The sequence below is a fragment of the Paenibacillus sp. FSL R7-0302 genome, from assembly GCF_038006885.1.
In the GTDB taxonomy this organism is placed as follows: domain Bacteria; phylum Bacillota; class Bacilli; order Paenibacillales; family Paenibacillaceae; genus Paenibacillus_AQ.
This window is the reverse complement of record NZ_JBBOWB010000001.1, coordinates 4,725,677-4,783,347: the sequence shown is the minus strand read 5'-3', so window position 1 is coordinate 4,783,347 and position 57,671 is coordinate 4,725,677. Positions and strand designations below refer to the sequence as shown.

Genomic DNA, 57,671 nt, shown 5'->3' with positions numbered 1-57,671 from the left:
GACAATAGCAAACCGGGCCGTATCTTCAGATACGGCCCGGCCATCTTCCAAGCAGGCTTACCGGTGTTCGAACAAATCGATGGTGCCGAGTACAATATGCGCCAGACCAAATCCAAGAATGCCGGTTGCCGCGATCTTATATCTGCTCCCCAGAAAAGCTGCACTCGAAGCAGTAACTACGGTCCCCAGTACGGCGGGTATCATCCCTTCACGCATTCGAAACACTCCCTCACGGTAGTTTGAAAGACATTCGTTAGTGTGGGTTAAGGCCCGGACAATTATACTTCGAGTTTATGCCAGCGGCGGCAGGGAAGCGGCTGTCTGTTATAAACGGTCAATCTGCCACTCCCGCTGTGGTCACCCGGCCGGAAGGGTCTTCGACCTCATGAACATTGTAGAGCACACGCGCCAGCAGATCCTGGCTGTAATTGCCGAAATGCTTACCGTAGATCGTCAAGCCGCGCTTGTTCACCGGTTTGTCGGTGACGGCAATGCGGAAGGTCAGCTCGCTTTTGTAATCCAGCTTGATGTCGTCAAGGGTAATGTCTGAGATGCGGCAGCCGTCAATGAAGCTGCCCTCCTGATTGATGCGGATCAGCTTCAGCATGCCGTACTGGTTGAGGTGGGGAGGCCACCAGTCCGGGTTGAAGGTGCCGCGCGCATCGCCGAAGTCACCGGGGCTGGTCCAGAAGCCGATCTCGATGCCGTTCACATAGAAATACAGATCCGAGGGATAATTGTCGCTGAACCCGGGAGCCTCGGAGCCGATCTCCATGGAGAACTGGATTTCCCGGAAGGTCTGGTTGGCTTTGAGATAGTTAGGGATGCGGTATTCCAGGAAGCCTTCGGCCATCCAGATGATCTCGGAGTCGATCCGCTGGGGATCGGCGAAGTAACGCGGCTCGTCGAAGTCCCCGATAATGCTGTCCTTGGTGGCCAGTCCGCAGGTCGGAACAGCCTGATAATTACTGTAATGGCCCACCTGAATCTCGACCTCGTACAGATTATCTACATCCTTGCTGCGCAGATCCACCATCAGCTTATCTTTATTCAGGTAGCAGACCTTCTGAATTCCGTGCTTGCCTACGGCCGTATTAATCTCAATTAAGCCGCTCTCCTCCAGCTTCTTGATATGCATGGTAATGGCCCCGTTGCTGAGATTCAGCTTCTTGGCAATTTCGTTGAGATTCAGGGCCTGATTGGTCGCCAGCAGCTCAAGAATCTGGATGCGGATTTCCGAGCTGAGCGCCTTGAAGATATCAATCCCGCTCATCAGATCTTTAATATAAATCATATTTAGAGTACCTTCTTCCACTGAGGTCATGAGAATCGAAACTATTTTATAAAATTATAAACTAACCGACCCTAAAAGGAAAGTATTCTGCCTTTATTTGTAGAAACCGATTAAATTTAAGCTAAAAGTAAAAGTTAAAGGCTGTTTGTTTTATATAATTATGAATACTTAATGCGCGGTTAAGTCAATATTAAATGATTTTTTTCAGTAAAAAGACAATAAACAACGTTTAGTTTGAATGTATTTAAAAAGATTTAAACTTTTATATTTACACTCCACTTTATATATGCTATTTTATACCTGTAAGCGAATACATTCAATTGAATTTCAATTATTTAATTAAAGAGTGAAACATAATGCGTCATGCGGTAGCTTGAACTAACAGAGCCGGTGAGGTTCCCTAGTTCTTCTATATAGATTGTATCAATCGAATTGCTCAGCAAATCCTAGGAGGGGTTACAGTGTTAAAGAAAAAGGGCTGGTTCACACTGCTGTCGTTGGTTCTGATGGTATCGGTTGTACTTACAGGCTGCGGCGGGAAGAACAATGCATCGTCCGGGGGCAATAGCGGAAGCGAAGCTACGGCGAATGCCGGCAGCAAGGATTCCAAGGAAACCAAGAATCTCACCTTTATGTTCCGCGGGGGAACCGATGAGCAGAAGGCCTATGAGGGTGTTGTGAAAAAATATGAAGCCGATCATCCGAACGTCAAGGTTAAGATCGTTGTGACTGCGGCGGATCAATATGCGACTAAGCTGAAAGCCTCTATTACGGGGAACAGCGTTCCGGACGTTTTCTATTTTGAATCCGGTGACCTGAAGGCTTATGTGAACAGCGGCGTGCTGCTGGACCTGACCAGCTATGTGGAGAAGAACCCTAACATTGATTTGAATAACATCTGGAAATATGGCGTGGATCTGTACCGTTACGACGGCACCATGGCCGGGCAAGGCAATCTGTACGGGATGCCTAAGGACGTAGGCCCTTTTGCACTCGGCTATAACAAGACCATGTTCGAAGCTGCGGGTATCCCGCTGCCGGACAAAGACAAACCGTACACCTGGGATGAATTCATCAAAGTCGCTCAGCAGCTGACGATTGACAAGGACGGGGACGGCAAGCTGGATCAATTCGGCGCAGGCTTCAACGTACAGTGGGCCTTGCCTTCCTTCGTCTGGAGCAACGGGGCGGACTGGCTGGATGCGACCAAGACCAAGGTTACGATTGATGATCCGAAGTTTATCGAAGCCCTGCAATTCTTCACTGACATGCAGCTTAAATACGGCATTACGCCGTCTACAGAACAAGCACAGACTCTGGATACCTACCAGCGCTGGATGAAAGGTGAAATGGCCTTCTTCCCTGTAGGTCCGTGGGATATGAGCACTTACGAGAAGCTTCCCTTCGATTATGACCTGATTCCATATCCTGCCGGCTCCACAGGCAAATCCGCCACATGGACCGGCTCACTCGGCATCGGTGCTTCCGCCAAAACCAAGCATCCCGATGAAGCCGTGGATCTGATCAACTATCTGACGGCCTCCAAGGAGGGAATGGAAGCGCTGGTGAAGGCTAAGGTGCAAATTCCGAACCTGATGGATATGGCTAAGGAATGGGCTGCTGATACTACGACCAAACCGGCGAACAAGGAAGAATTCCTCCAGGTCGTGAATGAATACGGACGGGTGCTGCCTGGCCACTACACGTACAATGCTGAATGGTATAACCTGTTCTACACGGACATCCAGCCAGTGCTTGACGGCAAGGTTACCCCTGAGGAGTACGTGAAGACGGAGCAGCCGAAGATGCAGAAGCTGCTGGATAAAGCGGTTGAGCAAGAGGCGAAATCCAAGAAATAAGCGGTACACATCGTTCTTATCCAGCATACCAAGTGATGTTCGGTCTCCTGTAACAGCGGGCCGGCATCACTTTGTTGCTGGACCATCCGAATTTGAGGTGATTCTAATGAACACTAAGCTGGGTCTGTACCGCAAGGAGAAAATCTACGGGTTTCTGTTTATTCTGCCTCCGCTGCTGGGACTGCTGATCTTTACGCTGTACCCGATGATTTATTCGATCTATGGCTCATTCACGGATTGGGATGGCCTCGGCCAGATGAACTTCATCGGCCTCGGCAACTTCAAGGATCTGTGGTCGGATGAGCTGTTCCATAAGGCCTTATTTAACACTTTATTTATGATGCTTGGCATTCCGATCGGCATTACGCTGGCGCTGCTGCTGGCGCTTGGGCTTAACCGGGGGGTGCCCGGGACTACAGCGTTCCGGGTTATCTATTATGTTCCGGTCATTTCTTCTCTGGCCGCAGTATCGATCATGTGGAACTGGGCCTATAACGGTGATTATGGTCTCGTCAACCAGTTCCTTGATCTCTTCGGAATCAGCGGGCCGAACTGGATGGCGAATAAATATACGGTCAAGCCGGCGCTGATCATTATGGCGGTATGGAAGGGCCTCGGTTATACGATGCTGCTCTATCTGGCGGCGCTGCAGAGTGTCTCCAGATCTTATTATGAAGCGGCGGAGCTGGACGGAGCCAGCGGCTTCAAGTCCTTCTGGCATATCACCTGGCCGATGGTGCGCCCGGTAACCTTTTTCATCATCGTGACCAACATTATTGGAGGATCGCAAATTTTTACCGAGATGAACATTATGACCCCTACAGGCGGGCCTGAATATGCTTCAGCCTCCGTGGTGTTCTACATTTGGCAAAAGGCCTTCGGCAACTTCCAGATGGGCTATGCCTCTGCTATGGCGGTATTCCTCGGCGTGTTCATATTTGTTGTGACTCTTATCCAATTCCGAATGAACGAGAAGCAATCGTTCGATGTCGATTAACTGAAGAGGGAGGAGACCATAAATATGACGAGCAGAAGAAGAGTTGCCCATAGCATTATCTTTGTTCTACTTTTAATCGGCGCGGTGTTCATGATCGGCCCGCTGCTCTGGATGCTGTCCACCTCATTCAAGGATAAGCAGGATGTGTTCGCCCTGCCTCCGGTGTGGATTCCGCAGCCGTTCCATTTCGATAAATACAGTGAGATCTGGACGGCGGGTCCGCTGCTGAGCGGGATCAGGAACAGCTTGATCATCGCGGTGACGGTGACGATTGTAGGTACGTTCACCTCCAGCCTTGCGGCGTTTTCCTTTGCTAAATTGCGGTTTCCGGGTAAAAATAAAATATTCCTGCTGATGCTGTCATCCCTGATGATTCCGTATCCGGCAGTCATGATTCCGCAGTTCTTCATGTTCTCGAAGCTGGGCTGGATTGATACACTGCTGCCGCTGATCGTGCCGGGCCTGTTCGGCAATATCGTCATGATCTTCTTCCTGCGGCAGTATCTGAGCAGTGTGCCCAATGCCATTATCGAAGCGGCCAAAATCGACGGAAGCTCGTACTTCCGCCTGTACAGCTCGATTACCTTCCCGCTGATCAAGCCGGCGGTGGCAGCGCAGCTGATCCTGTGGTTCATGGGCATCTGGAACGACTACCTGTCTCCGATTATCTATCTGAATTCACCGGAGAAGCAGACGCTCCAGCTGGTTATCGCCAACTTCAATGCGACCTATGCGATCCAGACGGACTATCCGCTGATTATGGCTGCTTCGATTATTGCCCTGCTGCCGATGCTGATTATCTTCCTTGTCTTCCAAAAGCAAATCATTGAATCTGTTGCCATCTCCGGAGTGAAGGGCTGACCCTTCCTTCGGAATACCGAATTACCGGCTGAGCACCGCCAGCCACCAGTTCAAGGCCAAAGGAGAAACCATAATGAATACAAATAGAGAGTACACTAACCCGCTTGTCGAACAGCGTGCAGATCCCTGGGTATACAAGCATACCGACGGCTTTTACTATTTCACTGCTTCTGTGCCGGAATATGACCGGATTGAAGTACGCAGAGCGTCAACGATTGAGGGGCTTCGGGAAGCACAGCCGGTAGTCGCCTGGCGCAAATATGAGAGCGGCCCGCTCAGCGCCAATATCTGGGCACCCGAAATCCATTATATTGATAGCAAATGGTATATTTACTTCGCGGCGGCCCGCACCACGGAGACGAAGGAAGGGCTGTTCGACCACCGGATGTACGCCCTGGAGAATACTTCAGCGAACCCGCTTGAAGGGGAGTGGACCGAGAAGGGGCAGGTGAGAACCGCCTGGGAATCCTTCGCCCTGGACGCTACGGTGTTCGAGCATAAGGGCGTGCATTACTATGTATGGGCGCAAAAGGACCCCGAGATTGACGGCAACTCCAATCTGTATATCTCAGCCATGGAGAACGGCTGGACGCTCAAGGGTCCGCAGACGATGATCTCTTCGCCGGAGTATCCTTGGGAGGTCATCGGCTTCAAGGTAAACGAGGGGGCTGCCGTGCTGAAGCGGGGCGGCCGGATCTTCGTGAGCTTCTCGGCCAGCGCCACCGATCACAACTATTGTATGGGGCTGCTCACTGCATCGGAGGACAGCGATCTGCTGGACGTCGCATCCTGGACCAAGCATCCCGAACCGGTGTTCCAGACCAGTGAGGAGAACGGGCAGTACGGCCCGGGACATAACAGCTTCACGGTGGACGAGCACGGCGGGGATGTTCTGATCTACCATGCCCGCAGCTATAAGGAGATCACCGGAGACCCGCTCTACGACCCGAACCGCCACACCCGTGCGCAGCGCCTGCGCTGGAACGCGGACGGCACGCCAGATTTCGGCGTGCCTGTGAGGGATGGCGTGAAGTAGGGCAGAGTTCAGTCGGGAAGAGAGTAGGGTAGCATGCAGAACTGCGGAGTTCCGGTAAATTGCATTTCGCAGGCGGGCTATCGGCTGCAATAATGGAACAGGACAGGAATAGCTGTACTGCCTGTACCCGATAAGATGCAAAGAGTCCCGCAACCCTTTGGAGGGGAGCGGGACTCTTCGTGCTGAGCCTCTGGATTAGCCAATGGTCTGTTGGCAGAGCGCCCTGGTACGGCATCTGCCGTTGCATTTTATGCAGGATTTCCGCACAGGCTGCTCTTATTGGGTACATTGTTGCATTTTATGCAGAATTTTTCTAAATTTGTTACTGTCTGTGGCACATTGTTGCACTTTATGCAGGAATTCCAGCAGTTAGGTGCTGATTTGAGTAGTAATGTTGCATTTTATGCAGGATTTCCGCACGGGCCGCTCTTATTGGACTACATTGTTGCATTTAGAGCAGGATTTTCGCATAGGCCGGTTCTATTGAGCCGCATTGTTGCAATTTGTGCAGGATGCTGGCGTTGGTCACGTGTAATGAGCCGCATTGTTGTATTCCGTGCAGGATTATCGTGCTAACTGGTCGCCGTGCTTTATTCTGCGCAAACACCCTTATTTGTCCCCTAGAGGAACCGGAACAGTCTGTCTATAGAACTTAATATAGTGGAAGCCATCCATCATCAGGAATTCCGGCTTCTCTGTGGTCTGGAAGGAATATGTGCGTTCCCACAGGAGATTGCCGTTCTTGAGATCCCACGGGCGGGAATCGGATATCGAACTGACGGGAACGGCGGCTCCTCCGGCTTGAACAGCCAAAGTATCCTTATCCAGCATCGTGAACTGCTTCCCGGCGATCACGATATCATAGCCGTTAGCAGTCCTGGTGACACTGCGAATCCAGAGCTTCTCCTCGCCGACCAGAACCGACCGGTCCGAAGGCGAGGCCAAAGAGATCGGCTCTTCAACGTTCTGGTATCCGCTGAAATTATCCAGTACAAGTTCAACACTCTGCGGCTTGTCTGTCGGCAGCACATCGTATTCTATGATAAATTCCGGGGCTCCCTTTTTACTGGAATTCGTACCCCGCATCGACCGGAAATCAACCTCAGTCCCATTCACATATAGTTTGGTTACAGCAGAGAATCTTGGATTTTCGCCATTATCCATCTTATAATGTCCCTTTACGATGGTTGACGTAGGAGAAGCCGTAATCGTGTCATAGTAGACGGTTCCCTGATCCACCGGTACAGCCTGGTCAATATCTGCGACGAGCAGACTTTTCATGGCAAGGTTCGGGTCATATTTGAAGGAGATAGGATAGTGTGCCACTTTCCCGTTCTCCAGCAGCTCGCTGAAGGTAACGGTCAATGTTCTGGAGAAGGGGCTGGCCGGCTCGAATTTGTATACTCCTTCGAAGCGGCTACTGTCCTTGCTGCCGCCGCCGCTCCCCCCCAGGGGGTCTGAATCCGTCATGAACCCTTCCAGTTTATCTACTCCGTAACGGAGTGAATAGTTGCCGTCAGGGAAGTCGCCGGTATATATACTGCCTGAAGCCGGATCAATGCTGTAATACATCGTCAGGGCGTTGTCGTCTGCAATTACCCCGTTAATGGTAATCACCGTTCCGTCACCTAATGTTTTGCTTTTATTGACGCTTTGACCGTATCCATGGTCCGCCAATTCAGAAAAGGCCATGGTATTCAGCTCAGTCTGACTGAACAGCTTCCCGCCGTAATAGGCCAGCGCAGGATACTGATAGACGCCCACTGTCAGTAACATGGCTGCTGCGGCTGTGGCGACCCAGGACCGTGCCCGTCCAGCCCGTGATCTCCGTCTAACCGGAGCCTGCTCCAGCGCCTTCCGCAATCTGCCTTCAAGTTCTGACGGCGTCTTGATCTGCTGATGTTTCTGTAATCTCTCCTCGATCGTTCTCATAACGGTCACCTCCAATCATAGCTTTTAGTTTCTGTATCCCCTGCGAAATTCTGGACTTGATCGTGCCGACCGGCGCTTCGGTGATATCGGCAATGGTCTGATACGGCAGATCGTGGACATAACGCAGCTCAATCGCCTCCCGCTGCCGGGGATTCAAATGTGCGAGCAGAACGGACAAATCCATTTCAGACTCGGTATCGCGGTACGGGTTAGTTGCAGTCCATGCCTCCATTGCAGGCTCCGGCGCCTCGTCCTCCTCCAGGGGAAAGAACCGGTTCTGGTTGCGGAGGACCGTTTTGCAGCGGTTAACCAGAATGGTTTTGCTCCAGCTGTAGAAGGCCTCGCTCTTCTTCAGTTGCGCAAGCTTCTCATAGAGCGTGACGATCATGTCCTCCATTACATCCATCGCGTCATGCTCATTCCTCATGTAGCTATAGGCAAGACGGTAATAAGCGTCCTGTTCGGCTAGGATCAGTTCTAATAATGCTTCTTTGTTGCCGCGCTGTGCGGCTCTGACAAGACGGCTTATATTCATGTGCTCACCCCTTTCACAGATAAGAGTGCGTAGCCGCCCGGAAAGTTCATTATGCTCTCAAAAAAATATCCACAGCCTATTCCAGAGAAATCGCTAGTCTCTGGAAGGGCTGTGGAGGGAGCGAAGAAGAGGCAGGAGCTGGCGGATGCTCTCACGCTCATTCGTAGAACAGCAGGCGCTTGGCATAAGCGTTGCGGAACTCGGTGGGAGTGAGGCCGACAATTTTTTTGAACGATTTCATGAAATTATGGCAATCCTTATAGCCTAGCTGCAGTGAGACTTCGCTGACATTCTGGTTGGTGTCGGTCAGCAGGAATTTCGCCAGCTCCATCTTCTGCTGCAGAATATATTGCTTCAGGGAGATCCCGGAGATGACGGTGAACAGATGGGAGAGATACTTCTCGTTATAGCCGAAATAGGCGGCGATCTGCGATACCTTAATATGCTCGCTGCGGCTCCATTTAATGTAGTCCACAATATCGTGGTAGAGCTGCTCCTGCTTCGTTCTTTTGAACGGATCGGCATCGGTTGGCAGGGTCTGGCTGTACAGCTCGCACAGAATAACGGTAGACATATAGTTGCCCAGCGCCGTCTGATTGTAGCTCCGCACCGAGTCCTGGAGCTGCTTCATCATGACGATGATTTTCTCGACATTCGGCAGGGTTCCGTATTGGGGCAGGTGAATAATGTATTCTTCCTTGTCGCCGTTTGACGGAGGGGGGGCCGCAGTCTGACTACCGTTCGCAGCATGAAAATGCAGCCAATAAAAGCTACAGTCCGAAGACTTGTACCCGTATTGTCTGGTAAGCGGAGGCAGGAGCAGGAACTCGCCTTTGGAGACCACGAACTGCTCGTTGTCACCCGCCAGATAGAGCACGCCTTCGGTCATAACAATCAGCTCATAATCCTGTAAAATCCGGCTTAAGTGAATCCACTCCGCCGAGGGGGCCACGAATTTGCCGGTCATCTCCAGATGTACCGGCTTATCTACCAGCAGTGTGAATGCAGTCATGTTATCATCCCCCTCGGTGTGGAAAAAGTCTTATCCTATTACCATATCAAATAAGGGCTATCTTGCATACAGCAGAAGCTGCATCCGAGATAACCCTTGTGTGGAACAGTGTATTGCATTATGCCAATGGTTATTCTTTCACAATCTGAAGCTTATATTCCTGCACGGTGACATGATCCTCCGCCTTGACCGTGAGCTTCACCTCAGTGCGGCTATGCGGCAGCTTGATCTCGCGCGGGAGTGAATCCTCAATCAGAATCCCGTCTGCATAGACCAGCGCATTGTGATGGTGTGGTGTAACATTCAGCTGTACCCGGCTTGTAGCTTGCGGAACGCTCAGGCTATACGTGGTTATGCCGCTGCTGAAGGAGGTAGACAGCGTTCCTTCACTGAAGGCAAGCTGGCGCAGTCCGGCATTGTGATCATAACCGGTCATCATGCGCAGCAGATCGAAGATGCCATTTTCCTTCTCAGGAACCACGAATTTGACTTCCACCTCAGTCTTGCCGCCAACTGCTTCAGCAGGAATCAGATAACTCCGCTCGTAGAAGCTGCGGGCTTCATCCGTATGCAGCACCTCGCTCGCAATCAGCTCCCCGTCTACATAAATCGCTATTTTCTTACCATTATTTCCTGAGAAATAAGTGACCGAGAGGTAGTTGTCCGTGCGCGGTGCCACCTTCATCCGGTAGCTGAACCAGCCGCCGTTCTCCGCTTTGCGGATGTTATATCCGTCCCAGGTGGCTACAGAGGTGTTCTCTCCCTCAATGCCATGCTCCAGCTCATACTGGTCATTGCCGACAGGCAGGCTGTCCAGTGTAGCGTCCTGCACACGCTGCCGGATTTTGCCCTGTAAAATATGCTTCTGCAGCTCAGCCGAATCCGCCTCCACCAGACGCCAGTAGATGCCGTAACGCTCACTATGCTGCTTATAATGCGGGGTGAAGACCAGCCGCTGATCCTCATCCGTTCCCCGCAGCGCAAAGGCCAGTTCTTCCTGCTCCAGCCGGACTACACGGTCCGCAAGCTGCTCCAGCCACTCCTGCGGGCTCTCGTTCACCGTCGTGATGAAGTCCTTCACCAGCATGTTGCGGGTCGGCACACTGACAGCAACCCCTGTAGCGGATATGGACAGGTCGCTGTCGCCCAGAGCGGCGCTCAGCACCACCGGCCCATACTTGAACGCGACCACCTGGCGGGCATCCGGCAGGCTGAAGTGCGTCAGCTTCACCGGCAGCTTGAGCTGAAGCATGTCGCCGTCTTCCCATACTCTGCTAGTCACGATGTAATTTCCGCTGACCGCTGAGTTCACAGGCTGCCCGTTCAATAGAAGCTCAGGTTCTCCGGCCAGCCAATCCGGCAGACGAAGCTTCAGCGTGGTGGACTGAGCCTGAGGCTGCATCACTGAGATCTTGAACTCTACAGTATCACTATAAGGCAGATTGGCCGACTGGATCAGCATCAGGCCGTGCGCGGCAGAATCCAGGGTAGAGCTAAGGTACTGGTTGACCACTATGCTGTCCGCATCGTAGAAATACAGGCTGTCATTCAGCTTGGTGAAGCTCTCCATGCCGGTTCCCGTACAGCACCAGAAATGCTCGAACGGCGAGCTGTACACCTTGAAATACCCGGTCGCCATAGGCTGGAAATACATCGTCATCCCGGTAAGCGGGTGCTGTGAGGACACAATAGCATTCAGATACGTGTTCTCGTAGTAGTCGGCGTAACGTGTATCTCCCGTGAGTTTGAACAGCTCGCGGGTCAGCTTGAGCATATTGTAGGTGTTGCAGGTCTCCGCTGTGAAGTTGGAGCGTTCCCGGTCCAGCATATCCGGATCACCGAAGTGCTCCCATTCGCTGTTCCCTCCGGTGATGTAGCTGTGATGATGGACAACCATCTCCCAGAACTGCACCGCCGCTTCCAGATAAAAGGCTTCACTCTCCCCAAGTGTCCGGTAACGGTTCAGCGCACCGAGGAATTTCGGAATCGTGGTATTAGCGTGCTTGCCCTTGAGGATATCCCTGCCCTCATGGACAGGAGTGAACAGCGTCAGCTCGTCGAAGCTGTGTGCGGCGCTTAAATGGCCTGCTTTTCCGGTGATTCTGTACAGGTCGTACAGGCAGTCATTCATCCCGCCGTATTCCACCGATAATACACGCTGATGGACCTCTTCAGACCAGGAGGCTGTGCGGCGGTATACCCAGTCCCCGAGCTTATCCGCCAGGGCATAGGCCGTCTTGCTGCCGGTGGCAGAGTAGGACGCTGTGAGTCCGGCGACGATTTTGTGCATCGTATACCAGGGGACCCAGGCCGGCTGCTTGTTCTCCACATGATCGAAAAGGCGTTCCTCGAATGCGGACAGGTAACCGCTCTCATGCTGACATAGGGCCAGCTCTTCCAGTAGATAGTTCAGCCTGAGCGCCAGCCCGTCATCCTGCGTACAGGCATAGGCCTGGGACAGCGCCGACAGATAGTGGCCCAGCGTGTGTCCGCGGATCTCTGTGTTCTCCCAGCCGGGATATTTGTCGGCACGCTTCGGCAGTCCCCGGTTCTCGCGGAAGCCCGCCAGCAGACGGTCTGGATCATAGCTGGTCAGATAATCGATCTCCTTGGCAAAAGCGTTCGTGATATACGGATCGGACACACGGACCTGGTCCATGCGGTATTCCTCGTACAAAGGCTTACCCTGAATCGGGGCCGCAAGCGGCTGAAGGGGTGTAATTGTCATTTTGTATCCTCATTCCTATGGGTTCTGTAGGGTTACTGCTGGATGAATATCCTATATTTAAGCTTATAGATAAAGGGCTGGTGGGTAAATAGTGATTGGATTGAATATGTGTGAAAAGGTTAGATTAGTGGGGGGAGACGCAAAAAAGCCACAACCGCTGCTGGGCAACAGGCTGTGGCTTAAGGTTTGTGAAAGGTAAGGGATTAAGGAGGTAGCAGCTCCTTATGGAGTGTACTGCTGCACGATCGATACAATCTGGTTATCCTGAATCGTGAGGTGATAAGGCGAACCGCTTAGATCGAATATATCCGTCTTGGCGAATTCATGAATGAACTGCTTCAGCGTGAGCGATTCGTTCCAGTTAATGTCCAGGTCTTCGAGCTTGCCGGTGCGGTCATAAATCTGCATGGTGACCTTGGCATCCGGGGCTACCGTATAAGTGGTCAGTGTGTCGCTGTCGTTCACGATATAGTAACCGTCCGGGGCACCGCCGATTTCGGCTGCGGATTCCGGCTCCCGCTGAGCGAAGACCGCGTCGGCTGCTGCGCCTTCATACCATTCGATTTCATCTCCGGTGAGCGTCGTCTGACCGTTATGGTTCTCTAAGGAATGTATATACACTGTCAGATGCTGGGTCAACCCCTCACTCTTGGCATCTGCGGTTTTTATGGTTGTGCTCGCCGTAGTCACGAGGGAAAGAAACAACAGGACCAGTACAGGAAGCAGGTAGACGTTTTTGTTTTTTAACATTATGAATTTCCCCCTTGGCGTAATCTTGCGCGGCATGAGTCTACACTCCTTATTTACCCTGCCGGAATATTCTCAAACTTGTTTATACCCTAATAAACGTTGGTTCAGCAGAAATGTTGCAAAAGATTTTTTAACTGGGTATATATAACAAATATTCCGTCTTTGTCAACCTCTTTTGAACCGTTCAAACCAGATTGACCTGCCTAATTAAGGGATTTATGATATAGGAATATCTGGATTTTTACTAGAATATCTGGTTCTTGAGGGGCGGTATTGGTTTGCAACAGCACACTACAATTCAAACAGAACTGGCTGCTTTTCTTAGAAAAGAAGGCCAGACAATCAATCAGTTCGCAGGAATCTCCGGTGTCAATTCGGGAACGCTCAGCAGCATTATTAATGGTAACCGTCCTATTGCCATGCAGCAGCTGGACCGGATTACCGCCGGAATGGGGCTTCCTGAAGGAGCATTTTATGAGTTATATATAGATGAATGTGTCGTACATTCCGCACCCGACTGGCGGCGGCTGGGACCCTTCCTGCACCGCTGTGCGGAGCTGGACAAGCTGGAGTGTATCCGGCAGGTGGTTCAAATCATCATGGACAATATTACATATGCCCCGCTCCTGTTCGATACGGCGGAGGAATTCTACGGGCAAGGCAAGCTTCAGGCAGCGGCTCTGCTGTATGAAGGGGTAGCCGACACTGAGAAATATCAGCATTCGGAGCGGCTGGCCCTGTGTCAGTACCGGCTGTTCACGATCCGGATCGGCCAGAGCCCGGAGGCGGATTTCCGTGCGGCGACCCGGTTTGAATATTTTGTAGAGCGCCTGGAGGAAATAGATCAGCTGGAAGCGCTTCGGCAGCTGGCGGATATCTATATTGCTCTACAGCACTGGGAGAAGGCCAGACTACTGGCAGAGGAGTTGCGTCATAAGACATCTATCCAGTACGAAATCAGATTCTACAAAACGAAAAAGAAGAAGGAGCTGAGGCAGGCCCCCAGACCTCTTTGCTTCTATATATTGTATGCTTACTGGCTGCAATCCAAGGTATGCGAGGAATCCGGTGAATATGAGCGGGCGCTGGAATATGTGGGCCTTTACACTGAAATGAGCTGGATTGTCGAGGAATCAGAAGAGGTTCAGCAGATCCGGGCGCAGTTCAGCAGGCTGGGGACAGTCTGCAGTTCTCTATACCGTCTGATGTGCGGTGAGCTTGAGGCTCTACCCGAGGTGATGGAATCTATCGGCACCCCCGGGCTTGGACTGCTGGACGGGCTGCTTAAGACAGTTCAAGCGGCTAACCGGTATGGCTGGGAAGTGGATGGGCTTATCAGCCGCTTCCAGCCGCTGCTTACACTGGAGGGAGCGCCCTTCGGGCAAGCCGAAGGAACTCCGGGCAGGGAGACGCCGGAGCAATATCCGGTACTGCTCTATGAGCTGGCGCTGTACTCTCTCAAAGCAGAGAAGATAGAGCAGGGGATACGTTATATCTTCGGAAGCCTGGAGGCTTCCGCCGCACTTGGCAGCATAGCCTGTGTGATCCGCTGTGTAAGATTATTCGAGCAATTCCGGCCGCATGCTTCAGCAGAAGACCAGGATCGGTATAAGCAGCTTATTAATAGGGTGCAGGTTGCTCATGCAGAGCAGACGGTTAAGACACAAGATCAGTTGTAGTATGCCATAGTTCGTATGCAAGGAAGCCCCTTCCGGGATGGAGGGGGCTTCTTAGGATGGACCGAATGTATGCGGAAAACCGAACACAATGGATGGTGCGTCGGCGTGCGGTCCGAATGTAATCGAAAAACCGATCACATTGCGCCGGGTGGTGGTGTGCGGGCCGAATGTAATCGAAAAACCGATCACATTCGGCTGGGCGGTGGTGTGCGGGCGTAATGTAATCGAAAAACCGACTACATTGCGCCGGGTGGTGGTGTGCGGGCGTAATGTAATCGAAAAACCGATTACATTACGCTGGGCGGTTGTGTGCGGTCCGAATGTAATCGAAAAACCGATTACATTGCGCCAGCCGCCACTCCATCTCGCCCTTACCACGCTCCGCCTCACCACGCTCGCCCTCACCACGCCCCGGCCCTATCGCGCCGGTGCGAAGCCGGCGACCTCGCTGAGGATCGCATCGATCGCCTTCAGTGTATCCGGCTGAAGCTCAGCCTCCACGGCCTGCGCGTTCTCCCGCACCTGCTCCGGTCTGCTGGCGCCGATCAGCGCCGAGCTTACGCCGAGCTGGCGCAGTACCCAGGCCAGGGCAAGCTGGGAGAGCTTCAGGTCCAGCTCTCCGGCAAGCGCATCCAGCTTGCCAACAACCTCCAGCACATCATCCCGCAGGTAGCTGCGGATGACGCCGTTCACGGACGCATCCGCGCCGCGCGTACCGGCCGGGGGCTGTTGGCCCGGCTTGTATTTGCCGGTCAGAATGCCCTGGGCCAGCGGGGAGAAGACCACTTGTCCCAGGCCTTCCTGCGCCGATACTTCCAGCACCTCCTCCTCGATATACCGCTCGAACATGTTATAGATCGGCTGATTGGCGGCGAGCGGCCGCAGGTTCAGTCTGCGGCTGATGCCGGCCGCCTGCGAGATCTGGGCGGCGCTCCATTCGCTGACGGCGGAGTAGAGGATTTTCCCTTGGGCGGTAAGGTCGTCAAGAGCGCGGAGCGTCTCCTCCACAGGGGTCTCCCGGTCGAAGCGGTGGCAGAAGTACACATCGATATAATCCGTGCCCAGCCGGCGCAGGCTGGCTTCGCATTGCTCCATAATATGCTTGCGCGATAACCCGCGGTCATTCACCCCGTCCCCCATCGGAAAATACACCTTGGTGCTAAGGACATAATCGGAGCGCTTGTACGCGCGGAGTGCAGCACCCATGGCTTTTTCGCCTTCGCCCCGGTTGTAGGCATTGGCCGTATCGAAGAGATTGATACCGCATTCAAAAGCAGCGGCAATACACTCATCCGCCGCCTTCTGCTCGGCAGCCGTGCCGTATGTAAGCCAGCTCCCCAGGCCAATCTCGCTAACCTTAAGTCCGGTGTTGCCCAGTCTTCTGTATTTCATATTATATTCATTCCTTCCATAGAAGATTATGATGAAGAACGATCCCGTCTATCGTATCATATCCGCCGCGTCAAGCGAATGCACACCGGGTTATTCCCCCTTTTGCTGGAGGGCGTGCACGTTTTCCTTGTAGATAAGCCTGTACATATGTCAGCACATACGTCAGCGCATACGTCTGTACATACGGTAGATCCATCGTCCGCATACGGTGAATCTACTTTTTCATCTGCTGTGTATTGTCGGAGCGGACGTTCAGGTGACATAATCGAAGAGCAGAGCATCTGCACACAGGAAGGCGTGAAGGACTTGAACTATTTCCGGAAGCAATCATTCAGCAGCAAACTAAAAACCGCATTCTTGGCCGTGATCCTCCTCTCCGTACTGATGACCGGGGGATTGTCGTATTCCATCTCGGCGGCGACTCTGGAGAAGAATGCGCTGAAGCTTACCCAGGATAACGTTGTCAAATCGGCGCAGATTATCGACGAGAAGCTGAACAAGCTGATGCTGATTATGATGACCTTTATGATCAGCCAGCCCTTTCACGATATGATGAGGGATGTCGTCACCGGGGACACGGGCCGGTATTATACTCACCTGAATGATCTTGATAACGTTTTCTCACAAGCGCGGATTGCGGAGCCGCTGATCCATTCGATCTATGTGTCCACGCCGATCGGGGAGTTCTACCCTTCCTCGATGAACCGGAACCGTCTGACGGAGTTCAAGGATACCTTACTATATGAGCGGATCGAACAGGAGAAGAAGAATTCATGGGTGGAAGGCCATGAGGACATGCTCTTCTCCGGGAAGGAACGGGTGATTTCACTGATTCTGGAGCCTATCTTTGATACAGCGGTCCGCGGGGTCTATATTATCGTCAACATCCGTGAAGACGGCTTCCGCAAGCTGGTGAGCGGGGACACCGGCGGAGGGGCGCGCAGCTTCCTGCTGAACGCGGCAGGCAGTCCCGTCTATTCTGTGAAGGACCCGCTCGTTCTGCAGGCGGTGGAGGGGAGTGATCTGACCGGAATGATCAGCAGCAGCCGGGATCTCAGCAATACCTTCAAGCTGGGAGGCGAATCGTATCTGCTGAACTATGCCCATCTGGGCATTGCCGATTGGACGATGACCACGATTCAGTCCAAGGCCGGTGTGCTGAAGGATATGATCTACGTGAAATGGCTGCTCGTGGTGGTAGCCCTCTTCGCCTTCACGGTTACAATGATGGTATCAGGAGCCTTTACCCGTTATCTGCTGCGTCCGCTGCAAGGTCTGATGAAGGTGATGAGGCGGGTGGAGAGCAATGATCTGACTGCCAGATTCGAGAGCGGGAGCGGGGACGAGCTGGCCCAGGTCGGGATGCGGTTCAACCAGATGCTGGAGCAGATTGTAGTGCTGATCGGAGAGGTCACACAGGCGCAGACCAATAAGCGCTCGGCAGAGATCAAAGCCTTGTCGGCGCAGATGGACCCCCATTTCCTGTACAACACGCTCAATACGATCTACTGGAAGCTCAATCTGCAGCAGGTGAAGCAGTCGCAGAGCATGGTCATGTCGCTGTCCCGGCTGTTCCAGCTCGGGCTGAACAAGGGGCAGGAGATCACTACGCTGTCTAAGGAACTGGAGCATGTCCGCATGTATCTGGAGCTGCAATGCAGCTGCTATGAAGGGTTATTCCGTTATGAGATCTTTGTCGAGGATGAAGCGCTGGTTACCCTGCCGATTCCGCGTATTCTGCTGCAGCCGCTGGTGGAGAACAGCATTCTGCATGGCTTCCGCAACCGGGAGAGCGGGGGGCAGATCGATATCGAAGTCTTCGATGAGGGAGCACGCTGGTGTCTTAAGGTCAGTGACAATGGAGCTGGCATGGACGAGGAGGCGGTCCGTGCACTGTTCCGGCGGGAATCGGAGAAGGGCTATGCCGTATCCAATCTGATCCGCAGGCTGCAGCTCTACTATGGGGACAGTGCAGCATTACGGGTGGACAGCGGCCTTGGCCGGGGGACGGCGGTTATCATATCTTTACCCAAACGGGAGGAGCATCAGGATGGACGATCATAGTGTAACCCTGTGTATCATTGATGATATTAAAAGCGTCGTGGAAGGCCTGACCTGCATGAATTGGGCGGAACACGACATCCGGGTGGCAGGAACGGCGGCTAATGGTGAGGATGGGCTGGACCTGATCGCGAAGCTGCGCCCGGATCTGGTCATTACGGATATCCGTATGCCGAGGATGGACGGGCTGGCCATGCTGCGTGCCGTACTGGAATACCACCGGGACTGTAAAATCATTCTGGTCAGCGGGTATGCCGACTTTGAATATGCGCAGCAGGCGGTACAGCTCGGAGCGTTCGACTTCGTGGTCAAGCCGTTCACGGAAGAGGAGATCATGAAGGCGGTGCTGCGGGCGAAGTCGGAGATTATGGAGGCGCGTTCCAGACAGGATACCCTCCGGGAGATGGAGAACAAGTTGCGGGAGAGTCTGCCGGTGCTGCGGCAGGAATATTTCGCTCTGCTGGTCAGCCACAGAACGTCGTGGGAGCAGGCGAAGGCGCGCTGGGAATTCTTAGGCATCGATCTGAACCCCAAGGGGTTCGTGGTGATGCTGCTGGAGATCGATCACTTTCAGGAGCGGGCAGCAGAGCTGTCCATCCGCGAGGTGGAGCTGATCCGCTTCTCCCTGCTGAATATCACCCAGGAGACCATTGCCGGGTATACGCGCTGCGTGGTGTTCCGCGCCAAACATAACCGCTATCTTGCGGTGATGAATGACTGTGGTCCGGCCAGTGCAGTGGAGATTGCCGAACGCTGCTGCAAAAACATTGAACGGTATACCAAGTTCACGGTATCGGCCGGGGTCGGAGGCCGGGTGGAAGAGACCAGCGAGCTGCCGGATTCCTACCGCCAAGCGCACCGGGCGCTGGCTCACCATCTGTTCACCGGAGGCAATGCGGCCATTATGTATACAGATGTTCACCAGAACGGAAGCCAGGAGCCGCTGGCGCTGGAATACAAGGACGAGCTGCTGCTGGCGCTGCGCTCCGGCAATGTCAGCCGGACTGGCGCGATCCTCTCAGCGATCTCAGAATCGCTGCAGAATCTGAGCTCCGGGCACAATCCCGATTATTTGCTCGTTCTGTATGAGGAGCTGGCCGCATCAGCGATCCGCACCTTCTATGAGCTGGTTCCGTACGGGGAGATTCAGCCGCTGATCCAGCGGTTCCGGGCGGTGCAGGGAACAGCGGGACTGCCGCTTGCCACTCTTCAGCGATTGCTGCTGGAGCTGTGTACAGAAGGGGCCGCCCTGGTGCGCAGAAGCAGCTTGTCGGAAGGGCAGAAGGTGATCTATGAAGCGGTAGAGTATATCAAAGGCCGTTTGTCCGAGGACATCACGGTCGGGGAATGTGCGGCACATGTTCATCTCAGCCCCAGCTATTTCTCCAGCCTGTTCAAGAAGGTGAACGGAGTGACCGTTACCCAGTATATTACCGCAGAGCGTATTCACCGGGCCAAGCTGCTGCTGGTGGAAGGGGCGCAGGTGCAGGAGGTGGCTGCCGCTGTGGGGTATGAGGAGCGCAGATATTTCAGCGAGATGTTCAAGAAAATCACCGGCCAGACGCCGTCGGAATTCAGGGCGGGGTACCACCCGGACCGCCACGAGGAGTCCTACCCGTGACAGCGTCCGATCCGCAACGGTGCAGCGTCCTGTATGCCAATTACTTCACACACACGCAGCCTCACTCCGTTCAGTATCAGGACGGGTTATCCTTCTATCTCTTCAGACTTCAGATGGAAGGGACCTGTCGTGCGCTGGTAGGAGGAGTGTACGAGACGATCATCCCCGGCGATCTGCTGATCTATGCTCCGGATCAGCCGTACGAGCTGATCGTACAGCCCCGCAGCTATCCAGGCTCTGGCGGAGTTCAGCCCGCCTCGGATTATTTCCTGATCGCCAGCGGCGAGTGGCTGGACTCGTGGTGGCAGGACCGCAGGCTGCCGGCCCGGACGAATATCGGCTTCGATGATACGGTCATTACCCTATGGAAGCATATTGCCGGCGAGAAGAGGAAGGTGATGCGGCATCAGGAGGAGCTGCTGGATTATTTGCTTAGAACGTTCTGCCTGACGCTGGAGCAGGTGATCCAGGCACGGCGGCGCACCAAAGGGGCGGAGACTGCCTACAAGCTGAAGCAGTTCATTGACAATCATGCCCATGAACCGCTCAGCCTGGAGCAGATCTCCGCCTCCGTAGGGTTAAGCATCTCCCGTGCTTCCAGTCTGTTCAAAGCTGCTTTTGGCCAATCGCCATTCGCCTACTGCATTGATGTCAGGCTGAAGTCTGCCGAGCAGCAGGTGCTCTACAGTACACTCTCACTGGAGCAGGTTGCCGACAATACGGGCTTCCAGAGCTACGCCCATTTCTGCCGGATGTTCCGGGAACGGTATGGCGCTCCCCCGGGAGAGTACCGGCGCAGCTTCGGCTTCCGGTTCAATCCCGGGTGAGTCCGGTGGTGTAGAGCACCTGATTGGACGCAAGGAGTAAGGCTTGCAGCCGCTCATACTCCACATCCTGAACCACGCCGTCCGCCTCAAGCGCCAGTACAGCAGCGGCGGCCGCCGATTGTCCCAGAATCATGAAGACCGGCTCCATCCGGATGGAGCCGTAGGCCGCATGAGTGGCCGACAAGCATACCGGTACGATCAGGTTGGTGCATTCGCTGCGTTTCGGCACCATCGCCCGGTAGCTGATCGGATAAGGCTCGTCCAGCCGGATGTAGAATCCGCCCTCTGTGCTGACATGCCCGTCTTCGTTCACATAGTATTGCGTATGGTGTGAGTCCATGGCGAAGGAGCCCATTCCGGCGGAATCCGGCACAGGGTGCCTCCGCCTTACATCATGCTCCGTCACCACATAATCTCCGCTCATTCTGCGGGATTCCCTGATGTAGAGCTGGGAAGGCCAGTGGCCGCTGTCCGTGAATTCATCGAGCGGCAGGCCCCACGGCTTATAGGCTTCCCGGATCTCCTCCGGCACCCGCAGATGGTTCTGGATCGTCCAGACATATCCCTGCTGGTAGATGCGGTGGGCCTCCCATATCTGTTCCCGCGCCGCATAATCCGCCTCTGGATAGCAGTGGTTCATCCCGTTGTAATCGGTAGAAATGCCGCTGTTGTTATTGGAATCGGTCTTGTCCGCAGTGACCCGGTTCAGCTTGAAGAAGCGTGAGCGCTGCCCCTGCTCAATGGCCCGGAATAGAATCTCATAATCGGCTTCGTGATAGCCCTCAGGCTTGCCGACCATCATCCGGTTGTCCGGATTGTCTGTCAGACACATGCGGAAGTTATAGGCTTGCAGCTTACGGTCCCCCTCGCCGGCATCACCGCCGCGATCCGCTTGGACACGCGGGAGTAGTCCGCTCGAAGGCACTCCTTTGATGACATAGGGGTCAATTCCCGGAGGGAGTTCGTTCAGTTCAGGTCCGGGCTGAATGCCGTTTAACGTCTCCCCGTACTGTGCGTTCGGCTCCCGGCCGACCACATAGGACACGCCGGAATGGCCCATCAGGTCTCCCTCGTAAGAGGCGTCAATGAACATTTTACCGTGATAGACCTTCCCGGATTCCATAGTAATGGAGGTGATTCTTGCGCCTTGCCGGGTTACCCCATTCTTAAGCTCCAGCCTTTCCCCGCAGACGACTTCAAGATGATGCTCCGCCACCCAGTCCTGCAGCACCTCAAGTGCAACCTTGGGCTCGAACAGCCAGCACACCCCGTCCTGCGCATATTTCTGCGCAATCCGCTGATAGAATTCCAGAGACAGGCCGCCGACTGCCTCTTTCATTCCCACATCCGTATCCCCCAGCCCTCCGGTGGTCATGCCGCCGATCCTCCGGCTCTGCTCGATAACTACCGCACTTTTCCCCATGATAGTTGCCTGGACAGCCGCTGTAATGCCTGCAGCCGTTCCGCCGTATATGACAAGATCATACTGTTTCATCCGGCTCATCTTCCTCCTTGGTAACGATTTTGCCTGCAAAAATGATTATAAGCCGCTGCCCGGACCCGCGTGAATGATGGATCTTCCTGATTCAATTGACGGATCTTACTGTTTTGCCCGGAAGGCCGGTTTCAGGGGAAAAGTCTTTTGAATTCGCGGATGGTCTATGATAAGTTGTTTGCTGAAAAACGGAATATGCCCCTGCTTCAGGAGGCGGACCAGGAGGAACTATGAAACCACAATTTCGCTATTTGGACAAACCGGCGCTTGAACCTGTACCAGGCTGTGACTGGGCGGACAAAATGGTTCTGAATCCGGCGATCATTCAGGACCCTGACTCGGATGACATTCATATGCTGTTTCGGGCAACCGGCCCGTGGCCGCAGAAGAGAAGAGAGGGCTGTCATGATCCCTATCCGATTTTTTTGGGCTATGCGCGGAGCAGGGATCGGGGAGAGACCTGGGAGGCAGATTTTTCAAGACCAGCTCTGGCTCCGGCCCTCGGGTATGAAGAGGATGGATTGTACATCACGGACATTTACGGAAAAAGAGTGCGGAATTATGCCAACGGTTGCGTGGAGGACCCCCGTATCTTTTATATCGGGAACGAGCTGTATGTCACGGTGGCCTGCCGGGCCTTTCCCCCTGGCCCCTACTGGCTTAGCAGCCAGCAGCCTCCGGTCCAGACGCGCTTTGAATATGTGCCCGATTGGATCTTCGGGGGAGAGAGCCCAGACCCGTTCATTCAATCGGCCCGGGCGAATGATACGGTCAGCGTTCTGTTCAAGCTGGATTTAGCCAAGCTGAAGGAGGGAAAATATGAAGACGCTTTCGGGTACGTAGGCCCGCTTACCGAGGGGCATGTCAGCGATAACCGCGATGTGTTCCTGTTTCCTGAGAAGATGAGGATTGAGGGGAAGTGGCAATATGTGATGCTGCACCGGCCGATGAATGTCCTTCCTTTTGCCGGAGGGGAGCGGGCGGGCAAGCCTTCTATCTATCTGGCAGCGGCAGAATCGATTGCAGATTTCGCTTCACCTGCAGCAGTCCACCGGCTGCTGGCCAGTCCGCTGTTCGATTGGGAGCAGAACCGTGTGGGGGCAAGCTGGCCGCCGGTCGCCCTGGGAAATCAGGAGTGGCTGGTGGCTTATCACGCGAAGAAGAATGTGCAGTTTGGATATACGCAGTCCTTCATGATCCTCAGGGAGCAGGAGAATGATTTTCCGGTTATCATTCACCGGTGCTCTGACCGCCTGATGTACGCCGAGCGGGATTGGGAGATGCCGGAGGATTACCCTACGCCTTGTCTGTTTACCACGGGAGGCATTGTTATGGGGGAGGATTTAATCATGTCTTATGGCGCTGCGGATCAGAAGGTTGGCATCGCCTGGGTTCATTTTGCGGAATTATTGGAGTATATCCGGACATTTGATGAGAATGGCATTCTGCTGTAACGGGAGAGCCCGGCCGCTGCTGCCTGCCGCAAAGAATAGAATTCTGTCCCTCAAGAGTGAGTCTGCCGCACTCCTTTTGCGGGAGGGGTGGCCTATAATAGAGAACGAGCTCACAATACAAATGTCAATCAAAGGGGTAGAACGTATGCAGAAAAAATGGTTAGGCCTCAGCCTGAGCCTCATGCTGGCCGCCGGTATCGCCGGCTGCGGCGGGAACGGGAACAATAACAAGAGCGGCGGTGCGGCAGAGGGAACACCCGGAGCGGCAACAGCGAGTCCGACAGCTTCGGCCGCAGCAGAAACAGGCGAGCCGGTACAGCTTAAGTACTGGACGGATGACCGTCATGACCAGGAATATATCAAGGAACTGATCAACAAGTTCAATGAGACGAACGGCGAGAATATCCAGGTGGAACTGACAGTCATGTCTGAGAATTACGCGCAGAGCGTTGACATTGCCTTCACCAGCAACCAGGCACCGGATATCCTGCGTCTGAAGAGCGGCAACACCCCCGAATTTGTCAAAAAAGGCTATCTGGCTCCGATTGACGGTTACCTGACCGACGAGATCAAAACGAAATTCGGCAGCCTGCTGATCGATAATGTCAACCGTTTTGACGGCAAAGTGTATTCCTTGGCCAATACCGGCCTCACCCTGCGTCTGATCTACAATAAGGATCTCTTTGACAAAGCAGGCATCGCGAATCCTCCGGTATCGTTGCAGGAAATGGTCGATGACGCCAAAAAAATCACTGAAGCCGGCAAAGCCGAGGGCATATACGGCTTCGCGCTGAACTTCAAAAGCCCGAAGGCGGCCTTCGACCGTTCGATCCGCGAGATTCTCTCCTTGAGCGGCTACCAGGGCCTTGGCTTTGACCTGAAGACAGGCCAGTTCGACTTCGCGCCTTACTCTCAGGTTATCGAGTATTTCAAGCAGATGTACGAAGACAGAAGTATTCTGCCGGGGGCGGAGACACTGGATATCGACCCGCTGCGCGCCCAATTTGCCGCAGGCAAAATCGGCATGTACCTCAGCTTCTCGACGGAGCCGGGCGTATACCAGGACCAGTTCCCGACAGAGATCAACTGGGCAGGTGCGCTGGCCCCTACGCTGGACGGGCAGATTAAGGGAACCTCGGAGATCGTATCCGCCGGCACCTGGCTCGGGATCAGCGCGAAATCGGCGCATCAGGAGGCCGCCTGGAAATTCATGCAGTACATGTACGGCGACGATATTCTGAAGACGTATCATGAGAAGGGCTTCGGGATTGCTGTAGTGCCGAGTATTGTGGAGCAGGCTCAGAAGCCGGAAATTGGCGGTATGGAAGGCTTCCTGGTCGGTGAGCATGACTCGCTCTGGCCTGCTGTGCCGAACGTCACGCCGGAAGGCTCTACCTATGCGGATGCTTTCTTCAAGTATATGCTCTCGGGCGGGGATGCCAAGGCCATTGCTGCTGATCTGAATACAAGATACAATGACGCATTGTCCAAAGCAGTGGAGAAGGGTGAGGTTACCGTTACACCGGACCCGGCCTTTGATCCAATGAAGCCGCAGGGAGAATAACGGGTTACACAGGGGCTTGTACGGGATTCCCGGATCAGCCCCTTTGCTTTCCCTGAAGGAGACTAATTATGATTTACAAATGGAAAAGACTTGGGGAGAATTCCCTGTTCCTGGCACCGAGCATCATTCTGACACTCACGCTCGGCATCTATCCTCTGATCTGGATGCTGCGCTATATGTTCTATGATTATGCCGGATACGGCGAGGCGCTGTTTACCGGGCTGGACAATTTCAGCCGGCTGCTGCGGGATACCCTGTTCTGGGAATCGGTCGGCAATACCTTCGTTTTTGCCGGAGGGAAGCTGTTGCTGACCCTGCCGCTGTCCCTGCTGCTGGCCGTTATTCTCAACGGCAGACTGCGCGGGTCGAATCTGCTCCGGGGCATTTATTTCATGCCGACGGTTATAAGTACCGCAGTGATCTCTGTTGTTTTTTATAACATCTTCAATTCCTATAACGGGATGGTTAACACAGTTCTGATGAAGCTGCATCTGGTCTCCCAGCCGGTCGACTGGCTTGGTCCGAAGCACGCCATGCTGACGGTTATTCTTGTGGCCGTATGGGGTGCCGTCGGGAACTATATGCTGCTCTTTCTCGCCGGGCTGCAGAGCATTCCGCAGGACTTGTACGAGAGCGCGTCCATCGACGGAGCGAACGCCGGAAGACGCTTCTGGAATATTACGCTTCCGATGCTGGCTCCGGTAGCCCAGATGGTCATTATGCTGGCGATTATCGCTTCGCTGAAGGGCTATGAGAGCATCATGGTCATCACCGAAGGCGGACCGATCGGCAAAACGGAAGTCATGTATCTCTATCTCTACAAGCTGCTATTCCCTGTATCCACCGGTTCACCGGTAACGCAGCAGCTCGGTTACGGCAGCGCCGTGGGCTTCGCCACCGCTGTGATTGTCGGAGCGGTAACCGGCCTGTACTTCTTCTTCAGCCGCAAAATGAACAAGGTGTATTAGGAGGCTTATCCAAATGAACGAATCTGTGATATCCAAGCAGCCCGCAGGGCGGCCGCAGACGGCTGGCCGGACGCCCGGTTTTGCCGGAAGAATCGTGACCCGGACCGTGATGTGGCTTTTCCTGCTGGCAACGGCGGTCCTGACCCTGTTTCCGCTGCTGATGACGCTGACCGGTTCCTTGAAGACCGGGGCAGAGATGATGACTGGCGGAACCCTTTTTCCCGCCAAGCTGCAATTCAATAATTATGCTGAAGCCTGGAAACAGGCCAATTTCGCCCGCTATACCTGGAACAGCGCTTTTATGAGTGTGATGGTGACGGTGGGGACGCTGCTGGTGGCCTCGATGGCTGCTTATGTGGTGGACCGGCGTGATTTTCCGGGGAAAAGAATCTATGTCACAGTGCAGGCGTCCATGATGTTCATCTCGGTCGGGGCCATAGTCCTGCGCCCGCAGTTCGATCTGATGGTTGCGCTGCATCTGAATACGACGCTGTGGGGGGTTATTCTGATTCTGGTCAGCGCCCATTCCAGCACCTTCTTCATGCTGCAGGGCTTTTTCAAGGCGATTCCCCGGGAGCTTGACGAGGCGGCCATGGTGGACGGTTCCGGCTTCATCCGTACGTTCTTCCGCATCATTCTCCCGCTGCTGACTCCGGGGCTTGGCGTGGCTGGATTATTCGCCTTCCGCCATGCCTGGAACGAATACATTCTGCCGCTGGTCTTCACGATGACCAATCCGCAGCTGCAGACGCTGACCGTCGGGCTGGCGAATCTCCGCTACGGCTCATCGGCTGCGATGCAGATTCATCTGATGATGGCCGGGGCTTGTCTGTCCATTCTGCCGATGCTGCTGGCGTATGTATTAGCCAACAAGACCTTTATCCAGGTGACGGCCGGATCGGTGAAGGGGTAATAAATCTAAAGTCATAGCGTATAGGAGGATAAAGATGAATTACGGACATATTACAGTGCCGCAGGCAGAGGTGCCGGTCTCCTGCGAGGTGGATGTGCTGGTTATCGGCGGCGGGGCGGCAGGGATTGCCGCCGCGATCTCCGCTGCCGAAGGCGGAGCAAGCACCATGATCGTGGAGCAGCGCGGGTATCTGGGCGGAATGGGCACCGTGGCGCTGGTGCCTGCCTTCTGTCCCTATACGGACAAGGTTAAGCCGATTATCCGCGGCCTCGGCCTGAAGCTGATGGAGCGGATGAAGCAGGCTTGTGATCCGGGCTATCAGGAGGAATACCGCGAGCAGCTGGACTGGGTGCCGATTGATCCTGAAGTGTTGAAGCGCGTCTATGACAGCGCTGTGCTGGAGAGCGGTGTGACGCCGCTGTTCCATACTTTTGTCTACGATGTGGTGCGGTCGCCGGACGGCCAGACAATAGAGGGCGTAATGATTGTTAACAAATCCGGGAGGTCCTTCATCCGCTGCCGTTATATCATCGACTGCACCGGAGACGGTGACATTGCTGCCCTGTCGGGCGTGCCTTTCCAGAAGGGCGGCGATGACGGAGAGCTTCAGCCGGGTAGCATGTGTTATCTGCTGGCGAATGTAGACCGTCCCAGCTTCAGCCGCTTCCTGGCGGAGACGGGAGATACAGGTCAATTGCACCGGACCGTGGAGCAGGCCATCCTGGAGGGAGCTCTGCCGGAAGGCCGCAAATCCATCTCCGGCCTGGCCTGGGTGAGCGATCAGCTGGTCGGCGTGAACTTCGGCCATGTGTTCGGGGTGGACGGAACGAAGGCCGAGGACCTTACACGCGGAGCCATTGAGGGCCGCCGGACGGTGCTGCGGCAGCTTGAATTCTTCCAGAGGTATGTGCCCGGCTTCGAACAGGCGCATCTGGTGGCAAGCGGAGAGCAGCTTGGCATCCGGGAGACGCGGCGCATCCAGGGCGATTATACGCTGACTGTGGACGATTTCGTGGCCGCACGTTCTTTCCCGGACGATATCGCCCGCAATGCCTACTACATTGATATCCACTTGGCGACCAGCAAAAGTGATATGACCTTCAATCATCTGCCGCCGGGCGTCTCCCACGGGGTGCCTTACCGGGTGATGCTTCCGGTGGGCATCCGCAATCTGTGGGTAGCGGGACGTTCCGTGTCCTCGGACCGGGCGGTGCAAGGCTCGCTGCGCGTCATGCCGAACTGCTTCTCGATGGGCCAGGCCTGCGGTACGGCAGCAACGCTTGCGCTCCGGGACGGCACAGACTCCCGCAGCATTTCGATTCCTGAGCTGCAGCAGCGCCTGCTGGAGCAGGACGTGTGGCTCGGGGAGAATTTCGCTTCCGGGGCAACGGCTCAGGATGCGGAAGCGGGGCAGGCGCAGTGAGCAGTGCGAAGAATGTGAAGAGCGAGAAGGGCAAGAAGAGTGAGAAGAGCGTGAAGAGCGCGGAGAGCGTGGAGAGCGTGAAGAGCGCGGAGAGCGTGAAGAACGTGGAGAGCGTGAAGAGCGCGGAGAGCGTGAAGAACGTGGAGAGCGTGAAGAGCGCGGAGAGCGTGAAGAGCGCGGAGAGCGTGAAGAACGTGAAGAGCGCGGAGAGTGAGAAGAGCGTGAAGAGCGCGGAGAGCGTGAAGAGCGCGGAGAGCGTGAAGAACGTGGAACACGAGAAAAGTGTGAAGAATGTGAGGAGCCTTCCTTTGCGGGAGGAGTGGTTTCATGGGGCGGTCTCGCTGGAGCAGCGGCAGGAGGGCATCAAGCCCTGGCGGATTCCCTTCCGGGACTACGACTTGTATCCGCCAGATGGGATCGGCGGCAAGGCGGAGATCTGCTCCGGTATCCGGCTGCGGCTGGCATCCGGCTCGGAGACCCTCCTCCTCTGGTTTGAACCACTTGCGGAGGACGCTTCTCTGGATTGTGTGGCTGACGGTAGTCTGGTTCAGACGCTCACGCTTGCTGCGGGGGCTAGAGAGGCTCGTTTCACCGGGCTTCCCCCTGGAGTGAAGGAACTGGATATCTATCTGCCGCAGAACACCGGTATGACTATCAGCGGTCTTGCGATTGATGATGACGCTGTTGCTGAACCGCTGGCGGACCTGAGGCCGCGCTGGGTGACGTATGGAAGCTCGATTACCCAGTGCGTGGCAGCTTCTAGCCCGTCGCGCACCTGGCCGGTGATCGCCGCCGGGGAAATCGGCTATCACTTGACCAATCTCGGCTTCTCCGGCAACTGCCTGATGGAGCCGATGATAGGCCGGCTAATCCGGGATCTGCCGGCTGACCTGATTACCCTGTGCGTTGGCGTGAACATCTATGGCGCAGCGTCCTCCAACCCGCGGATGTTCAAGCCGCTGCTGATCGGTCTGCTGGAGACCATCCGGGAGAAGCATACAGAGACCCCGTTGGTGGTCATCTCGCCTATCTACGGAACGGAGCGTGAGACAGAGGAGAACCCGCTCGGCTTCACCCTGCCGCTGATGCGCGGGGAGATCGCGGAGACGGTGAAGCTGCTGCAGGCGCGGGGAGACCGCCATCTGCATTACCTGGATGGTCTGGAGTGGTTCGGTCCGGCGGATGGAGAGCTGCTGACCGATGGCCTGCACCCCGGCCCCGAAGGCTATGAGCTGCTGGGCAGCCGCTTCGGCAGCAGGCTGGCGGCTGCGCTCCGGGGCGAAACGCTGGATTAGTACAGCATCAGATTTAGAACTGTAAGAATGAACCTCAGGGGTGTTAAAGTCTGAGTATGAACATCGAGCTAGTATTAGGCTGATCCTGCACCCGTTGCCGACTTTTACTCTTACATGTAAATATCTGATTGTATTTCCTGCAATAGAAAATGGATTACAGACCGTAAAATGAGATTCTATTGTATTTTATACAGTAGAATGTTGTGTTTTGGGTGAAAACTGGCCTTTGTTCAACATTCAATTGTACGGAATACAATAGATTCTCTTTCGAAGCCTTTCTTACAGTATTCTAATGTACAAAATGCAGTTACTATCGTTCCAGCGCCTAAGCATCCGAATGACTGCTGTGCGAATGAGACGCTGGCTCGTTAAGGTCTGGTAATGGTCCCATTTTCACAATATTAAATCTGATGCTTCACCAGTAGAGCATCCAATCTCACTCTGAGGGTTTGCTATGACCCGATTAAGTACCAGCAATAGGCTTAAGTGTATTTTGTACAACTAAATCTTCTGATGTACCGCTGAATATGTATTTAGTTGTATTTCAGAGTCAATTTCATAATTCAATTTGTTAAATAGCAAGATTAGGCCAAAATCTAAGGTCACATTTTTAAAAAATCAGGCGATTTGCTGGGAATTCCTCAACTGCTGGTTCAATTTGTCTAACGCAAACTTACTCAAATTGTACGCGAGCGTACTGAGCTGGAAATCGACACTTGCCCGGACACCGCGGTGGCGTGTGCGCTTCATCCCGAAATACTCTTTGAGATAGGCAAATACACGCTCCACGGCCGTACGCTTCTTGTACAGTGTTGTAAAACTTTCGCTACCTCTGGCGGGATAGGTGTGTAAACGCAAATCCGTTTGGATTCGAATTTTAAACACTTTTTGGCATTCGGTACCGGAAAGCGCACAGCCTTTGCATTCACTAGGCCGGGTGTACTTCAGGGTCTCATATTTGGCATCAAAACTGTCGTAACGGTACGCATGCCCTTGAGCGCACACCGGCGTGTAATCCAGATTCATTCCCGCAGGCGGGTCTTTGTGGTGAATCAGGGAAATCGCAGGATAGGCGCCGAGCGAATGAATCAGCTGGTAGACCGCCGCGCAATCGTACCCCTTGTCGCCCAAGATATGCTTGACCTTTAGCATCGGAAACTTCAGGAGCAGGCCTTTGAGAAGGACGACCGCCATACGCTGGTCATTCGGATTGGCCGAACTAAAGAGGCCGCTGAGGATATACTGGCTGTCCGTGTCGACCAGCAGATTCGCCTTGAACCCGTAATAGCTGGTCATTCGGCCCTTCGTATTTTTCTTGTCACAACGCGCAGCATGCCGGGGCAACGCGGTCAGTAGTTCATCGTACGGGTACGGCAACATCGCTTCAATGGTTTTCTGGAACGGTCCGAGACTTTGTTCATAGGCTTCCATTTCCTCGCGCCGACGTTCCTTTTCCGCCTGGGATGGACGGCCGGGCTTGCTATATCTGGGTTTCTTCAGCGGCTCGTTCGCCACCTTAGGCTCAGGCTCGGGATGTTCGAGCTGAATTTGCTCGGCCACCGAAGCTTCGCCTTTCTTTTGCCCCCGGCGAGCCGCACGACGCTTGGAGGCCGATTCGCTAAATTGGCAATCCCAAGCCTCGACCATGGAGGAATCCACAGCCAGATGGGTTCCGCTCACAAAGCCTTCTTCTAGGGCAGACGTGACTAGGCGATCCTGAAGTTGTTCCAGCATTCCCGTTTGCTCCAGCGCATGAATCAAACGGGAATAGGAGGCCTGACTTGGAATGTTATCCGAGCCGGTGAACCGGCACTGGACTCGAAATTCGTTGCTATGATTCAGTCGCCGGACCAAGGCAGAGACAAACTCGATGTTCTCCATTTTTGCAATCAGCAGCGAGTAGATCATGGCAGGTACGTTTAATTTTTCAGGCCGTCCGCGATGGTTCTTTTTCCCCAGTGCGAACAGAACTGGAGCTAAATGTAAGTGTTCAAAGATTTGGCTGTATTTATCTTCTGGACTCATTTGGAGCAATTCCTCGAAGGAAAACAGTTCTTCTTGTCGAATAGAATAGATGGGGATTACCTCTTTTCTTCTCGGGTGTTGGTTTCGTCGCCTATAACTTCGAGAATTTGGGGAGGTACTCCTTTTTCTATGCTCAAAAAAACCAGGTATAGCAAGGGTTTTGAATTATGAAATTGTCTCTTTCATACATTTAAACTGGCATCCCTACCTGGGTTATCGCCCATTCCGGCAGATTTAGTTGTACAAAGTACAGCTAGAAGAGGCGAACCTTTCTTTTCACGGTTTTTAGATGTACAGAATACAACTACCGCCGAATACTCGGTTCAAATGCAACTTTAACGTTACCATAATTATTAACTAAATTCAGTCCTTGTGTTCTAATGCTCTACTAGCTGAAAATGGAAGATTTCACGTGAACATTTTATAGATTAACTATGCAAGATGATGCATAATAGGGATGCAAAGACACTGGTTGCGCTTTCATCTATTAAACTACAGAGGGGAATCTGCACAATGAACGATCTGACAACAGGCACGCTGACTTCAAGTCCGGTAATGGTCCGGCATCCGCTTAACCCGATTCTGAAGCCTTCTGATGTACCCTATGGACCGGCCATGGTATTCAACGCCGGGGTGACAAAATTCAAGGGCAGATATGTCATGGTGTTCCGCAATGATTATGGCGATGAGAGCAAGGGAATCGTGGCTCCTCATCATACGACCAATCTGGGCCTGGCCTTCAGCGATGACGGCGTAAGCTGGGAGGTACAGCCGGAGCCCTGCTGGTCCTGGCATGATGAAGAGGTGGTCCGGGTGTATGACCCGCGCCTGAGTGTCGTTGGAGACCGCTGTTATATGTGCTTCGCAGTTGATACGCGTCACGGGTTGCGCGGCGGGATCGCTGTCACTGACGATTTCCGTTCGTTTGAAGTACTAAGCCTGTCGCTGCCGGATAACCGCAACATGGTGCTCTTCCCGGAGATGGTCGGAGGCAAGTATGTAAGACTGGAGCGCCCGCTTCCGGTCTACAGCCGGGGCGGCCGCGACCGCTTCGATATGTGGATGAGCGATTCCCCGGATTTGAAGTACTGGGGGAATCATAAGCTGCTGCTGGCCGTTGAGCAAGTGGCTTATGCCAATGACAAGGTAGGTCCCGGTGCGCCGCCGGTGAAGACGAACAAGGGCTGGCTGACCACCTTCCATGCGGTGGACCTCGACCCTGCCCGGGGCAAGAACGGCTGGGAGGACAGCTGGAAGAAGCGTTACACCGCCGGCATTATGCTGCTGGATCTCGAAGATCCCAGCAAGATTATCGGCCGGGCGGAAGCTCCGCTGCTGGTGCCGGAGGCGGTGTACGAAACTTCGGGCGGCTTCCGCAACGATGTCATTTTCCCCGGCGGGATGATTCTGGAGGACACCGGAGAGGTCAAAATCTATTACGGTGCGGCCGATACTGTGGAATGCCTGGCCACGGCCCATGTGGACGATCTGCTCCGGCTCTGCCTGGAGCCACAGAGATAATTAGACCGGTTGTATAGGCAGGGGGACTTCCGTTATTGGGGGTCTCCTGCCTTTTTTGTTGAGGAAATTATGATTTGCGCCCCCTATGGATAGGTATGTACGCGTAAAAATGTATAGAGGAATGCTGCAAGAAGTGCAACAATACTGCCCCATAGAAGCGGTCTAAGCCGGAATCCTGCACGAAATGCAACAAATTCAGCGATAACTTGCTCTAGACACATAAATTTGTGCAAAAAATGCAACATTTTACTTTAGCCCCGTAACATTTATAGATAAATACTGCAAAAACTGCAACAATTCTGCTCCATCCAAGCAGCCGTGAGAGAAGTCGCCAGCATCCCTTACCCGCAGGATGATTGTGTTCTAATACGCGGCGGAATCCGCCGAATTATCATGCCCTGTCTTGACGCCGGGCCGGAGCAGTCGTATCGTACAAGTGACAAGAACTGACAATCATAGGGTGATACATGTTCAAGAAGGGGGAAATATGAATACATTCACAGCCTATGTCCGGCAGCTCCGGCGGCAGATCGCCGGCAGGTATTACCGGATATCCATCAAACAGAGGATTCTGTTCTCGTTCATCGTGCTGATCACGCTGTCCATCAGTGCAATGGGCACCTTCTCGTATTGGATTGCCGCGCAGGAGATCGAGGATAATGCCTACGCCGGCAGCCGGGAGACCGTAAGCAAGACGGCCCAGCTGCTGGATTCCCGCCTGAATGATGTGGCGCTGTCCGTGCAGTCCCTGATGCTGAGCGATGCGTACCGCAAGATGATGCTCGATGTGTTCAGCCATGAGGTGTCCAATTACTATGTACATTTGTCGGATCTGCAATATGTGCTCTCCCAGGCAATGTTCAATCAGCCGATCATTGAGAGTGTGCTAATCGTAACCCCGATTGGCGATTTCTATCCCACTACGCAGATCCGGGCGCAGGACAACTCGTTCTACGGCTCGGAATTATATGATCTGAGCAAGGAGCAGCCGGGCGGCTACTGGGCCAAAGGACATTATGACCGGTTGTTTACAGGCAGCCAGCGGGTGGTCTCCTTCATAGTCCGGGGAATTTATGAATACCCTTACACGCCGATCAGCAATGTATTTATTGTGGTCAATATCAGGGAGAGCCGGATCGATGAGTTGCTGAATCAAGGCGGAGAACAAGCAGGGAGGAATTATTATCTGGTGAGCGGGGAAGGAGAGGCGGTGTTGGAGTCCCGCTGGCCGTTCCGGGGCAGATTCCCCTGGAAGCCGGTGCTCGCCGGAGCCGGGAAAGCGGCCGATCCGCAGGATCACTACTACAGCTATGGCGGCAAGGAATATTTGGTGAATTATACAAGCTCAGCCGCATCACCCGACTGGATCATCTCCGGCATGCAGTCGCGGGACCAGCTGCTGGGCAAGCTGCAGCGGGTGCAGCGCATTACCTTTTATGTCATCGTTGTCTTCCTGCTGATCACCTGGCTGATCTCCAATCAGCTGACATCTGTGCTGCTGAAGCCCCTGTTTAAGCTCCGGCGGCTAATGCGCAGAGTCGAAGAGAACCAGCTCAGTGTGGTGTATGAGAGCCGTTATGAGGACGAGGTTGCCCAGGTCGGCTTTCAGTTTAACCGGATGATGTTGGAGATTCAGGCGCTGATCGCGGATGTGAAGACCAAGGAGGAGGACAAGCGGCATGCCGAGATCCGTGCCCTTACGGCGCAGATGGAGCCGCACTTTCTGTACAATACGCTCAATACCATCTATTGCAAATCGGTCATGGGCGAGAATGACGATGTGAATGAGATGATCCTGTCCTTGTCGCAGATGTTCCAGCTCGGGCTCAGCGGCGGCAAGGATATGATTCCCCTTGGGGATGAGCTGTCCCACATGCGGCAGTATTTCGCCATTCAGCAGAAATGCTATGAAGGATTGTTTGAATACACGGTGACGGTGGAGGATGAGTCACTGCTTACTTGTCTGCTGCCCAAAATTATCCTGCAGCCGGTGGTGGAGAACAGCATCCAGCACGGATTCAGTGACCGGACTATAGGAGGCAGGATAGACATCACGGTCAGCCGGGAGCAGGGGCTGCTGCATATTTGCATTACCGACAATGGACGGGGGCTTGACGCTGCACGGGTCAAGCAGGGGATGGCCTCGGCTCCGCAGTCGAGGAAAGGCTATGCCCTGTTCAACATCAGGCACCGGCTGGCCCTGTATCACGGGGACGAAGCCCGTATGGATGTGGGCGGCGAGCCAGGTAAGGGATCACAGACGGATCTGTGGATTCCGCCTAGGGAGGAGAGATGAAGGATGGACCGGAAGCAGGAGCCGGAAAGGTTCAAATTATGTGTAATTGACGATATCAAAAGTGTGGTGGAGATGGTCTCGCGCAAGCCGCCGTGGCAGGAGCACGGTATTGAGGTCGCCGGTACGGCGCTTGACGGTGAAGCGGGGCTGCAGATCATCCGCGAGACCCGGCCCGACATTGTGCTGACGGATATCCGGATGCCAAGAATGGACGGCCTGCAGATGACCCGGGCGATTCTGGAGGTGCTGCCGGATTGTAAGATTATTATCCTCAGCGCCTACTCGGAGTTCTCTTATGCCCAGGAAGCCATCCGGCTGGGGGCGCTTGATTTCGTGAAGAAGCCCTTTTCCCTGGAAGAGATTGTGAATGCAGTGCTGAAGGCCAGGGAGCTGTGCCGGGAGGAGCGTCAGGAGACCGCCAGACTTGCTGTGATGGAATCCAAAATCAAGGAAAGTCTGCCTATCCTCCGCCAGGAATACCTCACCTTCCTGCTGCACCACCAGACGACAGAGGCGGATGCCCGTTCCCGCTGGGCCTATCTCGATATCCCGCTGGACCAGCATGATTTCTTCGTGTTTGTCGCTGAGATTGATCATTTCGCGGAAAAGCTGAGCGGGCAGCCTGTGCAGGAGGTCGAGCTGCTAAGGTTCAGCCTGCACAATATTCTCGAAGAGACGATTTCCGCCTGGACCCGCGGCGTTATTATCCGGGAGTCGACAGACCGGTACGTCTGCATCATGAACGGCTCGGACCCGGAGACCGCCGCGCGGATTACGGAGGCCTGCTGCATGAATGTCAGCCGCTTCTCACGTCATACCATTTCTATTGGCGTGGGTCTGGGTACGGCGGCGATTCAGGAGCTGGGCACGGCGTACAGGCAGGCGCTCAGCGCGCTGGGGTATCATTTCTATACGGGGGGCAACGGGGTATATCATTATAGCAATATTGAGAACAAACCACTCTCGCTTCACAGCTATTCCGCCGCCGCCGAGCAGGAGCTGCTGTTCGCCCTGCGTTCCGGTAATTCTGTCAAAAGCCTTCAGATGCTGGACCAGCTATTCTCGGAGCTGCTGGACAGCGGGCTTTTGCCTGAGCCGCGTTATGTTGAAAGTGTCGGCTATGAGCTGGGCTCCAGGATCTGCCGGGTCCTGCTGGAGCAGTTCCCTTACGGGCAGGTGGAGCCGCTGGAACTCCGAATTGCCGCCATGAAGAACCAGGTGCATCCATCCCTGCAGGATATCCGGGAACTGCTGTCCTGGCTGTGCCGGGAGGCCTGTGCGCTGGTGGAGGAAGCCCGTTCTCAGGAATCCACGCGGATTATCCGTCAGGCCGTCGAATACATCCATAGTCATCTGGATACGGGGCTGTCGCTGGAGCAGGTGGCGAAGCAGATTAACCTCAGCCAGGGATATTTCTCCAATCTGTTCAAGAAGGTGCAGGGGATTTCGTTCCAGCAGTATGTGATGCATGAGAAGATGGAGAAGGCCAAGGCGATGCTGATTGGCGGCCGGCAGGTTCAGGAGATCGCCCAGGATCTCGGGTATGAGCACAGGCGTTATTTCAGCGAGGTGTTCAAGAAATATACCGGCATGACCCCGTCCGAGTTCAAATTGCATTATCTTGGAAAAGAATAGAAATCAGCAGGGGAGGAATTTCCGCGGGGCGGAGATGACCTCCCTTAACTCTATCTAACTCCTGCAGAAACCTGCCCTTAATGTGGGCTTACCCGCCTTATCCGTTGTGTCCAATCCATCTATAATCAGGTTGTAAGTGAATACAGCAGGGATATATAAGGGGGAACTACCAATGATGAAGCGTACGCTAATAACATCTCTGAGCCTGGTCCTGGCACTTGGCCTGACAGCCTGCGGCAACGGCAACGGTAACGGCGGCAACGCAGTTGAAGGCAAGGGAGAAGGGGTGAAGGCTGGTTCGGGAGAAAAAACTAAAATCAGCTACTGGACAGGCGACCGCCATGACGCGGATTTCATAAAGGAGAAGGTAGCCGAGTTCAACGCATCCAATCCTGACGGGATCGAGGTGGAGCTGGTCGTTAAGGGAGACGACTTCGATACCGCACTTGATCTGTCCTTCCAGACCTCCGATGCGCCGGATGTGATCCGGGTGAAGGAGAATACCATCCAGACCTTTTACAAAAAAGGCTTTCTCGCTCCCATTGACGAGTTCCTCACCGATGAGGTGAAGACGAAATTCCCGGCTATGCCGGATTTGAATGAATTTGACGGCAAGCGTTACAGCCTGCCTAACTTCGGAACGACCATGCGTCTGGTATACAACAAGGATCTGTTCGCCAAAGCAGGCATTGAGCATCCGCCGACCACTCTGCAGGAACTGGTGGATACAGCCAAGAAACTGACAGCAGCCGGCAAGGCGGATGGTGCTTACGGCTTCGCCCTGAACTTCAAGAACCCCGGCAGTGCGTTCGCACGTTCGGCGCGGGTGGTTGCAGAGATGAGCGGCTATGGCGGCTTCGGGTATGATTTCAAAACGGCCCGCTTCGACTTCAGCGGCTTCGAGCCGATCATCAATGCCTTTAAGCAGATCAAGGATGACGGCAGTATGCTGCCGGGTGTAGAATCGCTGGATATTGACCCGCTGCGGGCGCAGTTTGCGGAAGGCAAGATCGGAATGTACATGTCCTACTCCTCGGAGCCGGGCGTCTACAAGAATCAGTTCCCGGCCAAGATTGACTGGGCGGCCGCTCCGGTTCCGACCATCGACGGCAATGTGAAGGGGGCTTCCGGCTTCCTCGGGGGCCAATGGCTGGCGCTCAGCTCGAAATCAGAGCACAAAGAAGCAGCCTGGAAGTTCATGGAGTTCATGTACGGCGATCAGGTGCTGACGGATTATCAGGAAAAAGGCTTCGGCATCTCCATGGTTCCATCCGTCAGCGCAGCCGCCAAGACACCGGATGTGAACGGCATTGAAGGCTTCCTGCCGAACAAGCACGATGGAGTGTGGCCGGTCTATCCGTCTGTAGCCCCGGAAGGAATGAAATCGGATGACGCCTTCTTCAAATATATGCTGAACGGCGGCGACCTGAAGGCGATTATCGCTGATCTGAACAAACGCTATAATGCTGCACTGGACAGCGTGATTGCGAATGACGGCGTGAAGGCCGAGCCGGATGCCGGCTTTGATCCCGCCGCGCTGGGCGGCAAGTTCGCCAAGTAGATCGAAGGTTAGGGATAGAGATACAGGCCGGGATAGCGGGGGATGAGGGAGCAACTCTCTCATCCCTCTGCTCTGGCCGTAAGGGAGAGGAGCCGGAAGAAACCAGATGAACAAAACAAAACATGCCTTATTTTCATATAGCTTTATCTTTCCAAGTGCCTTGCTCACTGTGGTCCTTGGAATTTACCCGATTGCCTGGGCGTTCCGCTATATGTTCTATGATTACAAAGGGTTCGGAACGGCCCGGTTTACCGGTCTGGCTAATTTCAGCCGCATTCTGAAGGACACCCAGTTCTGGGATTCGGTGGTGAACACATTTGTCTATGCAGGCGGCAAGCTGCTGATCACCATTCCGCTGGCCCTGCTGCTGGCAGCGATATTAAACCGGGGGCTGCGGGGCAGACAGCTGCTGCGGGGGATTTTCTTCATGCCGACCGTTATCAGTACAGCCGTAATGGCCGTAGTCTTCTTCACGATTTTCAACTCGTATAACGGAATTCTCAACCAGTTCCTGATCCGCTTGGGCCTCACAGATTCCGGCGTGGACTGGCTGGGGCCGAAATATGCCATGCTCACCGTCATTCTGGTTGCGGCCTGGGGCGCGGTCGGCAATTATATGCTGCTCTTTCTCGCCGGTCTGCAGAATATTCCCGAGGATGTGTATGAGGCCTCTTCTCTGGACGGGGCAGGGAAAATTCAGCAGTTCCGCTATGTCACTCTGCCGATGCTCGGGCCTGTCATGCAGATGGTTATTATGCTGGCGATCATTACAGCTCTGAAGGGCTACGAGAGCATCATGGTTCTGACCGAAGGCGGTCCTGTAGGCAAGACGGAGGTCATGTTCCTGTATTTATACAAATTATTCTTCCCTGTCGGCGGGGGCAGCGCGGCGGTTCAGGTCCAGGAGTTCGGATACGGCAGTGCGGTCGCCTTTGTGTCTGCGGTCATCGTAGGGATGATATCACTCATTTATTTCTACGCATCCAGACGCATGAATCAGACCGATTGAGGAGAGAGGCTATTATGAGACTAAGAACCATACTGGGCAAAACAATCCTGTGGACTTTTTTGCTGTCGTTTGCTTTTATCACCCTGATTCCTGTTGTGATCACTATTCTCGGCTCCTTCAAGACGAATGCCGAGCTGACTGCGGGAGCGACCTTCCTGCCGGATAGCTGGCACTTCTCGAACTATGCCGAAGCCTGGTCGCAGGCGAATTTCTCCAGATATACATTGAACAGTCTGCTGGTGTCTCTGGCGGCAGTGGTAGGCACGCTGCTGGTCTCCTCCATGGCGGCTTATGTGGTGGACCGGATGGATTTTGCCGGCAAAAAATTGTATATCGGACTGCAGTCCTTCACCATGTTCGTGGCTGTAGGGGCGGTTGTGCTGCGTCCGCAGTTCGATCTGATGGTTAAGCTTCATCTGCATAGCAGCCTGTGGGGCGTTATCCTGATTCTGATCTCTGCCCATGCTTCGATCTTCTTCATTCTGTTCAGCTTCATGAAGGGAATTCCCCGCGAGCTGGACGAGGCGGCGCTGATAGACGGCTGCTCCCCCGGCCGGACCTTCTGGCGGATTATTCTGCCGCTGCTCGGACCCGGACTGGGCGTAGGGGCCCTGTTCACCTTCCGCGGCGCGTGGAATGAATATCTGCTGCCGCTCGTGTTCACGATGACGAAGCCGGAGCTGCAGACGCTGACCGTCGGGCTGGCGAATCTGAAATACGGGATTTCGGCCGCTTCCCAGACCCACTACATGATGGCGGGAGCTTGCTTATCCATTCTGCCGATTCTCGTCGCCTACCTGTTTGCGAACAAATCCTTCATGCAGATGACGGCCGGTTCCCTGAAGGGGTAGCTGTCCGGCCTTGCACATAACAATCAACATTCAAAACACAACATTCCACATTCAATATTCAAGGAGGTACACCCCATGACTCAACACGTTCCGGCGATTCTGCAATCCGCCCCGTTCATCCGGCGGTATCCCGGCAATCCGGTGCTGGATGCAGCGAAGGTTCCTTACCCCACCGCACTGGTATTCAATGCCGGTGTAACGAAATTTAACGGCAAATATGTGATGATCTTCCGCAACGATTACGGCTCACTGGACGATCAGACGCTGGAGCCGCACCACACTACGGATCTCGGCATTGCTTACAGTGACGACGGTCTGAGCTGGACCGCCGGCCCGAAGCCGGTGTTCAAAATGCATGACGAGGAAATTATCCGCGCCTATGATCCGCGCCTGACCGTGCTCGGCGGCCGCTGTTACATGTGTTTTGCCGTGGATACGCGCCATGGCATCCGCGGCGGCATTGCCGTTACCGATGATCTGGAACACTTCGAGGTGCTCAGCCTGTCTACACCGGACCTGCGCAATATGGTACTGTTCCCCGAGACCATCGGCGGCAAGTATGTCCGGCTGGAGCGTCCCTTCACGGTGTACAGCCGCGGCGGCCGGGACCGCTTCGATGCCTGGATCTCCGAGTCGCCGGACCTCGTGCATTGGGGCAACTCCAGCCTGCTGCTCGCTGTCGAGCAGGTGCCGTTTGCTAATGATAAGGTCGGTCCGGCTGCACCTCCGGTCCGGACAGACAAGGGCTGGCTGACCACCTTCCATGCGGTGGATGTGGACCCGGCCAGAGGCAAGCACGGCTGGGAGGACACCTGGAAGAAGCGCTATACCGCCGGAATTATGCTGCTGGATCTGGAGGACCCCCGCAAGGTGATCGGCATGAGCAGGCAGCCGCTGCTGGCACCGGAGACAGATTATGAGATTGGCGGGGGCTTCCGCAATCATGTGATTTTCCCCGGCGGGATGATTCTGGAGGATGACGGCGAGGTCAAGATCTATTACGGCTCTGCGGATACGGTGGAATGCCTGGCTACGGCGCATGTGGACGATCTGCTCCGGCTCTGTCTGGAGTCAGGGGAATAATAAGATGGAAGCTAGCTGAAGGCTGAAAGGTGGAACAACATTGGGGCCATGTGCCATGATTGGAGCGGCGTGCGCGGAGATTGTGCATGAAGTGCAACAATGCCGGCTCAATAGGAGTGACTGTGGGGAGATCGCACAAAGTGTAACAATGCTAGCTCAATAGGAGCAGCCGTAAGGAGATTGTGCATGAAGTGCAACAATTTAGCTACATAGGAGCCGCCAGCGCAGGAATCCTGCACAAATTGCAACAATCCAGCTTCATAGGAGCCGCCAGCGCGGAAATCCTGCACAAATTGCAACAATACAGTTCAAATTAGCACCGGTTCGCCGAAATTCCTGCAAAAGTTGCAACAATAGCTCCACAGCCAGTAACCAATTTAGAGAAATCCTGCAAAAGGTGCAACAATGCGGCTTACTAGGAGCGACTTGCGCGGAGATTGTGCAAAAAGTGCAACAATGCCGGAGACAACCAGCACCGTAAGCGGGCTGAAGTGTACAAATGCACCTGATTCGGCCGGAAGCAGGCGCAGGGCGGAAATGAGGTGTATAAATGCACCAGATCCAGCCGGAAGCAGGCGCAGGGCGGGAATGAGGTGTATAAATACACCAGATCCAGCCGAAAGCAGGCGCAGGGCGGAAATGAGGTGTATAAATACACCAGATTCAGCCGGAAGTGGGCGCAGGGCGGAAATGAGGTGTATAAATACCAATGTCATTAAGTTAAGATATAGAGCCAAAAACAAGAAAAAGGCAGGTTATCGAAAAGATAGCCTGCTCTTTTTTTGCACAAAAAAATCTTGACAATCCGTAGAAAACGTGTGGCGAAGCCCCTTGAAAAAACGAGGAGGTTACGCCAATGAATGCTTATGCAAATTCGCTGAAAGACAGACTGACATCTCTCATCCGTGAGATGGCGGCTGCCCCCGCGCCTTACGTCAGAAACCCGGGAAAGGATTTTACCCGAACGAAAAAACTACCCTTTGAAATGGTTATGCAAACCCTGATCTTTATGGGCGGCAACAGCCTCTATAAGGAACTGTTGGAATCGCAGGGCTATGACGTTAACACCGCAACTTCTTCTGCTTTTGTTCAGCAAAGAAATAAAATTTTGCCGTCTGCGGTCGAATCTTTGTTTCACACCTTTACCGCGTCCCATACGGAATTCAAGGATTATCGAGGCTATCGATTATTGGCCATTGACGGTTCCGATCTGCATATTGCAACAGATCCTGCGGACCCGTTGACCTATTCTCAAAGTCAGCCCCACTCGAAAGGCTTTAACCTTCTGCACTTGAACGCTGCTTATGACCTCTGTAACCGGCTTTACGTGGACGCCATCCTTCAACCTCGAAAGCTGCGCAACGAAGGAAGGGCGCTGTCCACGATGGTGGATCGGTCCCCTATTCAGGGGAACGTCATTGTGTTGGCGGATCGAGGATTGGAAAGCTACAATACGTTCGCGCATCTGGAACGGAAAGGATGGAAGTACGTCATACGGGTCAAGGATTTGCATTCGAATGGCATTCTTTCGGGCTTGCACTTGACCTTTGAAGGGGCGTTTGATCAGGAGATTCACCTGACGCTGACTAAAAAACGAACGAAAGCGTTCAGGGATCACCCCGAAATCTATAAAATTCTTCCGGCCACCTCTAGCTTTGATTTTCTGGACATGCAAAAGAACCTGTTTTACCCGATTTCCTTTCGGGTGGTTCGTTTCCTCCTGCCCAGTGGCGATTATGAAACCGTCATTACCAATCTACCGGCTGCTGAATTCTCACCGGATGAACTCCGGGAACTGTATCACCTGCGATGGGGGATTGAGACCTCTTTCCGGGCCTTAAAATACACCATCGGTCTGACCCATTTTCACGCAAAGAAGCAAGAGTCCATTACCCAAGAGATATTCGCAAGAATGATCCTCTACAATTTCGCTGAAATGATTACCTCGCACGTAGTCATTTCCCAAAAGGATAAACGGCACCTCTACCAAGTCAACTTCACGGTGGCCGTTCACGTCTGTAGACATTTCCTGCGCTCCAAGGGCGATGGACCCCCGCCTGATGTGGAAGCTTTGATTCGCAAAAATATTTTGCCGATTCGTCTCACCCGTCCTGGGCAAAGGAATACACGCAGAATACGTAGCAAATCCGCCATTAGCTTCGTCTACAGAGTAGCATAATTCGGTTCGCATGAACATTTTTTTAAGTGGATCTTCCATCCGCTTTGTTTGCTATGCGCTTTTTTCCTTCCTTACACCAAAAACAAACGGCATAGGACGTTTCCCCATACCGTTTTGGATTCTCTTTATTAATTCCAAACTTATCTTTGAACTTATCTTAATGACATTGGTATAAATACACCTGATTCAGCCGAAAGTGGGCGCAGAGCGGGAATAAGGTGTATAAATACACCAGATCCAGCCGAAAGTGGGCGCAGAGCGGGAATGAGGTGTATAAATACACCAGATTCAGCCGAAAGCGGGCGCAGGGCGGAAATAAGGTGTATAAATGCACCATAGCGGGAGCGGCTGGCATCCGGTCAGCCCGTCAACTGCTGGAGCAACATGTGCAGCACCCTCAGCTCGTCAACTGGTGCAGCACCAGCGCACATGCGCCTGTTGCAACTGCGCGCTCGCCCAGGCTGCTCCGGGTGAAGCGGACGTTATATTGTCCGCGGTAGTAGGTCCGCTCCAGAGCGATCCGCGTGGCTGTCTCGTAGAAATCTGCCGCGAGGAACAGCGGGCCGCCGAGAATAACTTCCTCGGGATGCAAAATATTGATCAGATTCGCCAGCCCGATGCCGCAGGATACCGCCATCTCTTCGAATAACCTGATCATCACTGGATCGCGCTCCTGGAGCGCTTCCAGCAGATGGACGAATTCTAAAGCCTCCGCATGCTCTGCCAGAGCACGGAGGCTTGTGCTGCTGCCCAGCCGCCAGGCCTCGCGGGCCTGCCCCTCCAGCGTTCGCACCGACACATAGCTCTCCCAGGCCCCGGCATTACCGCCGGGGATCTGCGGCGGCACTCCCGCGCGGTCAATGATCATCTGCCCGACCGCTCCCTCGGTATCGATTATGCCGTAGAGCAGCCGCCCATCGTTCATAATAGCGGAGCGCAGGCCGATTCCGGCATGAAGATAGAGAAGGTGCTGCTGCATCCGGTTGCTGCCGGCCCAGTACTCGCCGAGCAGTGCAGTATTGGCTCCATTATCCAGATAGACAGGCACCCCCAGGCGCTGCTCCAGCTGTTCCTTGATATGTACTTGTGACCAGCCCTCTGCAGGAAAGCGGGCCGGATTCAGGATGACTCCGGCTGTACGATCCAGCGGACCAACCGCGCCGATGCCAAGACCGGCGACCCGGCTGAGCTGGACAGAGGCTGCGTCAAGCATCTGTAAGCCTTGTCTATGAAGCGACTCCATGAGAAGCTCGGGGGTAAGCCCTGCATCCATGCTCCAGGTATGCTCGCCCAGCAAGCGCAGATGAAAGTCCGTCAGCACAAGCTTGGCATGGGTCCGGGAGATCTCCAGTCCGAGCAGATAAGCGTAAGATGGATTCGTCTCATAGAGGGTAGGGCGGCGTCCTCCGGTGGATTCGCCGAAGCCGACCTCAACCAGAAGCTCCTGGGACAACAGTTCATCTAGGATGCGTGTTAACGTGCTTATGGTCAGCCCGCTTTCGTCCAGCAGGGTCTGCTTGGAGACGGTACCGTGTTTTCTGACCGTGAAATAGATCTCTTTGGCTTTGGGATTGGCGATGACTTCATGAATAGGCAGCACAGATGGTTCTCTCCTTATGAAAAGACTATACCTGACGAATGGACTACATCTGCTTCAACAATGACATAAAAAGCAGGGTGCCGCAACTATCACAAGGAGAGCGTAAGCGCCATTTCGAACTTGTAGCCGCTGCCGGGGAGAGGCGCAGGACGGTCTGGCAGCACATGAGGATAAGCAGGCGCTAGTGGAGGGGATTGTTCATCCTAGAGCAGCGCCTTGAAGGAATGGCGGATCACATCGCCGCGGCTGATGATGCCGACCAGCACACGGTTCCGTTCAACGGGAACCTTTTTGATCTGCTTTTTGCCGAGGATGGTGGCGATGGCTTCAATATCTTCTTCGGCATGCACAGTGATAACCTTCTTCTTGGCGATAGCCATTACGTTCAGACCCAGCAGCTTCTGCGCCCGTTCCTCGAACAGATCATTATCCCCGACGAACACATTAATCTGGAAAAAAGAATCCACAATCAGATCCTCATGCCTGCCGATATAGCGCATAATATCCCCGTCGCTGAGGTAGGCGACAATCTCATTCCGGTCATTCACGACAGGCATGCCGCTGATCCGGTGGGCAATACATTTCTCAATAAAAGTCCGTACGGTATCTTCCTGCTTCACCTTGTACACCTGACGGACCATGAATTCATGGGCTTTCATACCGGTTCCCCCTGAAAATTAGCTTTTGCAGAAATAAGTTGTATCATGAAAGTATATACTTGTATTATACAAGTGGAAAGAGTAAAGTCAATGAATAAAAGAGAAGAGGGGCAACCGGCATGGACAAACATTCAATTGAGACAATAGAGCTGGAAATGGCGGTTCTGTTCCGCCGTCTCACTTCAATTACCACGTTCAAAAAAATCGGCAATCTGGATCGTGCGGCCTACCTGCTGCTTCATCACATTGCATCTCGTGAAGGAACTGCCGGGATCAAGGCAATCTCCGATGAGTTTCAGCTGGATATTTCTACGGTCAGCCGGCAGGCTGCCTCACTGGAGAGTAAGGGGTACATCACCCGGGTACCGGACCCTGTGGACGGGCGGGCTTATTCGCTGCAGATTACGGAGACGGGCCAAGCGAGTCTGGAGGAGAACCGGCAGGTCCGGCAGGAGATGATCGAACAACTGCTAAAGGGCTGGTCGGAGGAGGAGGGACAGCTGTTCGGGGAGCTGCTGCGGAAGTTCAATGCAACTTTTCTGGAAGAGGGCTGATGGGTCCCAGAAGTCTCTGGAAGCCCACTGCAGACATCACAGCAAAAGGGCCGTCCGCAGCGTTACTTCACGCTGCGGACGGCCCTTTGCATAGTATTCAGGGAAGCGGAACAGGTCTCAAGCAAAGCCTGCATTCCCGCTCATCCCTACCCACAGCGGGGATTGCTCCAGAGCCGCGGCGAGCTGGAGCAGCAGGTCCTCGCGCCCTTTGGAGGCCATGACCTGGACGCCGATCGGCATTCCTTCGGCCGTAAGATGCACCGGCACGCTCATGGCGGGCTGGCCGGTCAGGTTGGCTAGCTGGGTGAAGGGCGTGTAGGTCAGGCTCGGCTCGAACATCTCATAGATCATCCGCCGCTGCGCATCCTTCGGCAGCCCGCTGACCTGCATCAGCTCCTCTGTCTCCGCCGTGGTCTGGGTCAGCTCTCCGACCTTCGGGGCGGAGTCTGCATTAGCCGGAGTAATATACAGATCGAAGCGGTCCATCAGCGCGGCCATTTGCGCAGCGGCTACATCCCATTCGTGCAGACTGTGCACGAATTCTGCCGCCGAGACCTGCTTCCCGGCTTCGGCCAGCACCCAGGTGACAATATCCACTTCCTCAGCCTTAATTGCACGGCCCATGGCGCTCTCAAGCGACAGGAACATGGCGGATACTTCTCCGGCGTTCATCGTATAGTAGTTGTCCATCAGCCGCACCCCGTTGACCGGGCTCAGCTTCTCTTCCACCTCATAGCCCTCGGACTCCAGCCACTTGACCGTCTTCAGCACGGCCTCTACCGCCTCAGCGGATACCGGTGTTCCCACCGGCGAAGCGGTGGTGAAGGCGATCCGCAGCTTCCGCTGCGCAGGCTTCAGCAGATCGTCCAGGTAGACGCCCGGATACAGCGGCGTCTGAAAAGCCGCTTCCGGCTGCACCACCTGCAGCAGATCCAGCATCGCGGCGCTGTCCCGCACAGAGCGCGTCAGCGCAAAATCAATCGACGCGCCCTGCCACTGGCGGCCGATCCCCGGGCCGACCGGCGTGCGCCCGCGCGTCGGCTTCAGCCCGAACAGGCCGGTGAACGAGGCCGGTATGCGGATGGAGCCGCCGCCGTCACTGGCTCCGGCGGCCGGGACGATCCCGGCGGCAACCGCTGCCGCCGCACCGCCACTGGAGCCGCCGGGTGAACAGGCGGGGTTCCAGGGGTTGCGGGCCGGGCCGTGGAGCAGGGGCTCGGTGATATTTTTGAGCCCGAATTCCGGCGTATTCGTATGGCCCAGCGGAATGAAGCCGCCGCGCCGGATACGGGCCACATAGTTAGAGTCCCGCTTCGCCACATTGTCCTTCATCAGCAGAGCGCCTGAGGTCAGCGGTTCGCCGCCAATCGCCTGGGAGATATCCTTCAGCAGGAAGGGGACTCCGGCGAACGGACGGGGGGTATCCCCGGCCCCGGAATCAAGGGGCATCTCCGTAGCCTCCTTCAGCGCAGCCTCCCGGCGGGTGCGCACCACCGCATTCAGCAGCGGATTCACCTCATCCATCCGGGCATAGGCGGCTTCCACAAGCTCACGCGCAGAGACCTCACGTGCCTTAACTAGGGCGGCAAGCCCCAGCGCATCATAACCGGAAAAAGCAGACAACGACATAGGTATAACCTCTTTCTGGCAGGAACAGGCAGGCTACTTAGGTCAGGCTATAGCTGCAGTCTCGCGCATAGTATATTGCGTTATAAGGAGGGCAGAGACTTTTCAAGTGCGCTCATCTGTAAGATATTGTTTCACTGGAGGCGGCGTATACTCTGCGAACTGCTGCAGAATGCCCTCCGGCGTGGTAGCGTTCAGCATGATGGAATGATGCTTCTCCTGCATGAATTGTTCCCGGGCCATGTTGCTGAACAGGGCAATCAGCGGATCATAATAATGATTCACATTAAGCAGTCCGCAGGGCTTCTGATGCAGGCCGAGCTGAGCCCAGGTGAAGATCTCGAAATACTCCTCCATCGTGCCCGGGCCGCCCGGCATAGCAATGAATCCGTCCGCCAGCTCAGACATCTTAAGCTTCCGTTCGTGCATAGAGTCTACCATGATCAGCTCCGTCAGACGGGTGTGCTCGATCTCCCTTTGCTTCAGAAAATGCGGCAGCACCCCGATCACCTGACCTCCGGCCTGCATCACACTATCTGCAATAGCGCCCATCAAGCCTACAGTAGCTCCGCCATAGATCAGCGTAATGTTACGTGCGGCAAGCTCCTTGCCGAGTAGAATAGCGGATTCCTTGTAAACGGGCGAAGCCCCTTCACTGGAACCGCAGAACACTGCGATACTCTTCATAAGCTGCTGACTCTCCTTTATCTTAAGATAATGTAATGTGCTTTGAAGAACGGTTGTTTCCTCTACCTAATGTATCACGGATTCAGGTGCATGTAACATTTTTCTCGCTACCGGAGCAGGCGGTTTACTTGCGGTAGTGCGCCGCATTGACAACCTTTTGCGGAGCGGCTATACTTTCTGTAATCTTATAGTTGGTATACGTTGAACGAGCCAGTAGCAGCCTTGTCCCTGTTCCCAGAGAGCCGGGGGTCGATGGAACCCGGTACACACAAGCGGACTGCGAATTACGCCTCGGGAGTATCTTGGGTAATGCCAAGCGGAGCTAAGCGAACGATAACTCGCCTGAGAGTGGTATGGACCTGCGTGCAGCATCAGGTCTGTGCAATTTGGGTGGTAACACGGTTAATGATAATCGTCCCTGTGTCTGAATAGACAAGGGGCGATTTTTTGTTGTCTGTGCGGATTTGCTGGCTGGGTGCGTGGCGGGCATAAGCTTCAGAGGCTGATGCGGTATGGCTGCTGTTTTTTTGACGGATACCAAAGGATATAGAACAATCACTTACACAAAAGGGGCTGTACATGTTGAACATTATCGACGAGCTATTGTGGCGCGATGCCATTAACCAGCAGACCGACGCGGACGGACTCCGTGAATTGACAGAGAGTAAGGCGGTATCGCTGTATTGCGGCGTGGACCCGACGGGCAACAGTATGCATATCGGCCACCTGATTCCATTCATGATGCTGCGGCGCTTCCAGCTGGCCGGTCACCGTCCGGTGATTCTGATCGGGGGGGCTACGGGAACGATCGGCGATCCGAGCGGACGCCAGAGTGAGCGCTCTTTGCAGACGATGGAGCAAGTGCAGGAGAATGTGGAGGCGCTGAGCGCCCAGATGAAGAAGCTGTTCATTACCGATGGCGACAATCAGGTGCGGATGGTGAACAACTACGACTGGACCAAGGATATGAACGTCATTGATTTCCTGCGTGATTTCGGCAAAAACTTCAGCATCAACACGATGCTCGCCAAGGACGTAGTCGCCAGCCGCCTGGACAGCGGCATCTCGTTCACGGAGTTCGCTTACCAGATTCTGCAGTCCATTGACTACCTGCATCTGTACCAGAATGAGGATGTGCAGCTCCAGATCGGCGGCTCGGACCAATGGGGGAATATTACGAGTGGCCTCGATCTGATCCGTAAAAAAGAAGGCAACGAAGCCAAAGCCTTCGGCCTGACCATTCCGCTCATGCTGAAGGCTGACGGTACGAAGTTCGGCAAAACCGCCGGCGGCGCCATCTGGCTCGATCCGAAGCAGACCACCCCTTATGAGTTCTACCAGTTCTGGGCGAATACCGATGACCGTGATGTGGTTAAGTACCTGAAGTACTTCACCTTCCTGAGCAAGGAAGAAATTGAGGCGCTTGAGGAGAAGGTAGCCACTGAGCCGCATAAACGCGAAGCGCAAAAAGCACTGGCCGAGGAAATGACCCGTTTCGTGCACAGCGAGGAGCTGCTGGAGCAGGCTAAACGCATCAGCGCGGCACTGTTCAGCGGCGATATCCGCTCCCTGACTGCGGACGAAATTGAGGAAGGCTTCAAGGAAATGCCGACCTTCACAGCGGGCACTGAGACCAAGAACATTGTAGACTGGCTCGTGGACCTGGGAGTGGAGCCGTCCAAACGCCAGGCGCGCGAGGATATTACTAAGGGCGCAATCTCGATCAACGGGGAGCGTGTGAATGAGCTGGAGACGGATATAACAGCTGACGATGCCATCGGCGGCAAGTTCATCATCGTCCGCAAGGGCAAGAAGAATTACAGCCTGGTGAAGCTGGTCTAAGCGCAAGCTGCCGGGTGATGGTTTGCGGAAGGCGAGTAGCGCGGGCCGAATGTTGAGCCAGATCTGGAGCGTTGTTAGGCTGGAACAAGGCTGAGGGTGAACTGGAACGAGGTTGATGGTGGCTAGGGTGAGGTAGATGAGTGAGGCTGAGCAAGGTGAGCTAGAATGAGGCAGCTGAGTGAGGCTGTGCTAGGTGAGCTAGAATAAGGCAGCTGAGTGAGGCTGTGCTAGGTGAGCTATAATGAGGCAACTGAGTGAGGCTGTGCTAGGTGAGCTAGAATGAGGCAACTGAGTGAGGCTGTGCTAGGTGAGCTAGAATAAGGCAGCTGAGTGAGGCTGTGCTAGGTGAGCTAGAATGAGGCAACTGAGTGAGGCTGTGCTAGGTGAGCTAGAATGAGAATGGTGTGAAGTAACTGAGTGATTTGGCTATCCCGCTGTCAGCAGTGACGGGGATAGCCTTTTTAGGTGGTCGCGGAAGGTGAGACGGTCTCCCGCCTTCCTCCCCTGATCACCGTAGGCCGGAAGCGTGGCTGCGTCGTGAAATCACAGGGATAAATCCCTCTGATTTTGCTGGATGTAAGCTGAATGAGGAAATCAAGTGTATAAATCCCTCTGATTTTGCTGGAAGTGGGCTGAATGAGAGAATCAAGTGTATAAATCCCTCTAATCTTGCTGGAAGTAGGCTGAGTGAGGAAATCAAGTGTATAAATCCCTCTAATAGCTGCCAGGTGGGAAGAGGGAGGCCGATGAGGAGCACAAGTGCACCAGAATTTGGCGCAAACGGCCGAAATGAGCAAATCAGGTGCATTAGTGCCCTTGATTTCGCCGAAAGTGGGCTAGAGTAAGGGAATCAGGAGCATAAGTGCACCCGAATTCAGCCGAAGAGGCCGAAACGAGCAAATGAAGTGCATTAGTGCACCTCACCCGTCCAGCCCGCCATCAGGCGGGCGAGTCAGGCTTCAAAACAAATAGAAAACAATACCTTTACCAGCAGCGACAGTCTGGCTGTAGAACCGCTTGATCTCGGTGAAGAACTGGAGCAGGTAGGCAAAGAACGCATCCGCGTCATCGACAGACACCGTATCAGGGTCCAGCGGGTAGACCTCCTCCTCGGCCATGGTCCGGAAATCATATTGCTGGCGCAGCTGCGCTTCATCCAGTCCGGAGATGGCGTCAAGCGCTTCGGCCACTTGTCCGGCACGCAGGCAGAATGCCCCGTATGACCCGAACTCAATACCTTGGTCTGAATGCAGCGGGACCACATATCCGAGCGGCGCTGGCCCATCCGATATATCACCGCAGAGCAGGTAGTGAATCGCCTCCCAGGTACGGTCGATATCCAGCCCCGGGTACTTGTCTATGTTCAAGCTCGCCAGCGGGGTGCTGCCTGCGGCAATTTGCTGCACCAGTTCATCTTCCATTGCAAAGTAATATCCGCGTATCGCCATTCTATCAGCCTTCCTTCCATCGTTGGGATAGAGTAGTTGTACTTAATCCTCAAGCAGCGCAAGCTTGTCTTCGAGTTCAGCAATCTTAAGCCGGATAGCTTCTGCCCGGGGCTCGTCATGTGCTTTCACCGCGACTGCCAATTCATCGGTAGCTATGCCGATCTGATATTCCAGATACGTGTAGTCGGATGCGGCAGCGGGGTGGGTGGAGCGTTGGGAATAGGTCATATGCCGAAGCCTCTTTTCTGTGATCTGTGATATATTCATGATACTGGGTTTGCAGGAAGAGCTCAACCTGGTTCCAGGGAAACTCGGCACAGGTTGCGACATTGTTCACAGACAATGAACCCGGTTCTGGTTTTACAGAAGTTAATCGCGAAAGCCCACTCCTTTAGGGGGGGGGTGAATCGTCTTTGTTTAAGGAACATCCTTATGTTGTAAAAATTGTACTAAATGAGCGCGTGTTCTTGTAGTAGTTAAATTGTTTAAATGCTACAATTTAGGTATGAGACAATCCTACAGAAATACCAAAACAACCGTATCCTTCATTAACTATCATTTTGTTTTTTTGCTCTAGATACAGACGTAAAGTGCTAGTCGATCAAGTGGTGATTCAGTTTAAGCAAATCGTTATAGAGATATGTGCCGAACAGGATTGGCAGCTACTCGCAATGGAAGTAAAGCCTGATCATGTGTATATTTTTCTAAACGTACTGCCCACCGATTCTCCCGCAGAACTTATGGTGAAACTGAAAAGAATCACTTCACTTCCCGGTGCCTCCGTGAACAATTTAAGCACTTGAACCACTTGCCTTCCCTCTGGACTCGTTCCTACTTGGTCAGTACCGCAGGGAACGTTTCAAGCAAAACGATCAAACAATATGTTGAAGAACAAAAAAAGAGGGGGTGAAACCCTGCAAACCGTAACGATTCAAATCCGCATTTTTCCAACCCATCCGTCTGTATTGGTGGATATGGGGGGCGAATACATTCGAACCGTCAACGAATTAACGGAGCAAGCCGAACGGTCTGGAACGTTTCCCAAACTAACTTCAAAAACCATTCATGCCAATCTACCCTCTGCCGTAAAGAATCAAGTGATTCGAGACGCCAAAAGCCTATTTCAGCGGTTCAAGAAAACGAAAAAGCGGCCTCTTCTCCAAAAGAGGGTGTACTACGTGAACAATCAAAATTATACGATTTTGGGCAACCACATTTCTTTCCCCGTGATCCTGGATGGAAAAGTACAACGGTTTGTTGTTCCTGTGCTTCTGCCGGATCGGGAGCGAGACATGCTTTCAAATGGGAAGCCTGGACTTCTGCGCGTGGTTCAAAAGTCAGCGAAATGGTTTGTTCAAATTTCAATCGAACGCCCTACTGAGCCAGCCGAGGGTCATGAAGTGATGGGGATTGATTTAGGCTTGAAAGTGCCTGCTGTTGTCGTGACTTCTAGAAGCTGACGGATATTCGTAAGACGACAAGAACAAGTCGTAAAAACGCTAAAAACCTGCATCATTGGTCGTTCTATCAGTTGCAAATGTTCATCGGATATAAGGCGACACTCGCTGGAATCCAAGTGGTTGAAGTGAATCCGGCATACACTTCGCAAACCTGTCCCTCTTGTGGAGAGCGGAACAAAGCAAAGGATCGAACGTATCAGTGCGACTGCGGTTATACAGCGCATCGGGATCGGATCGGTGCCATCAACATCATGCGTCAACCTGTGGCAGATGGTAACAGTCTGCCAGCCTAGATAGCTATACGCTCTGATCTAGGATGGGCGAATGAACTCGCCCTTAACTTAGCAGTAGGGCAAAGCGGAAACGTATGCGCCCGTTAACTAGCTAAGAATCCTACCCTTTTAAGGGTGTGGAGGTTCAACATGAGTAGTATTGAAAATGTTAGCTTAATTTTTCAGTAACAGTATGCGGGAGAAATTTCCGCAAAGGAAGGTTTGGTATACATAATGATAGCTGTATCTTTTAACACCTTGGATGAGGCCAGGAACCATCTGGAGGAGCTGGATGTGAACCGTGGACTGGTGCTGTTCGCTGCGGCTGCGGCTGTCCGGGAATTATCCCGTCATGCGCCTTCGCGGGCTGTTTTGTGCTCAACCAAGGGGGAATATACTCCGCAGGGCTACCGCAGTGGCGTAATTACAGGTTTTGAATACGAAGCCGGTATAGCAGATATTGTGGAGATTCTGCATCCTCCCGTGCTTAGCGCAAGTACGCTGGAGATTGCTTACCGCAAGGTCCGCGGCAATCCAAATGCTTTTCTGATGCTGCTCTGTGACGGCACAGGCGGAATGGAAGAGATGCTGCTCTCCTCGCTATACTTCATGGACCCGCAATTCAAGGTGATTGGCGGCAGTGCGGCTGATGATGAACGCGGCGAGACTTACCTCTATATAGGAACCCGCCGGGTGCGGAACCTGGGGATTTATTTCAATATGCCTGCCCGCACAGCCCTGGTCAAAGAGAATATATATGTCCCGGCCGGAAAGACGCTGCTGGTGACAGAAGCCGATGTGTTCGGCAGAAGGGTGTATTCCTTCAACGGGCGGCCTGCAGCCGGAGAATACGCGCGTGTCCTGGGCGTGCCGGAGAAGGAGCTGGCAGAGCATTTTCTGAGCAGCCCGCTGGGCAAAAGATACGAGGATGATCTGATCATAGCCTCCCCGAAGGCGGTTCATCCAGACGGCTCTGTTACCTTTTACAGCCAGATGATGTCTAGTACTTATGTGGAGCTGCTGAGTTCAGCCGATACGCTGGCAGTGCTGGAGGAGACGCTCGGCGGCAGTCCGTTCAAGCCTTCGTTTGTCCTCAATATTAACTGTACGCTGCGGGACCAGCTGTTTACACGGGACGGTCTTTGGGGAGCTTTTGACGAGAGGATGCTTGGGTTCTGCGGCAACACTACAGGCTTCATCAGCTATGGAGAGCAATATTATACTAAGCATGCCAATCAGACTATGATTCTGCTGCTGGTTGAATAAGGGAGAGTTGAAATCGGATGGAGTGGTTAAGCAAACTGCGCACAGCTTGGGGGAGAAACACTTCTGCTGCAGGCGTTCAAAGTTACGGTAATACAAGCGGGGCGGCGGAGAGGGGCAGGGCAGAGCGTGTGATCGCAGCTAAGGATACAGTCGCATCAACAGAAACGGTTATAGTAGAGGGAAAAGTCGCAGCAGAGGAAACGGGTGCTAGCGCACCTGTACCTCACAGCGGTAAAGATAGCGTAGAACCGTCTGCACACGCTTCAGGCACGGCGTCTTACGGCGAACATGCTTATGCCCTGGCGGAGCAGATCCGCCTTGAGACTGGAGCTATCCTGAAGGAAGAGGCCCGACTGGTGGAGGACTTCGAGGCCTTACGGGCAGGCGGCGGGGAGATGATCGGCCAAATCGCCGGGACTCAGCAGCTCCTGGAGCATTTGAAGACCAACAACGGACAGACTGAAGATCTGATTAATGAAATGTATGGCAGCTTGTCCTACTCCTCCAACAAGATCGAATTTGCCAAGGAAGCCAATATCCAGATCTCTGCGGAAATGCAGAAGGCCTCGGAGGTATTTACTGAGTTCGTTGCTTTGAATGAGGATCTGCGGGAGCATTTCCACAGCATTGAGCAGCTGGCCAAGATCATCACGGATATTGCCGAGCAGACCAATCTGCTCTCGCTGAATGCGGCGATTGAGGCGGCGCGGGCTGGTGAGCATGGACGCGGCTTCGCTGTCGTCTCCACAGAGATCCGTAAGCTTGCCGACGGTACCCGCAGCCATGTGAAGGAGATTATGGGTTCACTCTCAGGAATGACCCGCGTCATGGAGCAGATTCACAGCAAGTCCGGGGATGGAACGCTCGCGATGAACGAGACCACGGCGAAGATCGGTGAGTCCACCGTATATATGAATGAAATCATAGTCGCGGAGGAGCAGGTCTTCGAGCATCTGGAGAAAATCCAGGAGTCCCAGGAGAGCAGCATGGAGGATGTGGAGCGGATCAACAGCGACCTGCTGCGCATTCTGGAGAAATCGGGCCAGGACACAGACCAGTTCCGTAAGCTGGTTCTTACCGTCCAGAAGAAGGCAGACCATTACCAGCAGCTGCTGAATCATCTGCACCAGATCGGGCTGCTCCAGCAGGCGGAAGAAGCAGAGAAGACTGTCGTATAAGCAGATATGGTAAAAGTAAAACACCCGGCGGCGGGAGATGCTGCCGGGTGTTTTTGTGTGCAATGCACGCTTGGCGTGCGCAGGTAAACAAAGATCACGCGGGCCGGTGCAGCTCTGTCTGCAAAAGGAGCCGATCCAGCGTATGCCACGCCCCGCCGGTAATCCGGTGCCGCTGAGAGCTTACCAACCTCCGGTTATGGTGCGTGCAGTAATACTTTATTGCACTTTGTACAACTAAAGCGTCTGATGTATCACCAATCATCGGTTTAGTTGTATTTCGTACATTTAATTCGCCCTCTGTACCTAGGTTCTCACCTATTCGTGAAGATTTAGCTGTACAGAATACAGTTAGAAGAGCAATAACGTTCTTTTTGCTGTTTTTAATTGTACAGACTACAATTATCCGCGATTGCCCGCCTCGGATGAAAACTTATACTTTGCTCCAAGAGTGATGGGACGAATTCAATGCATAAGCTCCGATGCTTTGCGCCGCTAATGAGCCCCCCAGTCAGGCCTACAGGGCAATCAGCCTGTATTCATAAGCGCCAATGGACAGTGGACCGGCGGGTATGGCTGCGCCGGTCAACACATCCTGCCCGCTGCGCGGCAGGGTGACGCTGCCGCCCAGCCCGTCCATGTTGACGAGCGTCCACAGGTCTCCGGCAGTGCCGCGTCTGGGGCAGACGATGGTGCCCGGGGTGACATCACTGCGCCGGGTGACCCCGGCGCGGGAGGCGTAATACTCAATCAGCGCGCACAGCTGCTTGTCGCCCTCGCCGCCTGCGGGTAGCGAGCCGAGCATGACGATGGCTCCCCGGCCATAGGGCTGCTCGGTCACGTAGGCCCGGCCCGGCGTCCGGCCTTCGGTAATGACGCCGACCGCGGAAGCTCCTCCCGGCAGCGGCTCGAAGACCGCGCTCCATAGCGACAGCGGCGCGGAGTGGCCGAAGGCCTCCCCGATGCTGCCGGTCCCTTCCATGGGGTAGACGAAGGTGGTCTTCACTCCGGCGTAGCGTTCCAGTTCCCCCAGCGCCGCATCTGTATGCAGCGTATGCTCCGCCGTGCGGCCTCCGCTAAGCGGGCCGGCGATCCAGATGCCGCCGGCTTCAGCGAAGGCTAGTGCCTTCTCCATGTATTCCGGTGACAGATAATGGACAAAAGGCGTGAACAGCAGCTTATAACCACTTAAATTGCCGCCTTCCGGCAGCAGGTCACGGTGAATC

48 protein-coding genes and 1 pseudogene (1 of these 49 cut by a window edge) are annotated in these 57,671 nt (G+C 54.1%); 31 read left to right on the top strand and 18 right to left on the bottom strand.

Features of this window, described 5'->3' with window-relative positions:
• Positions 1–57: 57 nt before the first annotated feature.
• Together MKY96_RS20605 and MKY96_RS20600 are read right to left on the bottom strand one after the other, a co-directional pair.
• Positions 58–216 (bottom strand): hypothetical protein, encoded by a 159-nt coding sequence (locus MKY96_RS20605; RefSeq protein WP_036725695.1) that lies wholly within the window; start codon positions 214–216, stop codon positions 58–60.
• Between the two features lie 118 nt (positions 217–334).
• A complete protein-coding gene (locus MKY96_RS20600) occupies positions 335–1,294 on the bottom strand; it encodes an ArsR/SmtB family transcription factor (protein ID WP_036725693.1) in 960 nt (319 codons plus the stop codon).
• A gap of 461 nt (positions 1,295–1,755) precedes the next feature.
• Here MKY96_RS20600 and MKY96_RS20595 point away from each other — a divergent pair, with 461 nt between their 5' ends.
• From MKY96_RS20595 to MKY96_RS20575, 5 genes are all read left to right on the top strand, one after another.
• A complete protein-coding gene (locus tag MKY96_RS20595) occupies positions 1,756–3,153 on the top strand; it encodes an ABC transporter substrate-binding protein (protein WP_036725692.1) in 1,398 nt (465 codons plus the stop codon).
• Between the two features lie 106 nt (positions 3,154–3,259).
• Positions 3,260–4,150: a carbohydrate ABC transporter permease gene (locus MKY96_RS20590; RefSeq protein WP_036725691.1), complete on the top strand. Its 891-nt coding sequence runs from the start codon at positions 3,260–3,262 to the stop codon at positions 4,148–4,150.
• A 24-nt stretch (positions 4,151–4,174) separates the two neighbouring features.
• Positions 4,175–5,011, top strand: coding sequence for a carbohydrate ABC transporter permease (locus tag MKY96_RS20585; protein ID WP_445671452.1), 837 nt, complete (start codon positions 4,175–4,177; stop codon positions 5,009–5,011).
• A 73-nt stretch (positions 5,012–5,084) separates the two neighbouring features.
• Positions 5,085–6,047, top strand: a complete 963-nt coding sequence (locus tag MKY96_RS20580) for a glycoside hydrolase family 43 protein (RefSeq protein WP_340942841.1) — start codon at positions 5,085–5,087, stop codon at positions 6,045–6,047.
• A gap of 279 nt (positions 6,048–6,326) precedes the next feature.
• Positions 6,327–6,623, top strand: coding sequence for a hypothetical protein (locus MKY96_RS20575; RefSeq protein WP_340942840.1), 297 nt, complete (start codon positions 6,327–6,329; stop codon positions 6,621–6,623).
• A 33-nt stretch (positions 6,624–6,656) separates the two neighbouring features.
• Here the strand turns inward: MKY96_RS20575 and MKY96_RS20570 are convergent, their stop codons facing one another.
• The 5 genes from MKY96_RS20570 to MKY96_RS20550 form a co-directional block, all read right to left on the bottom strand.
• Positions 6,657–7,979, bottom strand: a complete 1,323-nt coding sequence (locus MKY96_RS20570; protein ID WP_340942837.1) for a DUF4179 domain-containing protein — start codon at positions 7,977–7,979, stop codon at positions 6,657–6,659.
• Positions 7,918–8,514, bottom strand: coding sequence for a sigma-70 family RNA polymerase sigma factor (locus MKY96_RS20565; RefSeq protein ID WP_340942834.1), 597 nt, complete (start codon positions 8,512–8,514; stop codon positions 7,918–7,920). The genes MKY96_RS20570 and MKY96_RS20565 overlap by 62 nt, the downstream gene beginning before the upstream one ends.
• A gap of 157 nt (positions 8,515–8,671) precedes the next feature.
• Complete coding sequence (locus tag MKY96_RS20560; RefSeq protein WP_340942833.1) at positions 8,672–9,526, bottom strand: AraC family transcriptional regulator; 855 nt, start codon at positions 9,524–9,526, stop codon at positions 8,672–8,674.
• 130 nt (positions 9,527–9,656) lie between these two features.
• Entirely contained in the window at positions 9,657–12,254 is a 2,598-nt protein-coding gene (locus MKY96_RS20555) for a beta-L-arabinofuranosidase domain-containing protein (protein WP_340942830.1), read from the bottom strand.
• A gap of 222 nt (positions 12,255–12,476) precedes the next feature.
• Positions 12,477–13,004 carry a hypothetical protein gene (locus MKY96_RS20550; protein WP_340942827.1) on the bottom strand — a complete coding sequence of 176 codons (528 nt, stop codon included), beginning with the start codon at positions 13,002–13,004 and terminating at the stop codon, positions 12,477–12,479.
• 278 nt (positions 13,005–13,282) lie between these two features.
• On the opposite strand from MKY96_RS20550, the gene MKY96_RS20545 reads away from it, so the two are divergent.
• Together MKY96_RS20545 and MKY96_RS20540 are read left to right on the top strand one after the other, a co-directional pair.
• Positions 13,283–14,683 (top strand): transcriptional regulator, encoded by a 1,401-nt coding sequence (locus MKY96_RS20545; protein WP_340942824.1) that lies wholly within the window; start codon positions 13,283–13,285, stop codon positions 14,681–14,683.
• 88 nt (positions 14,684–14,771) lie between these two features.
• The gene (locus tag MKY96_RS20540) at positions 14,772–15,170 is read left to right on the top strand and encodes a hypothetical protein (RefSeq protein ID WP_340942822.1); all 399 of its coding nucleotides are present in this window, start codon (positions 14,772–14,774) and stop codon (positions 15,168–15,170) included.
• Here MKY96_RS20540 and MKY96_RS20535 read toward each other — a convergent pair.
• On the bottom strand, positions 15,101–16,075 hold the full coding sequence (locus MKY96_RS20535; protein WP_340942820.1) for an aldo/keto reductase family protein: 975 nt from the start codon (positions 16,073–16,075) through the stop codon (positions 15,101–15,103). The two genes, MKY96_RS20540 and MKY96_RS20535, sit on opposite strands and share 70 nt — an antisense overlap.
• A 147-nt stretch (positions 16,076–16,222) precedes the next feature.
• On the opposite strand from MKY96_RS20535, the gene MKY96_RS20530 reads away from it, so the two are divergent.
• Genes MKY96_RS20530 through MKY96_RS20520 form a run of 3 tightly spaced genes read left to right on the top strand, consistent with a single transcriptional unit; the run spans position 16,223 to position 20,584 of the window.
• Positions 16,223–18,139 (top strand): cache domain-containing sensor histidine kinase, encoded by a 1,917-nt coding sequence (locus tag MKY96_RS20530; RefSeq protein WP_340942818.1) that lies wholly within the window; start codon positions 16,223–16,225, stop codon positions 18,137–18,139.
• Positions 18,126–19,757, top strand: a complete 1,632-nt coding sequence (locus tag MKY96_RS20525; protein ID WP_340942815.1) for a response regulator — start codon at positions 18,126–18,128, stop codon at positions 19,755–19,757. The genes MKY96_RS20530 and MKY96_RS20525 overlap by 14 nt, the downstream gene beginning before the upstream one ends.
• Positions 19,754–20,584 carry an AraC family transcriptional regulator gene (locus MKY96_RS20520; protein ID WP_340942812.1) on the top strand — a complete coding sequence of 277 codons (831 nt, stop codon included), beginning with the start codon at positions 19,754–19,756 and terminating at the stop codon, positions 20,582–20,584. Before MKY96_RS20525 ends, MKY96_RS20520 begins: the two co-directional genes overlap by 4 nt.
• On the opposite strand, the gene MKY96_RS20515 is transcribed toward MKY96_RS20520, so the two are convergent.
• Positions 20,571–22,079 (bottom strand): FAD-dependent oxidoreductase, encoded by a 1,509-nt coding sequence (locus MKY96_RS20515; protein WP_340942809.1) that lies wholly within the window; start codon positions 22,077–22,079, stop codon positions 20,571–20,573. The two genes, MKY96_RS20520 and MKY96_RS20515, sit on opposite strands and share 14 nt — an antisense overlap.
• A gap of 230 nt (positions 22,080–22,309) precedes the next feature.
• Between MKY96_RS20515 and MKY96_RS20510 the strand changes: the two genes are divergently transcribed.
• From MKY96_RS20510 to MKY96_RS20485, 6 genes are all read left to right on the top strand, one after another.
• Entirely contained in the window at positions 22,310–23,533 is a 1,224-nt protein-coding gene (locus MKY96_RS20510) for a glycoside hydrolase family 130 protein (RefSeq protein WP_340942805.1), read from the top strand.
• Between the two features lie 145 nt (positions 23,534–23,678).
• Entirely contained in the window at positions 23,679–25,097 is a 1,419-nt protein-coding gene (locus tag MKY96_RS20505; RefSeq protein WP_340944669.1) for an ABC transporter substrate-binding protein, read from the top strand.
• Positions 25,098–25,165: 68 nt separating this feature from the next.
• Complete coding sequence (locus tag MKY96_RS20500) at positions 25,166–26,065, top strand: carbohydrate ABC transporter permease (protein WP_339254781.1); 900 nt, start codon at positions 25,166–25,168, stop codon at positions 26,063–26,065.
• Between the two features lie 13 nt (positions 26,066–26,078).
• Complete coding sequence (locus MKY96_RS20495; protein WP_076079695.1) at positions 26,079–26,978, top strand: carbohydrate ABC transporter permease; 900 nt, start codon at positions 26,079–26,081, stop codon at positions 26,976–26,978.
• 34 nt (positions 26,979–27,012) lie between these two features.
• Entirely contained in the window at positions 27,013–28,401 is a 1,389-nt protein-coding gene (locus MKY96_RS20490) for an FAD-dependent oxidoreductase (protein ID WP_340942803.1), read from the top strand.
• Positions 28,398–29,696, top strand: coding sequence for an SGNH/GDSL hydrolase family protein (locus MKY96_RS20485; protein ID WP_340942800.1), 1,299 nt, complete (start codon positions 28,398–28,400; stop codon positions 29,694–29,696). Before MKY96_RS20490 ends, MKY96_RS20485 begins: the two co-directional genes overlap by 4 nt.
• Positions 29,697–30,314: 618 nt before the next feature.
• Here the strand turns inward: MKY96_RS20485 and MKY96_RS20480 are convergent.
• Positions 30,315–31,721 (bottom strand): transposase, encoded by a 1,407-nt coding sequence (locus MKY96_RS20480; RefSeq protein WP_340942798.1) that lies wholly within the window; start codon positions 31,719–31,721, stop codon positions 30,315–30,317.
• A gap of 513 nt (positions 31,722–32,234) precedes the next feature.
• Between MKY96_RS20480 and MKY96_RS20475 the strand changes: the two genes are divergently transcribed.
• The 7 genes from MKY96_RS20475 to MKY96_RS20445 all read left to right on the top strand — a co-directional run bounded on the left by MKY96_RS20475 (position 32,235) and on the right by MKY96_RS20445 (position 41,677).
• Complete coding sequence (locus tag MKY96_RS20475) at positions 32,235–33,242, top strand: glycoside hydrolase family 130 protein (protein WP_340942795.1); 1,008 nt, start codon at positions 32,235–32,237, stop codon at positions 33,240–33,242.
• 487 nt (positions 33,243–33,729) lie between these two features.
• Positions 33,730–35,538 carry a cache domain-containing sensor histidine kinase gene (locus MKY96_RS20470; protein ID WP_340942793.1) on the top strand — a complete coding sequence of 603 codons (1,809 nt, stop codon included), beginning with the start codon at positions 33,730–33,732 and terminating at the stop codon, positions 35,536–35,538.
• Positions 35,539–35,541: 3 nt separating this feature from the next.
• Entirely contained in the window at positions 35,542–37,173 is a 1,632-nt protein-coding gene (locus tag MKY96_RS20465; RefSeq protein WP_340942791.1) for a response regulator, read from the top strand.
• 172 nt (positions 37,174–37,345) lie between these two features.
• The gene (locus MKY96_RS20460) at positions 37,346–38,734 is read left to right on the top strand and encodes an ABC transporter substrate-binding protein (protein WP_340942789.1); all 1,389 of its coding nucleotides are present in this window, start codon (positions 37,346–37,348) and stop codon (positions 38,732–38,734) included.
• Positions 38,735–38,840: 106 nt separating this feature from the next.
• Positions 38,841–39,743: a carbohydrate ABC transporter permease gene (locus MKY96_RS20455; protein ID WP_340942787.1), complete on the top strand. Its 903-nt coding sequence runs from the start codon at positions 38,841–38,843 to the stop codon at positions 39,741–39,743.
• 14 nt (positions 39,744–39,757) lie between these two features.
• Positions 39,758–40,594, top strand: coding sequence for a carbohydrate ABC transporter permease (locus MKY96_RS20450; protein WP_340942786.1), 837 nt, complete (start codon positions 39,758–39,760; stop codon positions 40,592–40,594).
• A gap of 75 nt (positions 40,595–40,669) precedes the next feature.
• The gene (locus MKY96_RS20445) at positions 40,670–41,677 is read left to right on the top strand and encodes a glycoside hydrolase family 130 protein (protein ID WP_340942785.1); all 1,008 of its coding nucleotides are present in this window, start codon (positions 40,670–40,672) and stop codon (positions 41,675–41,677) included.
• 377 nt (positions 41,678–42,054) lie between these two features.
• On the opposite strand, the gene MKY96_RS20440 is transcribed toward MKY96_RS20445, so the two are convergent.
• Positions 42,055–42,414, bottom strand: coding sequence for a hypothetical protein (locus MKY96_RS20440; RefSeq protein ID WP_340942784.1), 360 nt, complete (start codon positions 42,412–42,414; stop codon positions 42,055–42,057).
• A gap of 119 nt (positions 42,415–42,533) precedes the next feature.
• On the opposite strand from MKY96_RS20440, the gene MKY96_RS20435 reads away from it, so the two are divergent.
• Complete coding sequence (locus MKY96_RS20435; RefSeq protein WP_076086935.1) at positions 42,534–43,856, top strand: IS4 family transposase; 1,323 nt, start codon at positions 42,534–42,536, stop codon at positions 43,854–43,856.
• 397 nt (positions 43,857–44,253) lie between these two features.
• Here MKY96_RS20435 and MKY96_RS20430 read toward each other — a convergent pair whose 3' ends face one another.
• Both MKY96_RS20430 and MKY96_RS20425 read right to left on the bottom strand, forming a co-directional pair.
• Positions 44,254–45,456, bottom strand: coding sequence for an ROK family protein (locus MKY96_RS20430; RefSeq protein WP_340942783.1), 1,203 nt, complete (start codon positions 45,454–45,456; stop codon positions 44,254–44,256).
• A 203-nt stretch (positions 45,457–45,659) separates the two neighbouring features.
• Positions 45,660–46,115, bottom strand: a complete 456-nt coding sequence (locus MKY96_RS20425) for a CBS domain-containing protein (protein WP_340942781.1) — start codon at positions 46,113–46,115, stop codon at positions 45,660–45,662.
• Between the two features lie 119 nt (positions 46,116–46,234).
• On the opposite strand from MKY96_RS20425, the gene MKY96_RS20420 reads away from it, so the two are divergent.
• Positions 46,235–46,669, top strand: a complete 435-nt coding sequence (locus tag MKY96_RS20420) for a MarR family winged helix-turn-helix transcriptional regulator (protein ID WP_076079684.1) — start codon at positions 46,235–46,237, stop codon at positions 46,667–46,669.
• A 117-nt stretch (positions 46,670–46,786) separates the two neighbouring features.
• On the opposite strand, the gene MKY96_RS20415 is transcribed toward MKY96_RS20420, so the two are convergent.
• A complete protein-coding gene (locus MKY96_RS20415) occupies positions 46,787–48,298 on the bottom strand; it encodes an amidase (protein WP_340942779.1) in 1,512 nt (503 codons plus the stop codon).
• Between the two features lie 102 nt (positions 48,299–48,400).
• Entirely contained in the window at positions 48,401–48,982 is a 582-nt protein-coding gene (locus tag MKY96_RS20410) for an LOG family protein (protein WP_340942776.1), read from the bottom strand.
• A 582-nt stretch (positions 48,983–49,564) separates the two neighbouring features.
• Here MKY96_RS20410 and tyrS point away from each other — a divergent pair.
• Entirely contained in the window at positions 49,565–50,824 is a 1,260-nt protein-coding gene (gene tyrS, locus MKY96_RS20405; protein WP_340944668.1) for a tyrosine--tRNA ligase, read from the top strand.
• Positions 50,825–51,783: 959 nt separating this feature from the next.
• Here tyrS and MKY96_RS20400 read toward each other — a convergent pair.
• Positions 51,784–52,272, bottom strand: a complete 489-nt coding sequence (locus tag MKY96_RS20400) for a YfbM family protein (RefSeq protein WP_340942774.1) — start codon at positions 52,270–52,272, stop codon at positions 51,784–51,786.
• 42 nt (positions 52,273–52,314) lie between these two features.
• Positions 52,315–52,500 carry a hypothetical protein gene (locus MKY96_RS20395; RefSeq protein WP_340942771.1) on the bottom strand — a complete coding sequence of 62 codons (186 nt, stop codon included), beginning with the start codon at positions 52,498–52,500 and terminating at the stop codon, positions 52,315–52,317.
• 277 nt (positions 52,501–52,777) lie between these two features.
• On the opposite strand from MKY96_RS20395, the pseudogene tnpA reads away from it, so the two are divergent.
• The 5 genes and pseudogenes from tnpA (at position 52,778) to MKY96_RS20370 (ending at position 56,448) form a co-directional block, all read left to right on the top strand.
• Positions 52,778–53,182, top strand: a pseudogene (tnpA, locus tag MKY96_RS20390) (IS200/IS605 family transposase).
• A complete protein-coding gene (locus tag MKY96_RS20385; RefSeq protein WP_340942770.1) occupies positions 53,154–53,732 on the top strand; it encodes a hypothetical protein in 579 nt (192 codons plus the stop codon). Before tnpA ends, MKY96_RS20385 begins: the two are co-directional and overlap by 29 nt.
• A complete protein-coding gene (locus MKY96_RS20380) occupies positions 53,729–54,025 on the top strand; it encodes a transposase (protein WP_340944667.1) in 297 nt (98 codons plus the stop codon). Before MKY96_RS20385 ends, MKY96_RS20380 begins: the two co-directional genes overlap by 4 nt.
• 213 nt (positions 54,026–54,238) lie before the next feature.
• Positions 54,239–55,270, top strand: a complete 1,032-nt coding sequence (locus MKY96_RS20375; protein ID WP_340942768.1) for an FIST signal transduction protein — start codon at positions 54,239–54,241, stop codon at positions 55,268–55,270.
• 17 nt (positions 55,271–55,287) lie between these two features.
• The gene (locus MKY96_RS20370; protein WP_340942766.1) at positions 55,288–56,448 is read left to right on the top strand and encodes a methyl-accepting chemotaxis protein; all 1,161 of its coding nucleotides are present in this window, start codon (positions 55,288–55,290) and stop codon (positions 56,446–56,448) included.
• A 514-nt stretch (positions 56,449–56,962) separates the two neighbouring features.
• On the opposite strand, the gene MKY96_RS20365 is transcribed toward MKY96_RS20370, so the two are convergent.
• Positions 56,963–57,671, bottom strand: partial view of a beta-galactosidase gene (locus tag MKY96_RS20365; RefSeq protein WP_340942764.1) — the 3' portion only. Its footprint extends 1,280 nt past the window's final position; only the last 709 of its 1,989 coding nucleotides appear in the window; its start codon lies off the right edge, out of view; its stop codon occupies positions 56,963–56,965.

What these genes read in the sequence shown, in the direction of transcription:
- MKY96_RS20605 (WP_036725695.1), bottom strand. Translation starts at nt 216, where the DNA reads ATGCGTGAAGGGATGATACCCGCCGTACTGGGGACCGTAGTTACTGCT.
- MKY96_RS20600 (WP_036725693.1), bottom strand. Translation starts at nt 1,294, where the DNA reads ATGATTTATATTAAAGATCTGATGAGCGGGATTGATATCTTCAAGGCG.
- MKY96_RS20590 (WP_036725691.1), top strand. Translation starts at nt 3,260, where the DNA reads ATGAACACTAAGCTGGGTCTGTACCGCAAGGAGAAAATCTACGGGTTT.
- MKY96_RS20585 (WP_445671452.1), top strand. Translation starts at nt 4,175, where the DNA reads ATGACGAGCAGAAGAAGAGTTGCCCATAGCATTATCTTTGTTCTACTT.
- MKY96_RS20580 (WP_340942841.1), top strand. Translation starts at nt 5,085, where the DNA reads ATGAATACAAATAGAGAGTACACTAACCCGCTTGTCGAACAGCGTGCA.
- MKY96_RS20570 (WP_340942837.1), bottom strand. Translation starts at nt 7,979, where the DNA reads ATGAGAACGATCGAGGAGAGATTACAGAAACATCAGCAGATCAAGACG.
- MKY96_RS20565 (WP_340942834.1), bottom strand. Translation starts at nt 8,514, where the DNA reads ATGAATATAAGCCGTCTTGTCAGAGCCGCACAGCGCGGCAACAAAGAA.
- MKY96_RS20560 (WP_340942833.1), bottom strand. Translation starts at nt 9,526, where the DNA reads ATGACTGCATTCACACTGCTGGTAGATAAGCCGGTACATCTGGAGATG.
- MKY96_RS20555 (WP_340942830.1), bottom strand. Translation starts at nt 12,254, where the DNA reads ATGACAATTACACCCCTTCAGCCGCTTGCGGCCCCGATTCAGGGTAAG.
- MKY96_RS20550 (WP_340942827.1), bottom strand. Translation starts at nt 13,004, where the DNA reads ATGTTAAAAAACAAAAACGTCTACCTGCTTCCTGTACTGGTCCTGTTG.
- MKY96_RS20540 (WP_340942822.1), top strand. Translation starts at nt 14,772, where the DNA reads ATGGATGGTGCGTCGGCGTGCGGTCCGAATGTAATCGAAAAACCGATC.
- MKY96_RS20535 (WP_340942820.1), bottom strand. Translation starts at nt 16,075, where the DNA reads ATGAAATACAGAAGACTGGGCAACACCGGACTTAAGGTTAGCGAGATT.
- MKY96_RS20530 (WP_340942818.1), top strand. Translation starts at nt 16,223, where the DNA reads ATGTCAGCACATACGTCAGCGCATACGTCTGTACATACGGTAGATCCA.
- MKY96_RS20525 (WP_340942815.1), top strand. Translation starts at nt 18,126, where the DNA reads ATGGACGATCATAGTGTAACCCTGTGTATCATTGATGATATTAAAAGC.
- MKY96_RS20515 (WP_340942809.1), bottom strand. Translation starts at nt 22,079, where the DNA reads ATGAAACAGTATGATCTTGTCATATACGGCGGAACGGCTGCAGGCATT.
- MKY96_RS20510 (WP_340942805.1), top strand. Translation starts at nt 22,310, where the DNA reads ATGAAACCACAATTTCGCTATTTGGACAAACCGGCGCTTGAACCTGTA.
- MKY96_RS20505 (WP_340944669.1), top strand. Translation starts at nt 23,679, where the DNA reads ATGCAGAAAAAATGGTTAGGCCTCAGCCTGAGCCTCATGCTGGCCGCC.
- MKY96_RS20500 (WP_339254781.1), top strand. Translation starts at nt 25,166, where the DNA reads ATGATTTACAAATGGAAAAGACTTGGGGAGAATTCCCTGTTCCTGGCA.
- MKY96_RS20495 (WP_076079695.1), top strand. Translation starts at nt 26,079, where the DNA reads ATGAACGAATCTGTGATATCCAAGCAGCCCGCAGGGCGGCCGCAGACG.
- MKY96_RS20490 (WP_340942803.1), top strand. Translation starts at nt 27,013, where the DNA reads ATGAATTACGGACATATTACAGTGCCGCAGGCAGAGGTGCCGGTCTCC.
- MKY96_RS20480 (WP_340942798.1), bottom strand. Translation starts at nt 31,721, where the DNA reads ATGAGTCCAGAAGATAAATACAGCCAAATCTTTGAACACTTACATTTA.
- MKY96_RS20475 (WP_340942795.1), top strand. Translation starts at nt 32,235, where the DNA reads ATGAACGATCTGACAACAGGCACGCTGACTTCAAGTCCGGTAATGGTC.
- MKY96_RS20470 (WP_340942793.1), top strand. Translation starts at nt 33,730, where the DNA reads ATGAATACATTCACAGCCTATGTCCGGCAGCTCCGGCGGCAGATCGCC.
- MKY96_RS20465 (WP_340942791.1), top strand. Translation starts at nt 35,542, where the DNA reads ATGGACCGGAAGCAGGAGCCGGAAAGGTTCAAATTATGTGTAATTGAC.
- MKY96_RS20460 (WP_340942789.1), top strand. Translation starts at nt 37,346, where the DNA reads ATGATGAAGCGTACGCTAATAACATCTCTGAGCCTGGTCCTGGCACTT.
- MKY96_RS20455 (WP_340942787.1), top strand. Translation starts at nt 38,841, where the DNA reads ATGAACAAAACAAAACATGCCTTATTTTCATATAGCTTTATCTTTCCA.
- MKY96_RS20450 (WP_340942786.1), top strand. Translation starts at nt 39,758, where the DNA reads ATGAGACTAAGAACCATACTGGGCAAAACAATCCTGTGGACTTTTTTG.
- MKY96_RS20445 (WP_340942785.1), top strand. Translation starts at nt 40,670, where the DNA reads ATGACTCAACACGTTCCGGCGATTCTGCAATCCGCCCCGTTCATCCGG.
- MKY96_RS20435 (WP_076086935.1), top strand. Translation starts at nt 42,534, where the DNA reads ATGAATGCTTATGCAAATTCGCTGAAAGACAGACTGACATCTCTCATC.
- MKY96_RS20425 (WP_340942781.1), bottom strand. Translation starts at nt 46,115, where the DNA reads ATGAAAGCCCATGAATTCATGGTCCGTCAGGTGTACAAGGTGAAGCAG.
- MKY96_RS20420 (WP_076079684.1), top strand. Translation starts at nt 46,235, where the DNA reads ATGGACAAACATTCAATTGAGACAATAGAGCTGGAAATGGCGGTTCTG.
- MKY96_RS20415 (WP_340942779.1), bottom strand. Translation starts at nt 48,298, where the DNA reads ATGTCGTTGTCTGCTTTTTCCGGTTATGATGCGCTGGGGCTTGCCGCC.
- MKY96_RS20410 (WP_340942776.1), bottom strand. Translation starts at nt 48,982, where the DNA reads ATGAAGAGTATCGCAGTGTTCTGCGGTTCCAGTGAAGGGGCTTCGCCC.
- MKY96_RS20400 (WP_340942774.1), bottom strand. Translation starts at nt 52,272, where the DNA reads ATGGCGATACGCGGATATTACTTTGCAATGGAAGATGAACTGGTGCAG.
- MKY96_RS20395 (WP_340942771.1), bottom strand. Translation starts at nt 52,500, where the DNA reads ATGACCTATTCCCAACGCTCCACCCACCCCGCTGCCGCATCCGACTAC.
- MKY96_RS20385 (WP_340942770.1), top strand. Translation starts at nt 53,154, where the DNA reads ATGTTGAAGAACAAAAAAAGAGGGGGTGAAACCCTGCAAACCGTAACG.
- MKY96_RS20375 (WP_340942768.1), top strand. Translation starts at nt 54,239, where the DNA reads ATGATAGCTGTATCTTTTAACACCTTGGATGAGGCCAGGAACCATCTG.
- MKY96_RS20370 (WP_340942766.1), top strand. Translation starts at nt 55,288, where the DNA reads ATGGAGTGGTTAAGCAAACTGCGCACAGCTTGGGGGAGAAACACTTCT.